Annotated in this window: 56 protein-coding genes, 1 tRNA gene, 3 rRNA genes and 1 pseudogene (1 of these 61 cut by a window edge); 45 read left to right on the forward strand and 16 right to left on the reverse strand. The window is 65.5% G+C overall.

Annotated features, from left to right (window positions below; all coding sequences use genetic code 11):
• A protein-coding gene (pheT, locus tag ABD678_RS09535; protein WP_344756056.1) for a phenylalanine--tRNA ligase subunit beta crosses the window boundary here: on the forward strand, nt 1-186 show its 3' end. 2,367 nt of this gene lie to the left of the window's left edge; only the last 186 of its 2,553 coding nucleotides appear in the window; the start codon falls outside the window, past its left edge; it ends in the stop codon at nt 184-186.
• 11 nt (nt 187-197) lie between these two features.
• On the opposite strand, the gene ABD678_RS09540 is transcribed toward pheT, so the two are convergent.
• Nucleotides 198-755: a DUF937 domain-containing protein gene (locus ABD678_RS09540; protein ID WP_344756058.1), complete on the reverse strand. Its 558-nt coding sequence runs from the start codon at nt 753-755 to the stop codon at nt 198-200.
• Nucleotides 756-1,040: 285 nt separating this feature from the next.
• Between ABD678_RS09540 and argC the strand changes: the two genes are divergently transcribed.
• From argC to ABD678_RS09580, 8 genes are all read left to right on the forward strand, one after another.
• Nucleotides 1,041-2,087, forward strand: a complete 1,047-nt coding sequence (argC, locus tag ABD678_RS09545) for an N-acetyl-gamma-glutamyl-phosphate reductase (protein WP_344756060.1) — start codon at nt 1,041-1,043, stop codon at nt 2,085-2,087.
• A complete protein-coding gene (gene argJ / locus ABD678_RS09550) occupies nt 2,084-3,235 on the forward strand; it encodes a bifunctional glutamate N-acetyltransferase/amino-acid acetyltransferase ArgJ (RefSeq protein ID WP_344756062.1) in 1,152 nt (383 codons plus the stop codon). The genes argC and argJ overlap by 4 nt, the downstream gene beginning before the upstream one ends.
• Nucleotides 3,236-3,237: 2 nt before the next feature.
• Nucleotides 3,238-4,113 (forward strand): acetylglutamate kinase, encoded by an 876-nt coding sequence (gene argB / locus ABD678_RS09555; RefSeq protein ID WP_344756064.1) that lies wholly within the window; start codon nt 3,238-3,240, stop codon nt 4,111-4,113.
• Entirely contained in the window at nt 4,110-5,342 is a 1,233-nt protein-coding gene (locus ABD678_RS09560) for an acetylornithine transaminase (RefSeq protein WP_344756066.1), read from the forward strand. Before argB ends, ABD678_RS09560 begins: the two co-directional genes overlap by 4 nt.
• Nucleotides 5,339-6,262 carry an ornithine carbamoyltransferase gene (gene argF, locus ABD678_RS09565; RefSeq protein WP_344756068.1) on the forward strand — a complete coding sequence of 308 codons (924 nt, stop codon included), beginning with the start codon at nt 5,339-5,341 and terminating at the stop codon, nt 6,260-6,262. The genes ABD678_RS09560 and argF overlap by 4 nt, the downstream gene beginning before the upstream one ends.
• A 35-nt stretch (nt 6,263-6,297) precedes the next feature.
• Nucleotides 6,298-7,497, forward strand: coding sequence for an argininosuccinate synthase (locus tag ABD678_RS09570; protein WP_344756070.1), 1,200 nt, complete (start codon nt 6,298-6,300; stop codon nt 7,495-7,497).
• A gap of 93 nt (nt 7,498-7,590) precedes the next feature.
• Nucleotides 7,591-9,006: an argininosuccinate lyase gene (gene argH, locus ABD678_RS09575; protein WP_344756072.1), complete on the forward strand. Its 1,416-nt coding sequence runs from the start codon at nt 7,591-7,593 to the stop codon at nt 9,004-9,006.
• The gene (locus tag ABD678_RS09580) at nt 9,003-9,608 is read left to right on the forward strand and encodes a DNA-3-methyladenine glycosylase (protein WP_344756074.1); all 606 of its coding nucleotides are present in this window, start codon (nt 9,003-9,005) and stop codon (nt 9,606-9,608) included. Before argH ends, ABD678_RS09580 begins: the two co-directional genes overlap by 4 nt.
• A gap of 18 nt (nt 9,609-9,626) precedes the next feature.
• Here the strand turns inward: ABD678_RS09580 and ABD678_RS09585 are convergent, their stop codons facing one another.
• On the reverse strand, nt 9,627-10,244 hold the full coding sequence (locus ABD678_RS09585) for a hypothetical protein (RefSeq protein ID WP_344756076.1): 618 nt from the start codon (nt 10,242-10,244) through the stop codon (nt 9,627-9,629).
• A gap of 25 nt (nt 10,245-10,269) precedes the next feature.
• Nucleotides 10,270-10,878 carry a DNA-binding protein gene (locus tag ABD678_RS09590; protein ID WP_344756078.1) on the reverse strand — a complete coding sequence of 203 codons (609 nt, stop codon included), beginning with the start codon at nt 10,876-10,878 and terminating at the stop codon, nt 10,270-10,272.
• Between the two features lie 263 nt (nt 10,879-11,141).
• Here ABD678_RS09590 and ABD678_RS09595 point away from each other — a divergent pair.
• From ABD678_RS09595 to ABD678_RS09645, 11 genes and pseudogenes are all read left to right on the forward strand, one after another.
• Nucleotides 11,142-11,873, forward strand: a pseudogene (locus tag ABD678_RS09595) (DUF817 domain-containing protein); the annotation flags it as partial.
• A gap of 120 nt (nt 11,874-11,993) precedes the next feature.
• On the forward strand, nt 11,994-13,295 hold the full coding sequence (gene tyrS, locus ABD678_RS09600; RefSeq protein ID WP_344757148.1) for a tyrosine--tRNA ligase: 1,302 nt from the start codon (nt 11,994-11,996) through the stop codon (nt 13,293-13,295).
• A gap of 556 nt (nt 13,296-13,851) precedes the next feature.
• Nucleotides 13,852-15,378: ribosomal RNA gene (locus ABD678_RS09605) — 16S ribosomal RNA — on the forward strand.
• 498 nt (nt 15,379-15,876) lie between these two features.
• Nucleotides 15,877-19,002 (forward strand): 23S ribosomal RNA (locus ABD678_RS09610).
• A 124-nt stretch (nt 19,003-19,126) separates the two neighbouring features.
• Nucleotides 19,127-19,243 (forward strand): 5S ribosomal RNA (gene rrf, locus ABD678_RS09615).
• Together the 16S, 23S and 5S rRNA genes form the textbook arrangement of a ribosomal RNA operon.
• Before the next feature lie 156 nt (nt 19,244-19,399).
• Nucleotides 19,400-20,533, forward strand: a complete 1,134-nt coding sequence (locus ABD678_RS09620; RefSeq protein WP_344756080.1) for a tetratricopeptide repeat protein — start codon at nt 19,400-19,402, stop codon at nt 20,531-20,533.
• On the forward strand, nt 20,526-21,533 hold the full coding sequence (locus tag ABD678_RS09625; protein ID WP_344756082.1) for an HAD-IIA family hydrolase: 1,008 nt from the start codon (nt 20,526-20,528) through the stop codon (nt 21,531-21,533). The genes ABD678_RS09620 and ABD678_RS09625 overlap by 8 nt, the downstream gene beginning before the upstream one ends.
• Before the next feature lie 3 nt (nt 21,534-21,536).
• Complete coding sequence (locus tag ABD678_RS09630) at nt 21,537-21,719, forward strand: hypothetical protein (RefSeq protein ID WP_344756083.1); 183 nt, start codon at nt 21,537-21,539, stop codon at nt 21,717-21,719.
• Nucleotides 21,712-22,539, forward strand: a complete 828-nt coding sequence (locus tag ABD678_RS09635; RefSeq protein ID WP_344756085.1) for a TlyA family RNA methyltransferase — start codon at nt 21,712-21,714, stop codon at nt 22,537-22,539. The genes ABD678_RS09630 and ABD678_RS09635 overlap by 8 nt, the downstream gene beginning before the upstream one ends.
• A 126-nt stretch (nt 22,540-22,665) precedes the next feature.
• Nucleotides 22,666-22,971, forward strand: a complete 306-nt coding sequence (locus tag ABD678_RS09640) for a hypothetical protein (protein ID WP_344756087.1) — start codon at nt 22,666-22,668, stop codon at nt 22,969-22,971.
• 115 nt (nt 22,972-23,086) lie between these two features.
• Entirely contained in the window at nt 23,087-23,899 is an 813-nt protein-coding gene (locus ABD678_RS09645; RefSeq protein WP_344756089.1) for a DUF4145 domain-containing protein, read from the forward strand.
• 35 nt (nt 23,900-23,934) lie between these two features.
• Here the strand turns inward: ABD678_RS09645 and ABD678_RS09650 are convergent, their stop codons facing one another.
• From ABD678_RS09650 to ABD678_RS09670, 6 genes are all read right to left on the reverse strand, one after another.
• Complete coding sequence (locus ABD678_RS09650) at nt 23,935-24,531, reverse strand: recombinase family protein (RefSeq protein ID WP_344756091.1); 597 nt, start codon at nt 24,529-24,531, stop codon at nt 23,935-23,937.
• Between the two features lie 640 nt (nt 24,532-25,171).
• On the reverse strand, nt 25,172-25,543 hold the full coding sequence (locus tag ABD678_RS09655; protein ID WP_344756093.1) for a hypothetical protein: 372 nt from the start codon (nt 25,541-25,543) through the stop codon (nt 25,172-25,174).
• Between the two features lies 1 nt (nt 25,544).
• Nucleotides 25,545-25,997 carry a hypothetical protein gene (locus ABD678_RS09660; protein ID WP_344756095.1) on the reverse strand — a complete coding sequence of 151 codons (453 nt, stop codon included), beginning with the start codon at nt 25,995-25,997 and terminating at the stop codon, nt 25,545-25,547.
• The gene (locus ABD678_RS09665) at nt 25,994-26,554 is read right to left on the reverse strand and encodes a hypothetical protein (protein ID WP_344756097.1); all 561 of its coding nucleotides are present in this window, start codon (nt 26,552-26,554) and stop codon (nt 25,994-25,996) included. Before ABD678_RS09665 ends, ABD678_RS09660 begins: the two co-directional genes overlap by 4 nt.
• Before the next feature lie 39 nt (nt 26,555-26,593).
• Nucleotides 26,594-27,418, reverse strand: coding sequence for a protein rep (locus ABD678_RS13810; RefSeq protein ID WP_425561961.1), 825 nt, complete (start codon nt 27,416-27,418; stop codon nt 26,594-26,596).
• Nucleotides 27,419-27,636: 218 nt separating this feature from the next.
• Nucleotides 27,637-28,707 carry a tyrosine-type recombinase/integrase gene (locus ABD678_RS09670; RefSeq protein ID WP_344756099.1) on the reverse strand — a complete coding sequence of 357 codons (1,071 nt, stop codon included), beginning with the start codon at nt 28,705-28,707 and terminating at the stop codon, nt 27,637-27,639.
• Between the two features lie 195 nt (nt 28,708-28,902).
• On the opposite strand from ABD678_RS09670, the gene ABD678_RS09675 reads away from it, so the two are divergent.
• From ABD678_RS09675 to der, 13 genes are all read left to right on the forward strand, one after another.
• Nucleotides 28,903-29,820 carry an NAD kinase gene (locus tag ABD678_RS09675; RefSeq protein ID WP_425561962.1) on the forward strand — a complete coding sequence of 306 codons (918 nt, stop codon included), beginning with the start codon at nt 28,903-28,905 and terminating at the stop codon, nt 29,818-29,820.
• Entirely contained in the window at nt 29,817-31,526 is a 1,710-nt protein-coding gene (recN, locus tag ABD678_RS09680; RefSeq protein ID WP_344756101.1) for a DNA repair protein RecN, read from the forward strand. The genes ABD678_RS09675 and recN overlap by 4 nt, the downstream gene beginning before the upstream one ends.
• Nucleotides 31,527-32,795: 1,269 nt before the next feature.
• On the forward strand, nt 32,796-33,473 hold the full coding sequence (locus tag ABD678_RS09685; protein ID WP_344756103.1) for a hypothetical protein: 678 nt from the start codon (nt 32,796-32,798) through the stop codon (nt 33,471-33,473).
• Between the two features lie 100 nt (nt 33,474-33,573).
• On the forward strand, nt 33,574-35,265 hold the full coding sequence (locus tag ABD678_RS09690) for a CTP synthase (protein ID WP_344756105.1): 1,692 nt from the start codon (nt 33,574-33,576) through the stop codon (nt 35,263-35,265).
• A gap of 22 nt (nt 35,266-35,287) precedes the next feature.
• The gene (locus ABD678_RS09695) at nt 35,288-35,920 is read left to right on the forward strand and encodes an NUDIX hydrolase (protein ID WP_344756107.1); all 633 of its coding nucleotides are present in this window, start codon (nt 35,288-35,290) and stop codon (nt 35,918-35,920) included.
• Nucleotides 35,907-36,869, forward strand: a complete 963-nt coding sequence (gene xerD / locus ABD678_RS09700; protein ID WP_344756109.1) for a site-specific tyrosine recombinase XerD — start codon at nt 35,907-35,909, stop codon at nt 36,867-36,869. Before ABD678_RS09695 ends, xerD begins: the two co-directional genes overlap by 14 nt.
• 55 nt (nt 36,870-36,924) lie before the next feature.
• On the forward strand, nt 36,925-37,815 hold the full coding sequence (locus tag ABD678_RS09705; protein ID WP_344756111.1) for a ParA family protein: 891 nt from the start codon (nt 36,925-36,927) through the stop codon (nt 37,813-37,815).
• Nucleotides 37,808-38,683 (forward strand): segregation and condensation protein A, encoded by an 876-nt coding sequence (locus ABD678_RS09710; RefSeq protein ID WP_344757152.1) that lies wholly within the window; start codon nt 37,808-37,810, stop codon nt 38,681-38,683. The genes ABD678_RS09705 and ABD678_RS09710 overlap by 8 nt, the downstream gene beginning before the upstream one ends.
• A complete protein-coding gene (scpB, locus tag ABD678_RS09715) occupies nt 38,673-39,236 on the forward strand; it encodes an SMC-Scp complex subunit ScpB (protein ID WP_344756114.1) in 564 nt (187 codons plus the stop codon). The genes ABD678_RS09710 and scpB overlap by 11 nt, the downstream gene beginning before the upstream one ends.
• A complete protein-coding gene (locus ABD678_RS09720; RefSeq protein ID WP_344756116.1) occupies nt 39,223-40,041 on the forward strand; it encodes a pseudouridine synthase in 819 nt (272 codons plus the stop codon). The genes scpB and ABD678_RS09720 overlap by 14 nt, the downstream gene beginning before the upstream one ends.
• A complete protein-coding gene (locus tag ABD678_RS09725) occupies nt 40,031-41,122 on the forward strand; it encodes a prephenate dehydrogenase (RefSeq protein WP_344756118.1) in 1,092 nt (363 codons plus the stop codon). The genes ABD678_RS09720 and ABD678_RS09725 overlap by 11 nt, the downstream gene beginning before the upstream one ends.
• Nucleotides 41,119-41,826, forward strand: coding sequence for a (d)CMP kinase (gene cmk / locus ABD678_RS09730; RefSeq protein WP_344756120.1), 708 nt, complete (start codon nt 41,119-41,121; stop codon nt 41,824-41,826). Before ABD678_RS09725 ends, cmk begins: the two co-directional genes overlap by 4 nt.
• A 71-nt stretch (nt 41,827-41,897) precedes the next feature.
• Nucleotides 41,898-43,403 (forward strand): ribosome biogenesis GTPase Der, encoded by a 1,506-nt coding sequence (gene der, locus ABD678_RS09735; RefSeq protein WP_344756122.1) that lies wholly within the window; start codon nt 41,898-41,900, stop codon nt 43,401-43,403.
• Between the two features lie 103 nt (nt 43,404-43,506).
• Here der and ABD678_RS09740 read toward each other — a convergent pair whose 3' ends face one another.
• A complete protein-coding gene (locus tag ABD678_RS09740) occupies nt 43,507-43,989 on the reverse strand; it encodes a hemerythrin domain-containing protein (protein ID WP_344756124.1) in 483 nt (160 codons plus the stop codon).
• Nucleotides 43,990-44,096: 107 nt separating this feature from the next.
• Between ABD678_RS09740 and ABD678_RS09745 the strand changes: the two genes are divergently transcribed.
• Both ABD678_RS09745 and ABD678_RS13815 read left to right on the forward strand, forming a co-directional pair.
• Nucleotides 44,097-44,170: transfer RNA gene (locus ABD678_RS09745), tRNA-Pro, on the forward strand.
• Nucleotides 44,159-44,407 (forward strand): multicopper oxidase domain-containing protein, encoded by a 249-nt coding sequence (locus ABD678_RS13815; protein WP_425561981.1) that lies wholly within the window; start codon nt 44,159-44,161, stop codon nt 44,405-44,407. Before ABD678_RS09745 ends, ABD678_RS13815 begins: the two co-directional genes overlap by 12 nt.
• A gap of 7 nt (nt 44,408-44,414) precedes the next feature.
• Here ABD678_RS13815 and ABD678_RS09750 read toward each other — a convergent pair whose 3' ends face one another.
• Together ABD678_RS09750 and ABD678_RS09755 are read right to left on the reverse strand one after the other, a co-directional pair.
• The gene (locus ABD678_RS09750; protein WP_344756126.1) at nt 44,415-44,867 is read right to left on the reverse strand and encodes a CHRD domain-containing protein; all 453 of its coding nucleotides are present in this window, start codon (nt 44,865-44,867) and stop codon (nt 44,415-44,417) included.
• A 205-nt stretch (nt 44,868-45,072) separates the two neighbouring features.
• Nucleotides 45,073-45,762, reverse strand: coding sequence for an NADPH-dependent F420 reductase (locus ABD678_RS09755; RefSeq protein ID WP_344756128.1), 690 nt, complete (start codon nt 45,760-45,762; stop codon nt 45,073-45,075).
• A 173-nt stretch (nt 45,763-45,935) separates the two neighbouring features.
• Here ABD678_RS09755 and ABD678_RS09760 point away from each other — a divergent pair, with 173 nt between their 5' ends.
• Genes ABD678_RS09760 through ABD678_RS09770 form a run of 3 tightly spaced genes read left to right on the forward strand, consistent with a single transcriptional unit; the run spans nt 45,936 to nt 48,063 of the window.
• Nucleotides 45,936-46,361, forward strand: a complete 426-nt coding sequence (locus tag ABD678_RS09760; protein WP_344756130.1) for a YciI family protein — start codon at nt 45,936-45,938, stop codon at nt 46,359-46,361.
• Nucleotides 46,362-46,392: 31 nt separating this feature from the next.
• The gene (locus tag ABD678_RS09765; protein WP_344757154.1) at nt 46,393-47,664 is read left to right on the forward strand and encodes an RNA polymerase sigma factor; all 1,272 of its coding nucleotides are present in this window, start codon (nt 46,393-46,395) and stop codon (nt 47,662-47,664) included.
• Between the two features lie 45 nt (nt 47,665-47,709).
• Entirely contained in the window at nt 47,710-48,063 is a 354-nt protein-coding gene (locus tag ABD678_RS09770) for a helix-turn-helix domain-containing protein (RefSeq protein ID WP_425561963.1), read from the forward strand.
• 10 nt (nt 48,064-48,073) lie between these two features.
• Here ABD678_RS09770 and ABD678_RS09775 read toward each other — a convergent pair whose 3' ends face one another.
• Both ABD678_RS09775 and ABD678_RS09780 read right to left on the reverse strand, forming a co-directional pair.
• A complete protein-coding gene (locus tag ABD678_RS09775) occupies nt 48,074-48,688 on the reverse strand; it encodes a ClpP family protease (RefSeq protein ID WP_344756132.1) in 615 nt (204 codons plus the stop codon).
• Nucleotides 48,689-48,699: 11 nt separating this feature from the next.
• Entirely contained in the window at nt 48,700-49,299 is a 600-nt protein-coding gene (locus tag ABD678_RS09780) for a ClpP family protease (protein ID WP_344756134.1), read from the reverse strand.
• 117 nt (nt 49,300-49,416) lie between these two features.
• Here ABD678_RS09780 and ABD678_RS09785 point away from each other — a divergent pair, with 117 nt between their 5' ends.
• The 3 genes from ABD678_RS09785 to ABD678_RS09795 are packed head-to-tail and all read left to right on the forward strand — an operon-like array spanning nt 49,417 to nt 50,786.
• Nucleotides 49,417-49,749, forward strand: coding sequence for an ArsR/SmtB family transcription factor (locus ABD678_RS09785; RefSeq protein WP_344756136.1), 333 nt, complete (start codon nt 49,417-49,419; stop codon nt 49,747-49,749).
• A 47-nt stretch (nt 49,750-49,796) separates the two neighbouring features.
• Nucleotides 49,797-50,282, forward strand: a complete 486-nt coding sequence (locus ABD678_RS09790) for an SRPBCC family protein (RefSeq protein WP_344756138.1) — start codon at nt 49,797-49,799, stop codon at nt 50,280-50,282.
• Nucleotides 50,283-50,312: 30 nt separating this feature from the next.
• Complete coding sequence (locus ABD678_RS09795; protein ID WP_344756140.1) at nt 50,313-50,786, forward strand: VOC family protein; 474 nt, start codon at nt 50,313-50,315, stop codon at nt 50,784-50,786.
• Nucleotides 50,787-50,812: 26 nt separating this feature from the next.
• Here the strand turns inward: ABD678_RS09795 and ABD678_RS09800 are convergent, their stop codons facing one another.
• Together ABD678_RS09800 and ABD678_RS09805 are read right to left on the reverse strand one after the other, a co-directional pair.
• A complete protein-coding gene (locus tag ABD678_RS09800) occupies nt 50,813-51,235 on the reverse strand; it encodes a GNAT family N-acetyltransferase (RefSeq protein ID WP_344756142.1) in 423 nt (140 codons plus the stop codon).
• A 31-nt stretch (nt 51,236-51,266) separates the two neighbouring features.
• Nucleotides 51,267-51,641 (reverse strand): glyoxalase superfamily protein, encoded by a 375-nt coding sequence (locus ABD678_RS09805; RefSeq protein ID WP_344756144.1) that lies wholly within the window; start codon nt 51,639-51,641, stop codon nt 51,267-51,269.
• Nucleotides 51,642-51,729: 88 nt separating this feature from the next.
• Here ABD678_RS09805 and ABD678_RS09810 point away from each other — a divergent pair, with 88 nt between their 5' ends.
• The 4 genes from ABD678_RS09810 (at nt 51,730) to ABD678_RS09825 (ending at nt 56,072) form a co-directional block, all read left to right on the forward strand.
• Nucleotides 51,730-52,119 (forward strand): VOC family protein, encoded by a 390-nt coding sequence (locus tag ABD678_RS09810; protein WP_344756146.1) that lies wholly within the window; start codon nt 51,730-51,732, stop codon nt 52,117-52,119.
• A gap of 90 nt (nt 52,120-52,209) precedes the next feature.
• Nucleotides 52,210-53,532, forward strand: a complete 1,323-nt coding sequence (locus tag ABD678_RS09815) for an IPT/TIG domain-containing protein (protein WP_344756148.1) — start codon at nt 52,210-52,212, stop codon at nt 53,530-53,532.
• 138 nt (nt 53,533-53,670) lie between these two features.
• Nucleotides 53,671-54,582, forward strand: a complete 912-nt coding sequence (locus ABD678_RS09820) for a J domain-containing protein (RefSeq protein ID WP_344756150.1) — start codon at nt 53,671-53,673, stop codon at nt 54,580-54,582.
• A gap of 35 nt (nt 54,583-54,617) precedes the next feature.
• The gene (locus ABD678_RS09825) at nt 54,618-56,072 is read left to right on the forward strand and encodes a glyceraldehyde-3-phosphate dehydrogenase (RefSeq protein WP_344756152.1); all 1,455 of its coding nucleotides are present in this window, start codon (nt 54,618-54,620) and stop codon (nt 56,070-56,072) included.
• Nucleotides 56,073-56,104 lie beyond the last annotated feature (32 nt).

A 56,104-nucleotide genomic window follows, 5' to 3' on the forward strand; every position in this document is an offset into this window, starting at 1 on the left:
CTGGAGCATGCCGAACTCGTCGACGATTACCGTGGCACCGGCCTCGAGCCGGGAACCAGATCGCTCACCTTCGCGCTGCGCTTCCGCGCGGCGGACCGGACACTGACGGCGGCGGAGGCCACCGAGGCCAAGATGGCCGGTGTCGCCTCCGCCGCCGCGAAGTGTGGAGCTACCCTGCGCGAGTAGCAACTGGTGCGCTAGTTCTTGCCGCCGAGGAGTCCACCGAGCAGTCCACCGAGCAGGTCTCCGCCGGCCCCGCTGGATCCGCCGCCCCCGAGGAGTCCGCCCAGGAGGTCACCGATACCGCCGCCGGATGGTGCCGTCTCCTTCTTCGAGGAGGTGGTCTCCTCGGTCTTGCCGCCGAAGAACTTGTTGGCGAGCCAGGCGAGGACGATGGGGGCGACGATCGGGAGGATCTTCGCGATGATGTCCTGACCGACGCCCTTCGTGCTCGATACGGCCTTGACGACGTCATCCGTCTTCGAGCCGAACACGTGGCTGACGATCTTCTCGCCGTCCTTCGTGTCGATGTTGTCGAGCGAGGTGCGGCTGCCGAGTTTTCCGTTGTGGGATGCGAGTGCCTTCGTGAGCGACTCCTCGCCCTTCGAGTCCTGGACGTTGGACGCCATTCCGCCCACGAGCGTGGGAAGGATCTGCGACACAGCTGACTCTGCATCCTCCGAGGAGATCCCGAGCTGCTTGGCGATATCGCCGATCGGAATCTGCTCGAGGAGGTCGTCGAATTGTGAAGACATTGAGTCCTGCTTTCCTGTCGGCACCCCTGACCTGGGCGCTCCGTGGGTTCAACCTTAACTCACCTCGTGTAACACCAGGTCATCGATTTCTCGTCAGCCGGATGCTCACGATAGAGTGGCCAGGTGGAATTCAACCGCAGGACAGTGCTCGGCGACGCTCGCCTTGAGACGTTCCGCGGTCGCCGCGCGCGCCGACTTTCGGCGACGCCGCAGCGCTGACCTGTCCAGCTGCCTCGCCGCGTCGCCGCCTCAACCCATCCGTTGCACGCTCCAGAGGATTGAGACATGTCCATAGCCGTAGCCGTCGCCGGTGCGAGCGGGTATGCCGGGGGAGAACTCCTCCGCCTGCTCGCCGCACACCCCGAGTTCGAGGTGCGCACCGTCACCGCGCACCAGAACGCGGGTCAGTCGCTGTCGAGCGTCCACCCGCACCTGCACTCCTATCGTGACCTCGTGCTGGCCGAGACCACCCGGGAAACCCTGGCCGGCCACGACGTGGTGTTCCTCGCGCTGCCGCACGGGCAGTCCGGAGCGATCACCGACGGGCTCGGCTCGGTCGGCCTCGTCGTCGACTGCGGCGCCGATCACCGTCTCACGGATGCCGCCGACTGGGCTTCCTTCTACGAAGGCGACTTCCACGAGCCGTGGACCTACGGGCTACCGGAGCTCGTGCTCGCCGGTGGCGGCACGCAGCGCGAGAGGCTCGTCGCCGCGAAGCGCATCGCCGTGCCCGGGTGCAACGTGACGGCCATCACCCTCGGGCTGGCCCCCGGCATCCGGGACCGCGTCGTCATGGCCGACGACCTCGTCGCGGTCCTCGCGGTCGGCACATCGGGCGCGGGCAAGAGTCTCAAGCCGGAGCTGCTCGCGAGCGAGATCGCCGGCTCGGCGAGCCCCTATGCCGTCGGGGGAGTGCACCGTCATACCCCGGAGATCCGGCAGAACCTCGCGGCGGCGGGCGGGCGCAACGTGAGCGTCTCGTTCACTCCGGTGCTCGTGCCGATGTCGCGCGGCATCCTCGCCACCTCGACGGCGCGACTGGCCCCCGGCATCCGGGCGGCCGAGGTGCGGGCGTCCTGGGAGGCCGCCTATGCCGACGAGGAGTTCGTGACGCTGCTGCCGGAGGGGCGTTTCCCGAAGACGGCGGATGTCGTGGGCGCCAACACCGCTCTCCTCGGTCTCGCGGTCGACGAGTCGGCCGGGCGGGTCGTGGTCGTCTCGGCGATCGACAACCTCGTGAAGGGCACCGCAGGGGCGGCGATCCAGTCCGCGAACATCGCGCTCGGCCTGCCGGAATCGCTCGGCCTCCCGGTGAATGGGGTCGCACCGTGAGCGTGACGGCGGCCGCCGGGTTCGACGCGGCCGGTGTCGCAGCCGGTCTCAAGGGCTCCGGCGGGCTCGACCTCGCCCTCGTCGTCAACCGGGGGCCGTTGACCTCGGCGGCTGCGGTGTTCACGAGCAACCGGTCGAAGGCGAACCCGATCCTCTGGTCCCAGCAGGTCATCGCCGACGGCGCGGTCAGTGCGATCGTGCTCAACTCGGGCGGGGCGAACTGCTTCACCGGTCCGCAGGGCTTCCAGACGACGCACGCGACGGCCGAGGCCGTCGCCGCGGCACTCGAGGTCTCGGCGGGCGATGTGCTCGTGTGCTCGACCGGGCTCATCGGAGAGCAGCTCGACCGCCCGAAGGTGCTGGCCGGTGTCGAGGCGGCTGCAGTCGCGCTCAGCGCGGAGGGCGGGACTGCTGCGGCTCGGGCGATCATGACGACGGATACGGTGGAGAAGACCGCGGTGCACACCGGCGCAGGCTGGACCATCGGCGGCATGGCCAAGGGGGCGGGCATGCTCGCCCCGGCGCTGGCGACCATGCTCGTCGTTCTCACGACGGATGCCGTGCTCGACGCCACCGAACTCGACACGGCGCTGCGCGAGGCCGTGCGCACCACTTTCGACCGGCTCGACTCCGACGGCTGCACGTCGACGAACGACCAGGTCACACTCCTGGCCTCTGGCGCATCCGGTATCCGCCCGGAGCCCGCGGACTTCCAGGAGGAGCTCTCCGCCGTCTGCGCCGACCTCGCCCGCCAACTCATGGCCGACGCCGAGGGGGCGAGCCACGAGATCACGATCGAGGTTCGCGGGGCGGCGAGCGAGGCCGACGCCGAGGATGTGGGGCGCTCGATCGCGCGCAGCAACCTGTTCAAGACGGCGGTCTTCGGCAACGATCCGAACTGGGGGAGAGTGCTCGCGGCGATCGGCACGACCGGCGCCGATTTCGACCCCTACCGGGTCGACGTGTCGATGAACGGCGTGCGCGTCTGCCACGCCGGGCAGCCGGATGCGCCGAGAGAGACCGTGGACCTCAGCCCTCGCGCGCTGCTTCTCGAACTCGAGCTCTTCGCGGGCGACGCTGCCGCGACCATCCTGACAAACGACCTCACCCACGACTACGTGCACGAGAACAGCGCGTACTCGAGTTGACGATGGCGGAACACGACATGCCTGCGGGGGAGTGGCTGGACCAGCATCGCGGCGAGACGGTAGTGGTCAAGTTCGGCGGCAACGCGATGGTCGACGATGCGCTCTCCCGCGCCTTCGCCGAGGACATCGTCGCGTTGCAGCAGGCCGGGCTCCGTCCGATCGTGACACACGGCGGCGGGCCGCAGATCTCCGCAGAGCTGGTCGCCCGCGGCATCCCAAGCGAGTTCCGCGGGGGGTTGCGGGTCACGAGTCCGGATGCCGCGGTCGTCGTGCGGGACGTGCTCGCCCGGCTGGGCACGGAGCTCGCCGCGCAGCTCAGGGCAGCCGGCGGGGACGCCATCGCCCTGGCCGCGGAGCCGCCGAGCCAGGGGGGAGCGCTCTTCGCCGGACGGCGCATCGGCACGGTCGTGAACGGCCAACCCGTCGACCTCGGGTGGGCAGGCGAGGCCACGACGGTCGACGCCGCGAGCATCGCAGCGGTGCTCGACTCCGGGCGCATCCCGGTCGTCTCGGCGATCGGGATCGAGGAGGGCACCGGCGACCTGCTCAACATCAACGCCGACTCGGCGGCGGGGAGCCTTGCCGTCGCGGTGCAGGCCGACTGGCTCCTGCTGCTCACCGATGTCGCGGGTCTCTATCGCGACTGGCCGAACCGTGACTCGCTCGTCACCACGATCGACACGGTGGAGCTCACCGGGCTCCTCCCCTCGCTCGAGGCGGGGATGATCCCCAAGATGACCGCGTGCCTGAGCGCCGTCGAAGGCGGGGTGGGGCATGCCGCGATCGTCGACGGCCGCATCCCGCACACGCTCCTCGCCGAGCCTTTCGGCACCTCAGGCACGACCGTCACCCGCCTCGCCGAAGGGACCGCCCCATGACCGACACCGTCGCACCCACGCCGCCCTGGCTCGATCGTTACCGCGCGAGCATGATGGGCACCGTCACGACCCCGCTCGCGCTCCTCGTGCGCGGCGAGGGCTGCCACGTCTGGGATGCCGACGGCACCCGCTACCTCGACTTCCTCGCCGGGATCGCCGTCAACGCGCTCGGCCACGCGCATCCGGCGCTCGTGGCCGCCGTGAGCAGCCAGATCGCGACCCTTGCGCACGTCTCCAACTACTTCGCGACACCTCCCCAGGTCGAACTCGCCGAGCGGTTGCGCCGCATCACGGGGGCTGGTGACGACGGCCGCGTCTTCCTCTGCAACTCGGGCACCGAGGCGATCGAGGTGGCGTTCAAGCTCGCCAGGCTCAATGGCGCAGGCCTCAATCGTGCGGGCGGCGAGCGTCCGCGCATCCTGAGCCTCCAGCGCTCCTTCCACGGCCGCACGATGGGTGCGCTCTCGCTCACCGGACAGCCCGCGCTGCAGGAGCCCTTCGCCCCGCTCGTCCCCGGCGTGGAGCACATCGACTCGACCATCGAGGCGCTCGAGGCGGCCATGGGCCCGGATGTCGCGGCGCTCTTCCTCGAGCCGATCAAGGGCGAGGCCGGCGTCGTCGACCTCCCGGAGGGCTACCTGAAGCGTGCGCGTGAACTCACCACGGAGCACGGCGCGCTGCTCATCCTCGATGAGATCCAGACCGGCATCGGGCGCACCGGCAGCTGGTTCGCCTTCCAGCAGTTCGGCATCGTTCCGGATGCCATCGCGCTCGCGAAGGGGATCGCCGGCGGTGTGCCGATCGGTGCGCTCGTGACCTTCGGTGCGGCATCCGGACTTCTGCAGGCGGGCCATCACGGCAGCACGTTCGGCGGCAACCCGCTCGCCGCGGCGGCCGGCAATGCGGTGCTCGGGGAGATCGAGTCGGCCGGCCTCGTCGAGAACGCCGCCCGTCGCGGGGCGGAGCTGCGGTCGCTCATCGCCGGCATCGGGCACCCGCTCGTCGCCGAGGTGCGCGGGCGCGGCCTGCTCATCGGGATCGGCCTCTCCAGCCCTGTGGCCAAGGAGTTGTCGGCGGCAGCACTCGCGCACGGGCTCATCGTCAACGCGCCGAACGAGCACAGCATCCGGATCGCGCCGCCGCTCATCGTGGGCGATGCAGAGCTCGCCGAATTCAGGACTTTGTTCATCCAGGCCCTCGAGGCCACAGCACTGGAGGCCACAGCATGACCAGACACTTCCTGCGGGACGACGATCTGAGCCAGGCGGAGCAGTCCGCCATCCTCGACCTCGCGATCGACCTCAAGAAAGATCGCTTCGGCACCAGGCCGCTGGCGGGGCCGCAGACGGTCGCCGTCATCTTCGACAAGTCGTCGACGCGCACGCGGGTCTCCTTCGCGGTGGGCATCGCCGACCTCGGCGGCGTTCCGCTCATTATCAGCACCGCCAACAGCCAGCTCGGCGGCAAGGAGACCGCCGCCGACACTGCGCGGGTGCTCGAGCGGCAGGTCGCGGCGATCGTCTGGCGCACCTACGGTCAGGCCGGCCTCGAGGAGATGGCCGCCGGGACGACCGTGCCCGTCGTCAACGCCCTGAGCGACGACTTCCACCCCTGCCAACTGCTCGCCGACCTGCTCACGATCCGCGAGCATCGCGGTGCTCTCGCCGGGCTCACGGTCACCTTCCTCGGCGATGGTGCGAGCAACATGGCGCAGTCCTACCTGCTCGCCGGGGCGACCGCCGGCATGCACGTGCGCGTCGCATCGCCCGCCGACTATGCGCCGATGGATGCCGTCGTCGCCGACGCGGATGCGCGCGCTGCTACGACGGGCGGCTCGATCACCCTCTACACCGACCCGCTCGAGGCGGTAGCCGGCGCGGACGTCGTCGTCACCGACACCTGGGTCTCGATGGGCAAGGAGGAGGAGAAGGCGCAGCGCCTGACGACCCTCAGCCCGTACCAGGTGAACGCCGACCTCCTCGCGCTCGCGAAGCCCGACGCGCTCTTCCTGCACTGCCTTCCGGCCGACCGCGGCTTCGAGGTCACCGCCGAGGTGCTCGACGGTCCGCAGAGCGTCATTTGGGATGAGGCGGAGAACCGCCTGCACGCCCAGAAGGCCCTGCTCGTCTGGCTGCTCCAGCAAGCCTGAATACACTGAAACCGAACCACAAGGAGATCCACCACATGTCAGAACGCGTAGTCCTCGCCTATTCGGGCGGCCTCGACACCTCCGTCGGCATCGGCTGGCTGAAGGATGCCACCGGCAAGGAGGTCGTGGCCCTCGCCGTCGACGTCGGCCAGGGCGGGGAGGACATGGAGGACATCCGCCAGCGCGCTCTCGCCTGCGGTGCGGTCGAGGCGGTCGTCGTCGACGCGAAGGAGGAGTTCGCGAACGACTACCTCATGCCGGCACTGAAGGCGAACGCGAGCTACCAGAAGCAGTACCCGCTCGTGTCGGGGCTCTCCCGTCCGCTCATCGCGAAGTACCTCGCGGCCACGGCCCACGAGCTCGGCGCGGACAGCGTCGCCCACGGCTGCACGGGCAAGGGAAACGACCAGGTACGGTTCGAGGCGGCCATCGCGGCGCTCGCGCCGGAGCTCACGAGCATCGCGCCCGTGCGGGACCTCGCACTCACCCGCGACAAGGCGATCGTGTACGCGCAGGAGCACAACCTGCCGATCGAGCAGTCCAAGAAGAACCCGTACTCGATCGACAAGAACGTGTGGGGCCGCACCCTGGAGACCGGCTTCCTCGAGGACCCGTGGAACCCGCCGATTGAGGACCTCTACGAGTACACGCAGAACCCGGCGGAGGTGAAGCCGGCCGATGAGATCATCATCACGTTCGAGCGGGGCGTGCCCGTCGCGATCGACGGTGCGGCGCAGTCGCCGCTCGAGATCGTCCAGAACCTCAACACGCTCGCCGGCAAGCACGGCATCGGACGGATCGACATCATCGAGGATCGCCTCGTCGGCATCAAGAGCCGTGAGATCTACGAGACGCCGGCCGCGACCACGCTCATCGTCGCGCACGAGGCGCTCGAGAACCTCACCCTCGAGCGCGACCTGAACCGCTACAAGCGCAAGGTCGAGGCCGACTGGGCGAACCTGGTCTACGACGGCCTGTGGTTCTCGGCGCTCAAGCGCTCGCTCGATGTCTTCATCGACGATACGCAGAGTCACGTGAGCGGCGACATCCGGCTCACCCTCCAGGGGGGCCGCGCGGTCGTGACGGGCCAGCGCAGCCAGGAGAGTCTCTACGACTTCGACCTCGCGACCTACGACACCGGGGACACCTTCGACCAGTCGCTCTCCAAGGGCTTCATCGAGCTGTGGTCGCTTCCGAGCCGGATCTCGGCGCGTCGCGACCTGGCCGGAAAGTAGGGCAGTTTCTCGGATTGAGTCACCGGCTTCTCGGACTGAGCCACCAGTTTCTCGGATTGAGCTTGTCGAAATCCCCCACACGAAAGGCGAGCAATGAGCTCACAAGGCACCACGAACGAAGGCTCCCTCTGGGGCGCCCGTTTCGCGGGCGGTCCATCGCCCGAGCTCGCCCGACTGAGCCGCTCGACCCACTTCGACTGGCAGCTCGCCGCCTACGACATTGCGGGCTCCCAAGCGCACGCCAAGGCGCTCGCGGCTGCAGGCTATCTGGACGATGCCGAGCTCGAGCGGATGCTGGCCGCCCTCGACTCGCTCCTTGCCGGGGTGCAGGATGGCTCGGTCGCTCCGCAGGAGTCCGATGAGGATGTGCACGGCGCGCTCGAACGGGAGTTGCTGGCGATCGCCGGGCCGGAGCTCGGCGGCAGGCTGCGCGCCGGCCGCAGCCGCAACGACCAGATCGCCACGCTCATCCGGCTCTACCTGCTCGACCATGCGCGCGTGATCGGCCGGCTCGTGGTGGACCTCATCGACGCGATCGCCGCGCAGGCAGCAGCGCATCCGGATGCCCCGATGCCCGGCCGCACCCATCTGCAGCACGCGCAGCCCGTCCTGCTCGCCCACCATCTGCTGGCGCACGCCTGGCCGCTCGTGCGCGACCTGGAGCGGCTGCGCGACTGGCGGGTGCGGGCATCCGTTTCGCCGTACGGCGCGGGGGCGCTCGCGGGAAGCTCGCTGGGTCTTGATCCGGCGCTCGTCGCCGCAGAACTCGGCCTCTCAGGTCCCTCCGAGAACTCGATCGACGCGACGGCCGCGCGCGACGTCGTCGCCGAGTTCGCGTTCGTCGCCGCGCAACTCGGCATCGACCTCTCCCGGTTCGCCGAGGAGCTCATCCTCTGGAATACGCGCGAGTTCGGTTTCGTGACGCTCGACGACGCCTTCTCGACGGGCTCGTCGATCATGCCGCAGAAGAAGAATCCGGATATCGCGGAGCTCGCCCGCGGCAAGGCGGGCCGGCTCATCGGCAATCTCACTGGTCTGCTCGCGACCCTCAAGGGCCTTCCGCTCGCTTACAACCGCGACCTGCAGGAGGACAAGGAGCCGGTGTTCGACTCGGTCGAGACGCTGGAGGTGCTCCTGCCGGCCTTCACCGGCATGGTCGCGAGCCTGCGCTTCGACACGGAGCGGATGGCCGAGCTGGCCCCGCAGGGCTTCTCGCTGGCGACGGATGTCGCTGAGTGGCTCGTGCGGCAGGGCGTGCCCTTCCGCGAGGCGCACGAGGTGAGCGGTTCCCTCGTGCGGTTCTGCGAGCAGAACGGCCTCGCGCTCGACGAGGCGAGCGACGAGCAGTTGCGGGAGGTGTCGCCGCTGCTGACCGCCGACGTGCGCAGCGTCCTCACGGTCGAGGGCTCGATCGCGAGCCGCAATGGCGTCGGCGGGACCGCGCCCGCCCGTGTCGCCGAGCAGCTCGCAGCCCTCACGGCACGGGTCGCCGCGCTTTCCGCACCGTGACCCTCGACCGTGCGATCCTCCTCGCTCCCAGCTACAAGGTCGCCCCTCTCCTGCTCGGCTCGATCCTGACGGTCGACTCGCCCGAGGGCTCGGTGAGCCTGCGCATCACCGAGGTCGAGGCCTACCACGGCTCCGAGGACCCGGGATCGCACGCCTTCCGCGGCAGGACGAACCGCAACGCAGTCATGTTCGGCGAACCCGGCCACCTCTACACCTACTTCACCTACGGCATGCACACCTGCGCGAACGTCGTCTGCGGGCCAGAGGGGCAGGCATCCGGATGCCTGCTGCGTGCAGGGGAGATCGTCGACGGCCTCGAGCTGGCCCGGATCCGCCGCGCGACCTCGCGAACGGATGCCGACCTCGCGCGTGGCCCTGCGAGACTCACCGTGGCAGCGGGGATCACGCTCGCGGACGGCGGCGCCGATCTCGGGGCCAGTCGCATCCGGCTTGAACTGGGTTCGGGTGTCGCTGATTTCGCGACCGGGCCGCGCACCGGGGTCTCCGGCGCGGGCGGCACGGCCGAGTTCCCGTGGCGCTTCTGGATACCCGGCGACCGCACCGTCTCGCCCTACAAGGCGCACGTGCCGAAGAAGCGCTGACAGTGTTCGCGCCGGCTGCTACCAGCCGATGACGGCGGGCGCCACGCAGGCTGCCGCCCAGACGAGGCTCACGAGGGTTCCGATGATGAACCGCTCGCGCGCCGCGGAGTTCTCGAGTTCGGAGAACCGCCCGAGGCCCTTGACGGCCACGACGATGGCGACGGCGGCGAACTGCCCGGCGAGGGCGGCGCCGATGATGGCGAGCCGTTCGAGGTAGCCGATCGTCATGCCGCCGCGCAGGATCTCGCGGTCTTTGGCTTTAGCACCGCCTCGGGCACCCGCCTCGCTCACGAGGATGCCGCCGTGGTCGCCGAGGGGCACGGCGCCGCTTCCGGCGAGCTCGAGCACGACGAGCACGAGCGGGCTGCCGCCCACGACGCCGAGGGCGAGCAGGAGCACGATCGCGGCGATCCGGAACCCGAGCCCCGGAACGCTCGCCCACCCGCCTACGGCGGCGAAGACGATGGCGATCGCGACGAGCACCACGACCGGCACGATGAGCCAGTGACGGCCGGGCCGCTCAGCAGTCGGTTGCCGGCTCGCCACGAGAGCGAGAGCGACGCCGCCGGCCAGCAGCAGAATCAGAACGCTCCACAGGACGATGCCCAGGACATCCGCGGGGTAGAGAACAGTCATGCGCGGCCTCCCTGCCGTGTTCGGCTCACGCCGGCGTGGCCTCTACGCTACCGAGTCGGTCCAGGATGCGCACGAGCGGCTGCCGCGCGGCGGAATCGGCGCGCAACTCGCCCGCGCTCGCCCGCAGGCTCACCGCCTGTGGCGTGATGCCGAGCCGCTCAGCTGCCTCGGCCTGATTGAGCCCCGACTCCAGCAGATCGTGAAGCTCCCAGCCCTCGGGGCTTCGCCGCGACCGCAGCACGAGCAGCAGGTCGATGAGGGACTCAGCGTCGGCCGCAGCCTTCGTCGCCGGCTCTGTCTCGAGCGCGAACCTCGTCGAGCGTTTCTTCGCGCGCTCGACCGCGCGCCGCGCCGCGATGAACGCGGGGCCGGTCGCCTCGCGGATGTCGCGGGGGAGCGGCGTGGCGACCTCGCCCGCACCGCATCCGACGCTCCATCGCCCGGTGCGCGCGAGACGCAGGACGATCTCGAGGGCGTCGTCCCCGCCCTCGACCAGCACCTGCAGCTCGTCCCCGACGGTACGCTCGGCAGCGAGCACCGGCCGCACCTTCCCGTCGTTGATGGCGTCGATCGCGGCGGCGACGAGGTCGGTTCCTGAGCGGCTGTCGACCTGGTCTGCGGTGATGACGAACATGGTGCCTCCATTTTCGTTCAGGCTTCAAGTCCGCAGGCTTGAGTTCTAGGAATCAAGCATACAAGCATGATTCAAAGTAATCAAGGCCAGTAGCTTGACCTCTGGATCCCACGGCAATGTCGGCCCAGCATCCCCGGCCAGCATCCGCGACCAGCTTCGTCGGCTAGGGTAGCCGCGTGACCGACCCCGACGCTCCCCGCCGGGGAGACGGTACATCGGTCGAGCGGTTCATCGACGACCGCGCCCACCGCATCCTCGAGCGGATGCCGGCCGGCCGCCTTTCGCGCTGGCTCGTCGAACTCGTCGTCTTCGTGCTCAAGCAGGGCTGGGCGTGCGTCTTCGGCGCGGCGATGCTCGCGGTGCTCTTCGCGACGGCCCTCTGGTATCCGGATGGCGCCGCCCTCGCACGCAACGACTTCGTCACGCTCGCCGCCGTCGCCATCCAGGTGCTCATGGTCGTCTTCCGACTGGAGACGCTGCGCGAGTTGCGGGTCATCATCCTGTTCCACATCGTCGGCACCGGGATGGAGCTCTTCAAGACGAGCGTCGGCTCGTGGATCTACGAGGGTGACGGCGTCCTGCACCTCCTGAACGTGCCGCTCTACAGCGGGTTCATGTACGCCTCCGTCGGCTCCTACCTCGTGCGCGTCTACCGCCTCTTCGACCTGCGCTTCGAGCGCTACCCCAGGCGGTGGATCACCGCGATCCTCGCCGCGCTCATCTACGTCAACTTCTTCAGCCACCACTACATCTGGGACGCGCGCTGGGTTCTGCTGCTCGGCGTCCTCGCCGTCTTCGGGCCGTGCATGATGCACTTCCGCATCTTCCGGGCGAGACTCAGGATGCCGCTCGTCGTCGCCTTCACTCTCGTCGCCCTGTTCATCTGGGTCGCCGAGAACGTCGCGACCTGGTCCCGGGCGTGGAGCTACCCGAACCAGGAGGACGGCTGGGAGCTCGTCTCGATCGCGAAGCTCGGCTCGTGGCTGCTGCTCATGATCATCTCTGTCGTGCTCGTCGCGTGGGTCTACCCGCCCCGGGGGCTGGATGCGCCGGCGGCGCGGTCTGGCCCGGCAGGCACCGCGGGAGGGCGGCCCGTCCACTGGTATCCTGACCCGGTGCCAGCATCCGAAGCCCTGACGACCCAGCGCAACGACGACTCGTTCGAGAGCGTCTGGGACGAGATCCAGTGGCGCGGTCTCGTGCAGCTGTCGACGGATGCGGAGGAGCTGAAGAGACTCCTCGACGGCCCCCCGATCACCTACTACTGCGGCTTCGACCCGACCGCACCGAGCCTGCACCTCGGCAACCTCGTGCAGTTGCTGCTCATGCGCCGCCTGCAGCTGGCCGGCCACAAGCCCCTCGGCCTCGTCGGCGGGTCGACGGGCCTCATCGGCGACCCGAAGCCCACGGCCGAGCGCACCCTCAACACCAAGGACACCGTCGCCGAGTGGGTCGGCTACCTGCAGGAGCAGGTCGCCAAGTTCCTGAGCTTCGAGGGCGACAACGCGGCGCGTCTGGTCAACAACCTCGACTGGACGGCGCCCCTGTCGGCCATCGACTTCCTGCGCGACATCGGCAAGCACTACCGGGTCGGCACGATGCTCAAGAAGGATGCGGTGAGCGCCCGCCTCAACTCGAGCGAGGGCATCAGCTACAGCGAGTTCAGCTACCAGATCCTGCAGGGGCTCGACTACCTCGAGCTGTACCGCAGCTACGGCTGCGTGCTGCAGACCGGTGGCAGCGACCAGTGGGGCAACCTCACGAGCGGAACCGACCTCATCCGCAAGGCCGAAGGCGTCGGCGTGCACGCGATCGGCACCCCCCTCATCACGAACACTGACGGAACCAAGTTCGGCAAGAGCGAGGGCAACGCGGTGTGGCTCGACCCCGCGCTGACGAGCCCCTACGCGTTCTACCAGTTTTGGTTGAACACCGACGACGCGGACATCGTGGACCGGCTCAAGGTCTTCACCTTCCTCACCCGTGCCGAGACCGGCGAGCTCGCGGATGCCGTGGCCACCGAGCCGTTCAGGCGCGCGGCCCAGCAGCGGCTCGCCCTCGAGGTCACGACGCTCGTGCACGGGGAGGCAGCGACGCGGGCGGCCATCGCGGCGTCGGCGGCGCTCTTCGGCCAGGGCGAACTCGCGGAGCTCGACGCGGCTACCCTCGAGGCCGCCCTGCGGGAGCTGCCGAACACGACATCGGCTCCGGATGCCCTGGTCACCCAGCTCCTCGTCGACACAGGCCTCACCACGAGCCTGGGGGAGGCGCGTCGCGCGATCTCCCAGGGCGGCGTCTACCTCAATAACACGCCGGTGGAGTCGGCGGATGCCGCGCTCGAACCCTCCGCGCTCCACCATGGAATGGCTGTCCTGCGCCGCGGAAAGAAGACCCTCGCCGGCGTCTTCGTGGAATGACGGGGTAGCTACAGCCGACGACACGCCCGGGATGCGCACAAATTTGCACCGCATCCGCCTGCACCGTAAAGTTCTTACTTGTCACCCCAAAGGTGCGGAGTAGCCGAAGCGCTCTCCGGCCTCAAGCGGAACGACTTCCTCGCCGACAGGCTCACTGCTCTTGTAGCAGGGTGTGCGTCGGGCTACGATGGAAAACCCACCTGACGGAACGACTCCCGTTCCGGACGCTCGATATCGCCTGGCGATTCGAATCGGACGGCAAGCGGAGCATCCGGGTTGGTGGTAGGTTAGAGCAGTTGCCCTGAAAACGGCCGGAAGGCCACGATTCAGGCGCGCCCGATCCTTGAGAACTCAACAGCGTGCACAATGTCAAATGCCAAAAACCTCGTCGATTGACTTCGGTCGATCGAAGAGATTCCTTTGGAAAAATTAAGACAACAAACAAATGTCAGCAATGATGTTTGTTCTTGTCAGTATCAAACTTGCAACCGGCTCGCCCTTGGGCGGCAGGTTGCACTAGATGTGCCGAGGGGCTTGCCTCTCGTGCAATCAAACATTTACGGAGAGTTTGATCCTGGCTCAGGACGAACGCTGGCGGCGTGCTTAACACATGCAAGTCGAACGATGAAAGCCGGAGCTTGCTCTGGCTGGATTAGTGGCGAACGGGTGAGTAACACGTGAGTAACCTGCCCCTTTCTCTGGGATAACCTCGGGAAACCGAAGCTAATACCGGATACGACCCTCGGAGGCATCTCCTGGGGGTGGAAAGAATTTCGGTGAGGGATGGACTCGCGGCCTATCAGGTAGTTGGTGAGGTAACGGCTCACCAAGCCGACGACGGGTAGCCGGCCTGAGAGGGTGACCGGCCACACTGGGACTGAGACACGGCCCAGACTCCTACGGGAGGCAGCAGTGGGGAATATTGCACAATGGGCGCAAGCCTGATGCAGCAACGCCGCGTGAGGGACGACGGCCTTCGGGTTGTAAACCTCTTTTAGTAGGGAAGAAGCCGCAAGGTGACGGTACCTGCAGAAAAAGCACCGGCTAACTACGTGCCAGCAGCCGCGGTAATACGTAGGGTGCAAGCGTTGTCCGGAATTATTGGGCGTAAAGAGCTCGTAGGCGGTTTGTCGCGTCTGCTGTGAAAACTGGAGGCTCAACCTCCAGCCTGCAGTGGGTACGGGCAGACTAGAGTGCGGTAGGGGAGATTGGAATTCCTGGTGTAGCGGTGGAATGCGCAGATATCAGGAGGAACACCGATGGCGAAGGCAGATCTCTGGGCCGTAACTGACGCTGAGGAGCGAAAGCATGGGGAGCGAACAGGATTAGATACCCTGGTAGTCCATGCCGTAAACGTTGGGAACTAGATGTAGGGACCATTCCACGGTTTCTGTGTCGCAGCTAACGCATTAAGTTCCCCGCCTGGGGAGTACGGCCGCAAGGCTAAAACTCAAAGGAATTGACGGGGGCCCGCACAAGCGGCGGAGCATGCGGATTAATTCGATGCAACGCGAAGAACCTTACCAAGGCTTGACATATACGAGAACGGGCCAGAAATGGTCAACTCTTTGGACACTCGTAAACAGGTGGTGCATGGTTGTCGTCAGCTCGTGTCGTGAGATGTTGGGTTAAGTCCCGCAACGAGCGCAACCCTCGTTCTTTGTTGCCAGCACGTCATGGTGGGAACTCAAAGGAGACTGCCGGGGTCAACTCGGAGGAAGGTGGGGATGACGTCAAATCATCATGCCCCTTATGTCTTGGGCTTCACGCATGCTACAATGGCCGGTACAAAGGGCTGCAATACCGTAAGGTGGAGCGAATCCCAAAAAGCCGGTCTCAGTTCGGATTGAGGTCTGCAACTCGACCTCATGAAGTCGGAGTCGCTAGTAATCGCAGATCAGCAACGCTGCGGTGAATACGTTCCCGGGCCTTGTACACACCGCCCGTCAAGTCATGAAAGTCGGTAACACCCGAAGCCAGTGGCCCAACCGCAAGGAGGGAGCTGTCGAAGGTGGGATTGGTAATTAGGACTAAGTCGTAACAAGGTAGCCGTACCGGAAGGTGCGGCTGGATCACCTCCTTTCTAAGGAGCATCTGGCGTCCTCGGGTCTTGTACTCGATGGTCGTCCAGGCGCCGGATCTGAAGCACACGTCTTCAGCCGGTAGCTCATGGGTGGAACATTGACATTGTGACCAGGACGAACGCCGTCCTCCCAGTACGCTCCTTCGGGAGCTGGAACGGGGGTCTGCCGGAAGCCTGGTCTCTGCACGCTGTTGGGTCCTGAGGGACCGGACATCTTCTCGGGTCGAGCTTGTCGAGACCCGAAGGACAACGAACCTCTGGACCTTGATGTGACTGGTCTGTACCAGGCACACAGGGTACCGCCCGTATTTTGAGAACTACACAGTGGACGCGAGCATCTTAGATAGAGAGATCTTCGGATCTCGATATCACAGAAAAACAAGACTTGGTCGCCTCAAACATCCGTTTACGGAGTCTGAAGCGACCAGATCATTGGTCAATCTCCGGCCCGCTTTGCTTAGGCACAGTGGACCGGCGATCGATTCTAAACTCATGTGAAATCAAGTTTCTAAGTGCAAACGGTGGATGCCTTGGCATCTGGAGCCGAAGAAGGACGTATAAATCTGCGATAAGCCTCGGGGAGCTGATAATAGAGCTTTGATCCGAGGATCTCCGAATGGGGAAACCCCGCCAGGGGCAGCAATGTCACCTGGTGACTCCCGCCTGAATATATAGGGCGGGTAGAGGGAACGTGGGGAAGTGAAACATCTCAGTACCCACAGGAAGAGAAAGCAACCGCGATTCCGTTAGTAGTGGCGAGCGAAACCGGAACAGGCCAAACCGATCATGTGTGATAGCCGGCAGGCGTTGCATGGTCGGGGTAGCGGGACTTTTCAGCAGTTACTGCCGTACTGCAAGAGTCAGAAAGTTGTATAGACGAATGGTCTTGAAAGGCCAGCCACAGTGGGTGCCAGCCCCGTAGTCGAAATGCAGCAATCACTCGAGAAGTATCCCAAGTAGCACGGGGCCCGAGAAATCCCGTGTGAATCTGCCAGGACCACCTGGTAAGCCTAAATACTCCCAGATGACCGATAGCGGACAAGTACCGTGAGGGAAAGGTGAAAAGTACCCCGGGAGGGGAGTGAAATAGTACCTGAAACCGTTTGCATACAAACCGTTGGAGCCTCCATAGCAGGGGTGACAGCGTGCCTTTTGAAGAATGAGCCTGCGAGTTAGCGATATGTGGCGAGGTTAACCCGAGTGGGGTAGCCGTAGCGAAAGCGAGTCTGAATAGGGCGATTCAGTCGCATGTCCTAGACCCGAAGCGAAGTGATCTATCCATGGCCAGGTTGAAGCGCGTGTAAGAGCGCGTGGAGGACCGAACCCACTTCAGTTGAAAATGGAGGGGATGAGCTGTGGATAGGGGTGAAAGGCCAATCAAACTTCGTGATAGCTGGTTCTCTCCGAAATGCATTTAGGTGCAGCGTTGCGTGTTTCTTGCCGGAGGTAGAGCTACTGGATGGCCGATGGGCCCCAAAAGGTTACTGACGTCAGCCAAACTCCGAATGCCGGTAAGTGAGAGCGCAGCAGTGAGACGGTGGGGGATAAGCTTCATCGTCGAGAGGGAAACAACCCAGACTACCAACTAAGGTCCCCAAGCGTGTGCTAAGTGGAAAAGGATGTGGAGTTGCAGAGACAACCAGGAGGTTGGCTTAGAAGCAGCCACCCTTGAAAGAGTGCGTAATAGCTCACTGGTCAAGTGATTCCGCGCCGACAATGTAACGGGGCTCAAGCACACCACCGAAGTTGTAGATTTCGTGTAATAGCCAGGCATCCCCTTGAGGGGTGTCCAGGCGCACGGAGTGGTAGGAGAGCGTCGTGTGGCGAGCGAAGCGGCGGTGTAAACCAGCCGTGGACGCCACACGAGTGAGAATGCAGGCATGAGTAGCGAAAGACGGGTGAGAAACCCGTCCTCCGAAAGACCAAGGGTTCCAGGGCCAGGCTAATCCGCCCTGGGTAAGTCGGGACCTAAGGCGAGGCCGACAGGCGTAGTCGATGGACAACGGGTTGATATTCCCGTACTGACGAAGAACCGCCCAAACTAATCCAGTAATGCTAAGAGTCCGAATACCGGTGACCGATCCCTTCGGGGAGGAGCTCCGGGGCTAGCACTCGACCCTACGCTGGTGCGGTTAGCGTATTAACAGGTGTGACGCAGGAAGGTAGCTGAGCCGGGCGATGGTTGACCCGGTCTAAGAATGTAGGCCGAGAGATAGGCAAATCCGTCTCTCGTCAAGGCCGAGACTCGATGGGACGCCGCAAGGCGGATTCAGTGATCCTATGCTGCCGAGAAAAGCATCGACGCGAGGTTCCAGTCACCCGTACCCTAAACCGACTCAGGTGGTCAGGTAGAGAATACCAAGGAGATCGAGAGAATCGTGGTTAAGGAACTCGGCAAAATGCCCCCGTAACTTCGGGAGAAGGGGGGCCTGAAGGGTGAAGGGATTTACTCCTGGAGCCCCAGAAGGCCGCAGAGACCAGTGGGAAGCGACTGTTTACTAAAAACACAGGTCCGTGCGAAGTCGCAAGACGATGTATACGGACTGACGCCTGCCCGGTGCTGGAAGGTTAAGAGGAACGGTCAGCTCTTCGGAGCGAAGCTGAGAATTTAAGCCCCAGTAAACGGCGGTGGTAACTATAACCATCCTAAGGTAGCGAAATTCCTTGTCGGGTAAGTTCCGACCTGCACGAATGGCGTAACGACTTCCCAGCTGTCTCAACCGCGAACTCGGCGAAATTGCACTACGAGTAAAGATGCTCGTTACGCGCAGAAGGACGGAAAGACCCCGTGACCTTTACTACAGCTTGGTATTGGTGTTCGGTGTGGCTTGTGTAGGATAGGTGGGAGACTGTGAAGCGGGCACGCCAGTGTTCGTGGAGTCATTGTTGAAATACCACTCTGGTCATATTGGATATCTAACTTCGATCCGTAATCCGGATCAGGGACAGTGCCTGGTGGGTAGTTTAACTGGGGCGGTTGCCTCCTAAAAAGTAACGGAGGCGCCCAAAGGTTCCCTCAACCTGGTTGGCAATCAGGTGTCGAGTGTAAGTGCACAAGGGAGCTTGACTGTGAGACTGACAAGTCGAGCAGGGACGAAAGTCGGGACTAGTGATCCGGCAGTGGCTTGTGGAAGCGCTGTCGCTCAACGGATAAAAGGTACCTCGGGGATAACAGGCTGATCTTGCCCAAGAGTCCATATCGACGGCATGGTTTGGCACCTCGATGTCGGCTCGTCGCATCCTGGGGCTGGAGTAGGTCCCAAGGGTTGGGCTGTTCGCCCATTAAAGCGGTACGCGAGCTGGGTTTAGAACGTCGTGAGACAGTTCGGTCCCTATCCTCTGCGCGCGCAGGAAATTTGAGAAGATCTATCCCTAGTACGAGAGGACCGGGATGGACGAACCTCTGGTGTGTCAGTTGTTCCGCCAGGAGCACCGCTGATTAGCTACGTTCGGAGAGGATAACCGCTGAAAGCATCTAAGCGGGAAGCCAGCTTCAAGATGAGATTTCCATCCCTTCGGGGGAGAGGCTCCCAGCTAGACTACTGGGTTGATAGGCAGGATGTGGAAGCGAGGACTAAAGACTCGTGCAGCTGACCTGTACTAATAAGCCGATAACTTGATAACACTCACTTCCTTGAGAAGTAATGAGTAGTTGTTCGCGTCCACTTTGTGGTTCCCGATTTACGGTCGGGGATCATCCCGGAATCGCAGGATTCCGGCTATGAACTGATACATAAATCAATAGTGTTTCGGCGGCCATAGCGAGAGGGAAACGCCCGGTCACATTCCGAACCCGGAAGCTAAGACTCTCTGCGCCGATGGTACTGCAAGGGGGACCTTGTGGGAGAGTAGGACACCGCCGGACTTCTTTGTGAAATGGCCACCCGCTGAGGGTGGCCATTTTGCGTTAAGCAGTCGTTTCTCGGGTTGATCCGAACTTCTCGGGTCGGTCCGAACTTCTCGGGTCGAGCCGAACTTCTCGGGTCGAGCTTGCCGAGACACACGAGTGAAAAGAGTTGACATGGCCGACACCCCTGACCGTCCCCGTCGCCCCGGTGGACCGCCGAAGGGCAAGCGTCCGGGGTCCGCGCATCCCGCCAAGGGTGCGCCGGCGCGTGGCAAGTCGGCCTCGTCCGGCGATCGGCCTCAGCGGGCGGGGGATAAGCCGTCCTGGCGGAAGCGCGAAGAGGGAGCATCCGGACGGCCGAAACGCGATGGCCAGCAGCGTGGCGGCCAACCGCGTGAGGGTCATCAGGGTGACTTTCCGAAACGCGATGCCCAGCGGGGTGGCGACCGCAAGCGCGACGGCGAGCGTCGGCTGTGGACGCGCGACGGCAAACCGGCCCGTGGTGACGCCTCGGCGCGGGAGCGTGAGACGCCGGAAGATCGGGATCCCTACGGCACGAAGTCGGTGCGATCGCGCCACGATGCGCCGGTGATCCCCGAGGATGTCGTCCCGAACCAGCTCGATCGTGTCGCCAGGGCGCAACTCAAGACGCTCAGCAAAGAGAACGCCGACGAGGTCGCCCGGCACCTCGTGATGGCAGCGCGTCTCATCGCCGAGGATCCAGAGCTCGCTCACCGTCATGCGGTTTCGGCTGGAAGGCGGGCCGGCCGCATCGCCGTCGTCCGGGAGACCCTGGCGATCACGGCCTACGCGACGGGCGACTACGCACTCGCGCTGCGCGAGCTGCGCACCTACCGCCGGATCTCCGGCCGTGACGACCAGCTGCCGATGATGGTCGACAGCGAGCGAGGGCTCGGCCGGCCGGAGAAGGCGCTCGAGCTCGGCCGTTCCGTTCCGCGTGCGAGCCTTCCGGTCGAAGTGCAGGTCGAACTCGCGATCGCGATGTCGGGTGCACGGCTCGACCTCGGCCAGGTCGACGCGGCACTTGTCGAGCTGCAGATCCCGCAGTTGACACCGGATACGGCATTCTCCTGGAGCCCTGCGCTCTTCGACGCCTATGCGACGGTGCTCGAGGATCTCGGTCGAGCCGACGAGGCCCAGCTGTGGTTCACGCGCTCCGACCTCGCGACGGCGGCGCTTTCCTCCAGCGACGACGCCGATGACCTCGAGATCGAGGTGTTCGAGGAGGAGATCGAGGATGAGGCCGAGGATGAGGCCGAGAGCGACACGGAGCGCCTGGATGACTGAGCGCACACCGCTCGACGGCGTCGACCTGGTACTGGCAGACCTCGACGGGGTCGTCTATCGCGGGCATGAGGCCATCCCGTATGCCGTTGAGAGCATAAACACTGCGGCTCGGTCCCGCCGGGTCGGTTACATCACGAACAACGCGTCCCGGACGCCGGAGTCCGTGGCACAGCAGCTCGTCGGTCTGGGACTGCGCCTCACGCCCGACGAGATCGTGACCTCACCGCAGGCGGCCGTCCGGCTGCTTGCCGGCACGGTGGCGCCAGGCTCTCTCGTTCTCGCGGTCGGTGGCGAGGGGCTGCGCTACGAACTTCTCAAGGCCGGATTCAGGATCACCGACTCCGCGTCGGATGGACCGGCCGCGGTCGTGCAGGGTTTCGCGCAGGAACTCGGCTGGGCGCAACTCGCCGAGGCGTCCTATGCGTTGCAGGGTAACGGTGCCGAACTGCCCTGGATCGCCACGAACACCGACTGGACGCTCCCGACCGCCCGTGGCATCGCACCGGGCAACGGAACGCTCGTCTCGGCGGTGCACCTGGCGGTGGGCCGCCTGCCGGTCGTCGCGGGCAAACCCGAAGTAGCGATCTTCGAGGAGGCGATCGCCCGTTTCGGCGGCACGAAGCCGCTGTTCCTCGGCGACCGGCTCGACACCGACATTCTGGGGGCCAACCGCGCCGGGATCGAGTCGGTGCTCGTGCTCACCGGCGTCGACAAGGCGAAGCAGGTCCTGGCGGCCGACCCCTACTCGCGGCCGACCTACCTGCTCGACGACCTGCGCGGCCTGCACGAGCCGTACCCCGACATCCGCGACGGGACGGCCGCCGACGGGTCGCGCGTCGTGACGGTCGGATCGGCCGTCGTGCGGATGACCGGCAACGTCGTGACAGTCGTCGAGGCCGGCGAGAGCCGTATCGACCTGCTGAGGGCCGGCGCCGCTGCGATCTGGGGGAGCGGGCTCGCGATCTACGGTCTCGATGTGGCCCCGGCGCTCTACGCTTGAGTCATGGCCGATAACGAGGAGACCAGCGCCGAGGGAGCCAGCACCGAGGAGATCGATGCACTGCTGTCGCGACTGCGCGTGATCGAGGACCAGCCGCTCGAGGACCGCGCCGCGGCTTTCGCGCAGGTGTATGACGAGCTGCGCAGGGCGCTCGAGGGCGCCGACGCGCCGGCCCCGCGTGACTGACTCCGCATCCGCTTCCGGTCGAGGTGAGACCGAACGACTGGATGCCTCCCTCGCCGCCCGCGGCCTCGCTCGCTCCAGGACGAACGCCGCCCAGCTCGTAGCCGACGGTCTGGTCACGGTCGATGGCCGGCCGGCGCTCAAGCCTTCACTTCGTGTGCGGGCCGACCAGCAGCTCGCGGTTGCCGCGACCGACCATTACGTGAGCCGGGCTGCCCACAAGCTGGGCGCCGCGCTCGACGCGTTCCCGATCGAGGTCACCGGCCGCACCGCTCTCGACGTCGGCGCCTCGACCGGCGGGTTCACCCAGGTGCTGCTCGAGCGCGGCGCCCACGCCGTGATCGCTCTCGACGTCGGCCATGAGCAGCTCGCCCCCTCGGTGCGCGCCGACGAACGTGTCGTCGTCGTCGAGGGGGTGAACGCGCGCTACCTCACGCGAGAGTCGCTGCATGCGGCAGCGCCTGGAACAGCTCTCCCCGATCTCGTCGTCGCCGATCTCTCCTTCATCTCCCTGGGCCTCGTGCTGCCGGCTCTCGTGGAGACGGTGGGCCCGGATGCCGACTTCGTGGTGCTCGTCAAGCCGCAGTTCGAGGTCGGCCGGGGCGGCATCCGGGAGGGCCTCGTGCACGACCCGGCGCTGCGCGAGGATGCGGTGTCCGGGGTGCTCTGGGCCGCCTGGGATCTCGGGCTGCCGACCGCGGGCATCCTCTCCTCCCCAATAGCCGGTTCGGCCGGTAATCACGAGTATCTGGCCTGGTTCTCCACCGCGCTCGGCGGCAATCCGACAGAATGGCTAAACACCGTTTCTGGCCTCAGTAAATAGCTGGGGAGTCGGCTTTGTTTCGAGAAACAAAGGGATCTTCTGTTCCAATCTTGTCATGGGCACGAGATAGAACGGGCATGAACGGGCACCGGCACAACGAGTTATTTAACGCCAACGGAGGAAAAAATGAATGCTGAGCAGTTGATCGAGAAGGCGAACGAGTCGTTCCAATCCCACGGGGCTGGAGGATTTGAAAAGCCATCTCAGAGTCCGGAGCGTTATTTCGTAACGGAAGTTCACACCGAGTTCAACGGTCATTCTGTTCGAATCGAGTTCGTAGAGAGCGAGAGCAACCCTCCTTCCTACAAATACAACGCGACTGTCTATGACGCCGAGACAGGTGAGCAGATCGGCACCGGTAACGGCGCTAGCAACTGGGAGGAAGCTTTCTCAATTGTCCACTGGAGCGAAATGATCAATCACTGGGTCTAACCCCGGAAAGAATTCCCTTCGCCGCGATGAGGTGCCGGCCCAAAATTGCCCGGCCGGTTTTGCGAGTTCGAAAGTGTGCACATTCGTAAGTCGCTTCGGTTAGTACGCTGAGCGCATGAATAAACGGGGAATTAAAGCTCCAAGTGATCCGAGTCCTGCTCTCAACAGCAACGCATTTAACTGCCCCCGCTGCGGTGCATTCTCTAGTCAAGAGTGGTTTCCGTTGCAGCGCATCATTCATGACCCTTACCAAGGGCAAGAATGGCCTGAGGAGTTTCTGGACACTCCTAGCGAAAACGTGGTCTATGCGACCGTGCCATCTACATTAAGAGATTCTGCGCCTAAGGCTCCAGCATCTACAGAACTGCCAGCCGTGCACGATGCCGGGCGATGGTATGCAGCGCTCTGCGGTCGATGCGAGGACTTCTCCGTGTGGCGCAACAACAGAATAATGTATCCGGCTAGTTCGACGGCCCCGTTCCCGCATGAGGACATGCCGGCTGACGCAATGGAGCTTTATGAGGAAGCTCGGGATGTAGTGGGAATCTCGCGACGGGCAGGGGCCGCACTTGCTCGCGCGACGCTCGAACGGCTCCTAAAACATCTCGACAGCACTCCATCCGCGAACGCAGCACTCGCCGTCCGCATCGACTCAATAGTGCCCAAGGTGTCCTCCAGTGTGGCAAGCATGCTCACTGTCATCCGGCATGTGGGGAACAAATCGCTTCACGGGGCCGATCAGGGCGACCAATCGGTGATTCTGATTCTTGACGAGTCGCAAACTGAATTGGTCGACTTGATCTTCAGCACGATTAACGCCCTCGTTGACGAATTGATAACAAAGCCCAAGGCGGCGGCTGGCTACCTAAGTTTGATTCCTGAAAAATATCGGACGAAAATCAATCACCAAAGGAAAGGTGAGGACTAGCCGAAAGTGAGAAAGCTCGCTCGGTACAGCAGCCTTTAGGTGCTCGCGGGGGCCTTGGTGAGCCGGTAGACAGTGGCAATGGAGACGCTCAGGGTCTTGGCGATCTCAGGGACACTCTCGCCGGAGTTGCGGAGCGTCTGCGCCTTGCGCGCGGTCGCGGAGTCCATGGCGCGGGGGCGTCCACCTACGCGGCCCTGCGCCTTGGCGGCGGCGAGTCCGGCGACGGTGCGCTCTGAGATGAAGCTGCGTTCCATCTCCGCGAAGATGGCGAGCATCTGGAGCATGGCGCGGCCTGTAGGGGTCGAGCTGTTAAGTCCATCAGAGATCGACTCGATGAAGATTCCCTTCTCGGTCAGCTCGGAGATGAGCTGTGCGACATGCGCGGTGCTGCGTCCGATTCTGTCGAGCTTGAACACGACAATGGTGTCTCCGGGCTGGACATCCGCGAGCATGGCGTCAAGGCCCGGGCGGCTCATCTTTGATCCGCTCACGCCGTGGTCAATGTAACGGTTCCGCTTCAGCACGCTCGCATTGTCGAGAGCGTCATGCTGAAGCTGCTCGTCCTGCTTGCCCGTCGAGACGCGGAGGTATCCAAGGCGCTGGCCGGTGGCGGCACTCACTGAGGTTGTCATGCACCAAGTCTCTCATGAACTCATCCGTTTTTGCAACGCAATAAACAACGAGTTTTGAAACGCTCTTCAGGTCGTCGCGAGGCCCGGAATCTCGGGGGAGGGCTTAGATCTCGGTTATCTCGCTTGAGCATCGTTTTCGAGACACCGGGGAGCCTCGCGGTTGGAAGGGCGAGGCCCTTGAAAACAGGAGTGCATCCAAGGGCCTCTGTCAGCGGCATCGTTCCGGGCGCACGGCGATGTTGCCGACTGTTTCGAAAGTGTGCAGACTCTCGAAATTCTTCTTTAGGTGCCGGGGCCTGCCATCTGCGAAAGGAAGAAAGAAGAATTTGGCAGACCCCGGCGCTAGTCCGTGCGGCGGCGAACCGAACAAGAGCACCGCCGCACGGAGCTAATTACCCGGGTGAATCCGGGAAAAATTCGGCGCGTAGTCGCTCGGCCAGTTCGGGCGGACACTCGACATCGCCGCTCTCGGTGAGCACGTAGACGCGGCCTGCTGCGTCGAGGAGGTAGGCGAGACGCTCGCCACTAGGAAAGACGGCGCGGCTTGTCGCTGGGATGTCGTAGCGGCGCTTATCGACCCAGAGCGGGCGTGGATTTAGGCCAGCGACGACATCGAATCTTTGGTCTCTCTCGCGGGTCATCATGCTTCGCCTCGCTCTACATCATCGCGAAGCACAGCGGCGAACGTCTCCAGCGTCATGGTTACGTAGGCCTCTCCAGCGCCCCTAGCGGCCCTGTATGCGACGACAGCGGCTCTTCCTTTGCCGTCGTGTTTTGCGGCTGCCTGCGCGGCATCCAGCGCCCCTGAGAGGTCGAGCACGCGCTCATTGCGAGTGAGGATGGCCCAGCGGTCGAGGCCGGTCAGGTGTGAGGCCGGGTGAGACTCAGAGAGTCGCGCAGAGAGCTTGTAAGCCTGCGGGCGCTGCTCGACGATGACACCCTCAGAGCCGAGATAGAGGCGCGCCAACTCACGGAATTTTGCGGCTCGCTGCCTGTTCAGTTGGTCAGGCATCTCAGCGCCCCCGGTTCCCGCTGGGCCGCTGCTGTGCGGCTGGAGCCGCGTTCAGCGTTCTGCTGGTGGGCAGACCGGGGCCATACTCGATCTCGACGGCCTCGCGGGCTGCTGCGCGCTCAACGGGGTCGATGATGGCCCATGCGCGTTGGCGCGCTGCCTCGCGCTCTACTGCCCACTGTGGCGAGCCGTAGAGCCATCGGCGAAGGTCGTCGGGGAAGGGGCCGAATCCTAGGCGGATCTCTCGCCAGCGTTCGAGCTGCGCCTCGTCTGAGAGGTCGCGTGTCCAGTTATTGCCCACCGTGTCTGTCTGGCCGTCGATCTGCCGCTGTGTGACCGTGAGCGTGTCACCGCGTTTGAGCGCTAGGCCGAAAATGAGCAAGCCGCCCGCGAGGACATGGATCTCATCGCCTGCCGCGAGTGCCCGGGCGGTTGTCTTGGTGTCGGTGCTCATGCTGTGAGTGCCTCTCTTGATTCTTGAAGTAGCGTTCGAAGGTCAGCGGCGATGTCGGGTCTCCCCGTCACCTGAAACTGTGCCGCGATGCGCTCGCCGGTCTCCGGGTCTGTGCGTGCGAGCTGGGCCATGACTACGGCTATGGACTGCATCATCGTGACCTCATCTAGCGCGGCTGTGGACGGGATGCCGAGACGGTCGGCAACGCTGGCAAGTGTCGCCCGCTCGACCTCAATAGCCCGGAGCGCCTGCGAGTCTTTGCCCGCCTCGATTGAACGTCTGCGGATGTCTCCAGCGGCGTGCACGAGATCCACCATCCGGGCGGCGATAGTGAGGGCTGAGAGGCCGTCTGTGGACTGTTCCATCGCCTGCCGCACGCCCGGCGCGGTGTGCGTATTCCAGTGCCTGCGGAGGGCATCCTCAGAGACTGCATGATCGCGCGAAACCTGCGCCAGATTGCGACTCGTCGCGATGAGCGCCGCCTCAATTTGCGAGCGCTGCGGGTGCGAGCACACGGTGCATCGCCTGCCGCTTGCTGTGCTTTGAATTGCGCTCATACTCAGTAGTATCGGCACAAGTCCCAGCCACTGACGCGGTTAGCTGCTGGATGACCTCGTGAGCATCCCGCCCGGCTGCCACGTTCGACGCCGGTAACTCGACCGCTCCAGCTCGGTGAGGAGGTCTAGGGCGTCGGCATCGCCTCGGTAGGCAGAGCCTAGGAGCATCGCGGGCGTGACCGTTCCCGGCGTCCGCGATGACCGGGTGGTCATGTGGCTCTTGGTGATGTAGTCCACAACGGTAGAGAGTTGACCCATAGGCACGACTTGCACACGCTGCCCCTTGGCGCTCGCCGCGATGCCCCGGAGGTCGGCGGAACGGAGCCATCGCGCTTGAATTTCCCGGGCAAGCTTTACGGCATCCGTACGGCTCAGCTTGTTTCTAAAAACTAGGAGCGTATGCGCGTGAGGGTGCCATCCGCTCGGTGTGCGCTCAATCTCTATAGAGCGCACGTAGCCGTCCACCCGGCTGCTGAGCCATGAGCCGGAGACCATGTAGGCGTTGAGCTTGTCGAGGTCGCTCCACAGCTCGCCTAGAGGCCGTTCCGGCGTACTGGCGATGGTGGCCGTCCATAAGAGCGCGTAGACGGGTTTAGAGGCTGCGAGAGCCGCCATTAGCTCGCGGCGGTGACGGCGTTGTCGCTTGGGGCTGCATCGTGCGCACAGCGCACCATTACAGCGATGGCGTTTCACGCCGCATAGCCGGATGCTCTTTAGGCTTGAATAACTCTCTTGAAAACGCTTGAGGGAGTACTTACTGGGATACTCGGAATCTGGAGTTAAGCCGTCTGTTGATGAATGGACAGTGGCGGGGCGGTCGAAAGGAACACGGCGAGCGCCGTCGCCGGCGGATAGACTGAGCACGAGAAACCTCTAGAAACGCTGCCCCGTCATTTGGTCGTGAAGGGCGGCGTTTCTTATTTCATGGGGCAAGGGGGAACCTGAAAGATTCCGCGCTTCTTGCCCACTCCCGGCGGGTCCCATGACAGTGCCGGTTCAGGTGCTCGCAGCCTCGCGCTCGTGCTGTGCTCAAGAAGAGTCTACGAGATGGCCGCGCTCGCCGCTGCTCGAAAACAGACGTGTTATCCGGTCGCTTCGCTGCGAGCCTTCACAAGCGCCCTTAGGCGCGCGGGGTCGCTGTGCTGGTAGCGCTGCGCGGCCCGAATATCCTTGTGGCCACCAAAGGCCATCACGTCCGCCATGGTGCCCCCTGCTTGCATGAGATGAGTGAGGCTGCTGTGCCTCAGATCGTGGATGCGGGCGTCCGGGTATCCGGCCTCAACCCGTGTTCTCATCCAGTCGCGGTAAACCTCGTTCTTGCTTAGGCGTTTTCCGCGCTCGTTCAGGAAGAACGGCATCGTATTGGAGAAGACGGGATGCCTTTTCACGTAGGCCTCTGCTGCTGCCAGCTCTTCGCCGTCCAGCCAAACGAGGCGGGTCTGCCCATTCTTGGTGCCCGGGACTATTGCTGACCCGTTGTCTTTGGTGAGTTGGAGCTGCTGCTCCACAAGAATCTCGCCAGTCTCCAGATTGACGTGGCGGCGGTCGAGTCCCAGCGCCTCCGAGATCCTGAGGCCTCCGCCATAGACCACCATGAGAAAGGCGCGCATGTCGTCGCTGGAGGCGTCCCAGAGTGCCCTCACAGCCTCCTTGTCGAAATACGGGCGGGGCTTTGACAAGTCGGTGCCCACATTCCGGACACGGCAAGGAGTGTCTCTAAGCTCGCCGTCGTCGACGGCCATTCTCATGAGATTGCTGAGAGTGCGATAAGTGTTCTTTCGCCCGGGTGTCGCGGGCATGCTCGCCCACCATGCAGCAATTTCAGAGGGCCGGATGTCGCGGAGTCTGCGACTTCCCCACTTCGGGATGATGTGAATTCTCAGGTGGGCTTCGTAGTTCTCCAAACTCCGAGGCTTCACCTCACCACTTCGAGCGGCCAGATAGGTGGGCGCGTACTCAGCCAGAGTGATGGTGCCCTTGGTCTTGTCATCGAATGTTCCTGCGTCGAGCTTGCCTAACTCGGCCACCTGCGCCGCCTGTGCTGCCTTCTTCGTCGGGAACACTCCGACGGAGCGATCCTTTCCATCTACCGTGATACGGGCTTGCCAGCCGCTTTTGAGCTTTCTGGGTTCTCTCATTTTCGCTACCTCCACTCACTGATACGAGGAAGGAGGCCGATTTAACAATGGGCACGGGTGGGCACAAATCGCTGACCTCCAGCGAAGACGCCTTTATTTGTCGAGGGGGAGCCACCAAGCCACTGAATCCGACAGAATGGACTGAGCAGGTCTCCGCCATTGTGCGGGCCTGAGGGCGTTTCCGCGCGACGAGTGGTCAAGGAGATTCAGGTGGCAGAACGGCACATTCTGGTCGTCTCCCACACCGGGCGCCCCGAGACTCTCGACGCCGCTGCCACCGTGTGCCGCGCCCTCGTCGACGGTGGGGTCGTGCCGGTCGTTCCGGCGGAGGATGTCGCGCTCGTTCGCGAGCACCTGCCGGGCATCCGGGTCGAGACCCTCGACGAGGTTCAGCTCGACGGCCTCGAGTTGGTCATCGTGCTCGGTGGCGATGGCACGATCCTGCGCGCCGCCGAACTCGCCCGGCGATCGTCGGCGCCGCTCCTCGGTATCAACCTCGGCCACGTGGGCTTCCTCGCCGAGGCCGAGAGGGAGAGCCTCGAGGAGAGCGTGCGCAGGGCCCTCGATCGCGACTACCAGATCGAGGAACGCATGACGCTCGCCGTGCGCGTCAAGGTCGACACCCAGGTGGTCTACGAGACCTGGGCGCTCAACGAGGCGACGGTCGAGAAGGCCAGCCGGGAGCGGATGCTCGAGGTCGTCATCGAGGTGGACGGTCGCCCGCTTTCGAGTTTCGGATGCGACGGGGTCGTGATGTCGACGCCCACCGGCTCCACCGCCTATTCGTTCTCTGCCGGCGGCCCGATTGTTTGGCCGAGCCTCGACGCCATGCTGCTCGTGCCGTTGAGCGCCCATGCGCTCTTCGCGCGCCCGCTCGTGGTGGGGCCGGAGTCGGTCTTCGCGGTCGAGGTGCTCGACCGCACGCAGGGGACCGGCGTGCTGTGGTGCGACGGACGACGCACCTGGGACCTCCCCCGCGGCGCACGGGTGATCGTGCGAAGGTCGGGAACGCCGGTGCGCGTGGCACGTCTGCATCAGGGTCCGTTCACCGACCGGCTGGTGAAGAAGTTCAACCTTCCGGTGACCGGATGGCGCGGCCCGGCTGACGGGGAGGGCCGGGCCTCGTGATCGAGGAGCTCTCCATCCGGGATCTCGGGGTCATCGGTGAGGCGCGCCTTCCGCTCGGCCCGGGTTTCACTGCTCTCACCGGCGAGACCGGCGCGGGCAAGACGATGATCGTCACCGCTCTCGGCCTGCTGCTGGGGGAGCGCGCCGACAGCCAGGTGCTGCGCAAGGGCAGTGCGGCGGCGGTCGTCGAGGGGCACTGGCTCATCGACAGTCGTGGCGGTGTCGCTGCGCGGGTGACGGATGCCGGTGGCGACCTCGATCCGGCGGGCGAGGGCCGCGCCGCGCTCCTGTTGAGCCGCTCCGTCTCGCAGGAGGGCCGCAGCCGTGCGGTCGTCGGCGGACGGACGACCCCTGTCGGGGTGCTCACCGAGCTGGGCCGCGAGCTCGTCGTCGTGCACGGGCAGGCCGACCAGGTGCGCCTGCGTTCGGCGACCGCCCAGCGGGATGCTCTCGACCGCTTCGCGGGATCCGAGCTCTCCGGCGTGCTCGATGAGTATCAGGAGACCTATCGTCGCTGGCAGACGGGCCAGGGTGAGCTCGACGTGCTCGTCGCCGAACGCGACCGGCGCGCACGGGAGGCCGAGGATCTGAGGATCGCGATCGAGGAGATCGAGGCGGTCGCCCCGCGCCGTGGCGAGGATGTCGAACTCGCTGAGCGCGCCGAGCGCCTCGGCAACCTCGAGGAACTGCGTCTTGCGGCGGCGGGCGCTCATGAGTTGATCTCCGCGCAGCAGACCGACGACGGTTCCGACGCCCTCGGGCTCCTCGACAATGCCAGGCGGCAGCTGGAACGGGTCTCCGGTCACGACGCTGCGCTCGTGCCGATCGCCGAGGCCATCGCGAACGCATCCTTCGCCGTGTCGGATGTCTCCGCCCAGCTCTCGAGTTACCTCGGCGGGCTCGACGCCGACGGGGCGCACGAGCTCGAGGCCATCCAGGAGCGCCGGGCAGAGCTCACGGCGCTCATCCGCAAGCACGGGCAGAGTCTCGATGAGACGATCGACTTCCTGGATGTCGGCAGCAGCCGGCTGCTGGAGCTCGACAACGACTCCGATCGCATCGAGCGGCTGCGCGGGGAGGTCGCGGGAGACCGCGGGGCGCTCATGGCTCTCGCCGAGCGGCTTTCCGGCATCCGTTCGGCGGCGGCGGCGACGCTCTCCGAGCAGGTGACGGCCGAGCTCACGGCTCTCGCGATGGCCGACGCGGCGGTGACTGTCGAGGTCGTCAGCGGTGGCGATTATTCGCTCGCCGGCCGCGACCAGGTGTCGATCCTGTTGCAGCCGCACAAGGGTGCCGAGCCGCGTCCGCTGGGCCGGGGTGCTTCCGGCGGGGAGCTCTCGCGGGTCATGCTCGCGATCGAGGTTGTCATTGCGGGGAGCGACCCGGTGCCGACCTTCATCTTCGACGAGGTGGATGCCGGGGTCGGCGGCGCTTCGGCGATCGAGATCGGCAAGCGGCTCGCCCGACTGGCGCGGTCAGCCCAGGTGATCGTCGTGACCCACCTGCCGCAGGTCGCTGCTTTCGCGACGAACCATCTGCGTGTGGTGAAGAGCACGGAGGGCGAGATCACCGCGAGCAGTGTGCAGCAGCTGCAGGGCGAGGAGCGCGCCGAGGAGCTGGCGAGGATGCTCTCCGGCCTCGCCGACTCGGAAAGCGGCCTCGCGCACGCGCGCGAACTGCTGGAGACGGCGCAGGCGCTCGCCTGACAATCGTTGGTTGAGGCTCTCGAAGGGTAGCCGCCGAAGGTCGCCTATCGAGACCAGGGTTGGTGGTCGAGAACTGCTCTGGTCCCGCCCGCGGGTACTGGACGACGAGGATATGGACGTCCGGTCTCGGAAGCGCCAACAACTGACGTGGCACGTTCGGGATTGCAATCGGCGGGCACAGCCTATAGTTCGTAAGATCGGAGGCCCGTGGAGAGGAGTGCGGTGTCAAAGATCACGTTGAAAGTACTGGCTGGAGGCCTCGCGGTGGTGCTCGCTGTCGGTTTGAGTGGATGCACGGTTCCGGCAAAGACGGCGGCAAAGTTGGTTAACGGGAAGTTTGTCTTCGTCTCATGTGAGGACTTCACGTACGACTCAATCTCGATGGGCTCCATCGATTTCGATAACTGGAAGGACGGCTACGTGCAAGGGTGGAGTGCGTCTGGAATAGGCTCGGTTGCGCCGGGGGACCGAATCACTTACGGGGTGGCCCCAGACGGGTTCTTAACCGCGAGCGGCCCATTGACATTGCCACTTCAACATCACCGTATTGACGTGTATCTGGAGTATCAACCAACAAATGGCCCATCCGAGCGAATTAGCGGTCATTTTGACTCTCGGAAACTCAGCACAGATCACTGGCTACGCGGTGACGGAGGTACGAACGACAAGCCATGTGATTGACTCGCCTCAACAGCTCGAGCCCCCACAGCTTGGGTTGGATTTCTCTAGGACGGCATGGATATGGCTCGGGATGTGGGAGAACTGGTGCTCTGATAAACAAAAGAGAAAGCCGGATCAACCTGCCCTGGTCAGACCAAGGCTGGTAGCCGGACCATGTTCGCCGTGGTCAATATCCTGAGATTCACACGGTGCAGGCGCGGCCCCAGGCGCTCTAACCGGATTCGGTGTCGGTTGTATCCTTGGCGCAAGCGCGAACTTGATGGATCAACTCCGTATGCCATTGCTTGCACGCACAGTGGATCTTGTGGGCGTTGGATCGACAACATCGGACCTACGGCTGATATATATGCGCTAACGATTCGTCCCGACGCACCCCTACGTGAAGGCGGGGTTGTATGCGGTCTCAATGGTGTTCGGCGCGCTTGGTTCAGCAGCGGGGATAACCTCTCTGACCCTCGAGTGTCTTGCATTTAGCTTTGATGGAATGTGCCAAGGGAAGATCTACCCTGCCGCGGTTGGGCTAACGTTTATATTTATTGCTCCCGGCCCTCTCCCTTCGGTGATTTTTGCACTCCAAACAGGCGTGCCATGGCTATTCGCTCAAAGGAAGCAGCAGATCTGATGGCACAACGGGATCGAATGAGAAAATCTGGCCCTCGCCTTTTATGGGGGTTAGCGATACTTGGCCTCGCCCTTGGGAGTGTTCAGGTTGTCGGGAACTTGGTCCGGTCGGCAGCTGAAGAAGATTGGGTACGATTTGATCGACTACTGAGCTGGCTATGGATCACGATCGGTGTGGTCATCGGGCTGACCGTTCTGGTGCTCTTGGCGATGAACTTGGTGATGGTGCCGTTTTGGCGGTTACGAGCGACCTTGAGACAGCGCTTTCCCGATCGACTGGTTCACCTCAGCTACGAATCGACCCAATCATCGGGCGGTGCTTGTGACATCCCACCAGATGCGATCGGCCAGTTCTCCGTGGTGCTCACGGCGACGTCCACGGGTCTGCAATTGTGGCGCGGCCGCGATCCATACGTCGTGCTCGACATTCCAGCAGAACATATCCACGGCGTTGATTTCGTGTGCACCCGTTGGCGTCGCCCCATGATGCGCGTCACCCTCACCGAGCCCGCAGCGACCCTGCTCTTTCTTGTGGCCGATGAAGTGGCACTCGGTATCGGTGGGTCATCCCCGACGAAAGTCGAGCAAATCGTCGAAGAAATCGCCACAGCCCTCGACAAATCGAATCCGAAGGTGGGTCTGTAAGGATCTTTGTGCATGAATCGCAATGGGTTTTTGGAGCGCCTGACTCCTCGGCCTGTCGCACCCGGCGGGACACGCCATCCGCCTGATAAGCTGTAACCCCGTGGTGGTCAAACATTCTGCGGAGACAACAAAGCACATTTTCGTCACCGGGGGTGTTGTCTCGAGCCTGGGTAAAGGGCTCACGGCCGCCAGCCTCGGCAACCTGCTGACAGCACGCGGCCTGCGCGTCGTCATGCAGAAGCTCGATCCATATCTGAACGTGGATCCGGGCACCATGAACCCGTTCCAGCACGGCGAGGTCTTCGTGACCGACGACGGCGCCGAGACCGACCTCGACATCGGCCACTACGAGCGCTTCCTCGACATCAACCTGAGTCAGGCGGCCAACGTCACGACCGGCCAGATCTACTCCCACGTCATCGCCAAAGAGCGCCGAGGCGAATACCTCGGCGACACCGTGCAGGTCATCCCGCACATCACCGACGAGATCAAGCGCCGGATGCGGCTGCAGTCCCGCAACGAGCCCCGCCCCGACGTCATCATCACCGAGATCGGCGGCACCGTCGGCGACATCGAGTCCCAGCCGTTCCTCGAGGCTGCCCGCCAGGTGCGCCACGAGATCGGGCGCGCCAACTGCTTCTTCGTGCACGTCTCCCTCGTCCCGTACCTGAACGCCGCGGGGGAGCAGAAGACCAAACCCACCCAGCACTCCGTCGCCGCCCTGCGCTCGATCGGCATCCAGCCGGATGCCATCGTGCTGCGCAGCGACCGCCCGGTCCCCGAGTCGATGAACCGCAAAATCGCCCTCATGTGCGACGTGGACCCCGAAGCCGTCATCAACTGCCCCGACGCGCCGAGCATCTACGACATCCCGACGACCCTGCACGACCAGGGCCTCGACGCCTACATCATCGAGCACTTCGGACTCGCGGCCGGCGAAGTCGACTGGTCCGGCTGGTCCGAACTGCTCCAGGCCGTCCACGAGCCGAAGTTCGAGGTCACGATCGGGCTCGTCGGCAAGTACATCGACCTGCCCGACGCCTACCTCTCGGTCACCGAGGCGCTGCGAGCCGGCGGGTTCTCCCAGCAGACCAAGGTCAACATCCGCTGGATCGCCTCCGACGACTGCGAGACCCCCGAGGGCGCTGCGAAGCACCTCTCCGATCTCGACGGCATCTGCGTGCCCGGCGGATTCGGCGTTCGCGGGATCGAAGGCAAGCTCGGCGCCCTGCGGTTCGCGCGCGAGAACGGCATCCCCGCGCTCGGCCTGTGCCTCGGCCTGCAGTGCATGGTCATCGAGTACGCGCGCCACGTCGTCGGGCTCGACGGTGCGTCGTCCTCAGAGTTCGACCCCGACACCGTCTACCCGGTCATCGCGACGATGGCCGAGCAGGTCGACATCATCGCCGACGGCGACCTCGGTGGCACCATGCGCCTCGGCCTCTACCCGGCCGACCTCGCCGACGGCTCCATCGTGCGCGAGCTCTACGGAGAGGCGAGAGTCTCCGAACGCCACCGCCACCGCTACGAGGTCAACAACTCCTACCGCCAGCAGCTCGCGGATGCCGGACTCGTCTTCTCCGGGATGTCGCCCGACCGCAACCTCGTCGAGTACATCGAGCTGCCGCGCGACGTGCACCCGTACTATGTGGCGACGCAGGCGCATCCGGAGCTTCGGTCGCGCCCGAACCGTGCGCATCCGCTGTTCCGGGGGCTCGTGAGCGCGGCGCTCGACCGGCAGAAGGCGAGCCGCCTGTTCGAGGTGGCCGAGGCGGAACCGGCCGGTGTCTGAGCTTCCAGCGTCTGGGCTTTCCGTGTCCGGGCCTCCCGTGGCCAGGCTCGAAGACGAGAGGTACCGCGCGCCGGTCTCGGAATCCGAGACCGTGTTCGACGGGAAGGTCTGGGACGTTCGACGCGACCGGTTCGAGCTGGATGGCTCGACGATCGTCCGCGAATACCAGGAGCATCCCGGCGCCGTCGCGGTTCTCGCCGAGGACGACGAGGGGCGCATCCTGCTCATCAAGCAGTACCGGCATCCGATCGGCCACCGCGACTGGGAACTGCCGGCCGGACTTCTCGACATCGACGGCGAGGCGCCGGATGCGGCAGCCAGGCGTGAGCTCGCCGAGGAGGCCGACCTGCAGGCGAGCGAATGGTCGCCGCTGTGCGACTTCTTCAGTTCGCCGGGCGGAAGCTCAGAGCGGATCACGGTGTACCGGGCGCGCGGGCTGACCCCGACGGCGCAGCCCTTCGACCGCACCGCGGAGGAGGCCGGGATCGAGTTGCGCTGGGTTCCCCGCGCCGAAGTGGTCGACGCGATTCTCGACGGCCGCCTGCGCAACGCCATCCTCGTGATCGCGGTGCTCAACGTTCATTCACGCGCCTCCCAGGCCCGCGCCGACCGAGCCACCGTCGACCGGGCTGGTACCGCCCATGCCCGCACCTGAGCCCACCCTCGAGACCGCGCTCGCGCGCTACCTGCGCCATGTCACGATCGAGCGAGGCCTCTCGCCTAACACGGTCGAGGCCTACCAGCGAGACCTCGAGGTCTACCTCGTCGTGCTCGCCGCGAGGGGCGTGACGACGCCGGCAGCGATCGGATCCGCCGACGTCACCGCATTCGTGCACGAGCTTCGCGACCGGCCGGAGCCGCTCTCGGCCACCTCGACCGCGCGGATGCTCTCCTCGGTGCGCGGCTTCCACCGCTTCCTTCTCGAGGAGGGGCTCGTCGAGCGCAACGTCGCAGCGGATGCGCGTCCGCCCAAGCTCGCGAGCCGGCTCCCCAAGGCGATCACCGTCGACCAGATGGCGGCGATCCTCGCGACGACCGACGGCGACGACGAGAGATCCCTGCGCGACAAGGCGCTCCTCGAACTGCTCTACGCGACGGGCGCGCGCGTCTCCGAGGTCGTCGACCTGAACGTCGACGACGTCATCCGCTCGTCAGCGGAGAGCGGGGAAGGCGAGGCGGGGGAGCACGGCACGGCCGACGTCATCCGGTTGTTCGGCAAGGGCGGCAAGCAGCGCATCGTCCCGCTCGGCAGCTATGCCCGCGCCGCCATCGACGCCTACCTCGTGCGGGCGCGACCGCTGCTCTCCGCGCGCGGCAAGGCGACGCCGGCACTCTTTCTCGGTGTGCGGGGTGCTCGGATGTCGCGACAGAACGTCTGGCTCGTGATCAAGGCGAGGGCCGAGCAGTCGAAGCTCGGGCTCGCGGTGTCGCCGCACACCTTCCGCCACTCCTTCGCCACCCATCTGCTCGAGGGCGGGGCGGATGTGCGGGTCGTCCAGGAACTGCTCGGCCACTCCTCGGTGTCGACCACGCAGATCTACACGCTCGTGACGGCGGACACCCTGCGGGACATGTACACCACGGCGCATCCCAGAGCTCGCTGAAGTCCTCAGGGTGTCCCTCTCAGGGGGCGCCGGAGTTGCCCAGTAGACTCTCACCGTGACCAAGAAACGGGATGACACGGCCGCGGAACTCGCGGGTCTCGAGTCCCCGGTCCTCGGTCCTACCGGTCGTCCGTTGAGGGAGTTCAAGGTACCGCCGAAGCTCAAGGGTCACGGCCCGGCCCGTATCATCGCCCTCTGCAACCAGAAGGGCGGCGTCGGCAAGACGACGACCACGATCAATCTGGGTGCGGCCCTGGCCGAGTACGGCCGCCGCGTGCTGTGCGTCGACTTCGACCCGCAGGGTGCGCTCTCCGCAGGGCTCGCCGTGCCGACCCATGACGTGCCCAACATCTACGATCTGCTCGTCGGCACCGTCAAGGAGCCCGCCGACGCGATCCAGCACACCGCAACGACGAACCTCGACGTCATCCCGGCGAACATCGACCTCTCCGCCGCTGAGGTGCACCTCGTCAACGAGGTCGCCCGCGAGCAGATCCTCGCTCGCGTTCTGCGCAAGGTCGCCAACGACTACGACGTGATCCTGATCGACTGCCAGCCCTCGCTCGGCATCCTCACCGTCAATGCCCTCACCGCGAGCCATGGTGTGCTCATCCCGCTCGAGTGCGAGTACTTCGCCCTGCGCGGCGTCGCGCTGCTCGTCGAGACGATCGACAAGGTGCGTGACCGCCTGAACCCGGCGCTCGAACTCGACGGCATCCTCGCGACGATGTACGACTCACGAACGCTCCACTCCCGCGAGGTGCTCGAGCGCGTGGTCGAGACCTTCGGCGACAAGGTCTTCGAGACCGTCATCGCACGCACGGTCAAGTTCCCGGATGCGAGCGTCGCCGCCGCACCCATCACCGAGTTCGCCCCCGACCACCAGGCGGCCGCGAGTTACCGTCAGCTCGCGAGGGAGTTGATCACGCGTGGCGCCGTTGCCTAGCGCCACGGCACCCGAAGTTGAGGATCGCGGTGAGGCGGAACCGGGCGGCTTCGCGGTCAACCTCGGCAACTTCAACGGGCCGTTCGACCTGCTGCTGAGCCTCATCGCCAAGCACGAGCTCGATGTGACCGAGATCGCGCTGAGCGCGGTGACCGACGAGTTCATCTCCTACCTGCGGGGGCTCTCCGGGCCCGACGAACTCGACCAGGCGAGCGAGTTCCTCGTCGTGGCCGCGACCCTGCTCGACCTCAAGGTGGCCGGACTGCTGCCGCAGGGCGAACTCGTGGATGCCGAATCCGTCGCCCTGCTCGAGGCGCGCGACCTGCTCTTCGCCCGACTGCTGCAATATCGTGCGTTCAAGGAGGTCTCGGCCTGGTTCAGCAACGGCTTCGAGGCGGAGTCGGTGCGGCATGCGCGCCAGGTGCGGCTCGAGGAGAAGTACCGCGCCCGCACGCCCGAGCTCGTCTGGACACTCACCGCCGCCGACTTCGCCGCCCTCGCCGCACTGGCCATGGCGCCGCGGGAGCTGCCGACCGTCGGACTGGAGCACCTGCACGCACCGCTCGTGAGCATCCGGGAACAGGCCGCGATCGTGGTCTCCGCACTGCGGCGCGCGGGGCCGGTGACGTTCCGCGAACTCATCGTCGGCGCCGATCGCAAGGGGGTCGTGATCGCGCGGTTCCTCGCGATCCTCGAACTGTACCGGGCGGATGCCGTCGCCTTCGAACAGGTCGAACCACTCGGTGAACTGAGCATCCGGTGGACCGCCGAGCATTGGTCGGATGCCAGTCTCGCCACCCTGGGCGCCGACTACGGCGGGGCCGAGAACACAGACGCCCGAACCGGGGGAGCCGACGATGGAAACTGATCTCGAACGCCGCCTCGAGGCGATCTTCATGGTGGCCGACGAGCCATTGAGCGTCGTGAGTCTGGCCACCGCGCTCGGGGCGCCCGTGCCGGCGGTGCGCCAATCGATCGAGCGACTCGTCGCCGACTACGACGGTGCGGGGCCGGATGGCGCGGGTACACGACGCGGCTTCGAGCTGCGCGAGGTCGGGGGAGGCTGGCGCGTCTATGTACGCGGCGAGTTCGACGATGTCGTGCGTGACTTCGTGCTCACCCAGAACCCGACGAAGCTCTCCCAAGCCGCCCTCGAGACCCTCGCCGTCATCGCCTACAAGCAACCCGTCAGTCGTGGCCAGATCGCCTCGATCCGGGCCGTCAACGTCGACTCGGTCGTGCGCACGCTCGTCGGGCGGGGACTCGTGACCGAGGCGTACACCGACGGCGAGACCGGGGCCATCCATTACGAGACGACCGATGTGCTGCTCAGCCAGTTGGGCATCAACTCGCTCGATGAGCTCCCGCACATCTCCCCGCTGCTCGACGACGGGTCGGACGGTTTCGATGGCATCGCCTGACGAGGGTGCGCCGGGTCATGACAGCGCGGGCGAGGGCATCCGCCTTCAGAAGCTCATGGCGGCCGCCGGGGTCGCCTCGCGCCGGGTATCCGAGGACCTCATCTCAGCGGGTCGGGTCACGGTGAACGGCGACATCGTGACAGAGCTCGGGCGTCGGGTTCACGAGACCGACAGAATCGCCGTCGACGGCACCGCCATCCAGCTCGACACCACGCGTCGCTACCTCATGCTCAACAAACCGGTCGGCATCGTGAGCTCGCTCTCCGACGAGCGCGGCCGTCCAGACCTTTCACGATTCGTCTCGCGGTACGAGGAGCGACTGTTCAACGTCGGGCGGCTCGACGCGCAGACCTCCGGACTGCTCATCCTCACGAATGACGGAGAGCTCGCGCACGTGCTCGCGCATCCGTCGTTCGGGGTCATGAAGACCTACATCGCGAAGACGAAGGGGCACATCACGCCGCAGACGGTCGCGAAGCTGCGCGCGGGTGTCGAGCTCGAGGATGGCCCGATCGCAGCCGACAAGGCGCGCATCGTCGGGCAGGCCGGTGCGCAGGAGACCATCATCGAGATCACGCTGCACTCGGGGAGGAACCGGATTGTGCGGCGGATGCTCGAGGCGGTCGGGCATCCGGTCATCGACCTCGTGCGGCGACAGTTCGGGCCGCTGCACCTCGGAACGCTCGCACCGGGGGAACTGCGCGACCTGACTAAGGTGGAACTCGGCCAGCTGCTCACGATCGCGCGGGACGCGGCCGATCCTTCCGGGACCGACACGGGAAAGGGCACGGATCGTGAACGGTAGCCGCGTCGTCGGCCAGGTGCGCATCGTCGGCGCCGGGCTGCTCGGTGCGAGCATCGGGCTGGCACTGCGGTCGAAGGGCGTCGACACGATCGTGCACGACGCATCGCCGGGGGCGCTCAGCCTCGCCATCGACTACGGGGCGGGACGCGCATCCGCCGACACCGACAATCCTGCCCTCATCGTCGTGGCGGTGCCTCCGGACCAGACGGCGGCGGTCGTCGCACAGGAGCTCGCCGCCTACCCGGACGCGATCGTCACGGATGTCGCGAGCGTCAAAGCCCTTCCGCTCGCCGAGTTGCGCGCGCTGGGTGCCGACACCTCGCGGTATGTGGGGTCGCATCCGCTCGCCGGGCGGGAGCGGGGAGGGGCGATTTCGGCGAGGGCCGACCTGTTCGTCGGACGGCCGTGGGTCATCGCGACAGGAAACGGTGAGACCACCGCGATGGTCGGGGTGATCGAGGACCTCGTGCTCGACCTCGACGCGGTGCCCGTGCTCATGACGGCGGAGGAGCACGATCGCAGCGTTGCGCTCGTCTCGCACGTTCCGCAGGTCGTGGCCACCTTGCTTGCCAAGCAACTCACCGGCGGAAGTGAGCGCGCGCTCTCGCTCACCGGGCAGGGCCTGCGCGACACCACGCGCATCGCCGCGAGCGACCCGCAGTTGTGGATCCAGATCCTGGCCGCCAACAGCGCGACCGTCGTGGACATCCTGCGCGCCTTCCGCGCCGACCTCGACGGGGTCATCGCAACGCTCGAGGAGCCGGGCGCACCGGGGGCAAAGCGCGCGATCGCCGAGACCCTCGCGGCGGGCAACGCCGGGGTGGCCCGCCTGCCGGGAAAGCACGGCCAGGATCGTCGTTTCAGCCAGCTCGTCGTCATGGTCGACGACAAGCCGGGCGAGCTCGCGCGCCTGCTCGCCGAGATCGGCGACGCCGGCATCAACCTCGAGGACCTGCGCCTCGAGCACTCGCCGGGCACGCTCGTCGGCCTCGCCGAGATCTCCGTGCTGCCCGAGGTCGAGCCGAAGCTCGTGGCGGAGCTCGAAACCCGCGGATGGCGGGTCGCGGAGGCGTGGCGATGAGCGGTGCCCGCCCGGCCGCCCTACGCCCGTCCATCCGGCGTTTCGCCGTCGCGGTCGACGGCCCGGCCGGGAGTGGAAAGTCGAGCGTGAGCCGGGCCGCGGCGCGTGAACTCGGATTCGACTACCAGGACACCGGGGCGGCCTACCGCGCACTCGCCTGGCTGGCGGCGCAGCGCGGTGTCGACGTGGACCTCGAAGATGCGGTGATCGGGCTTCTCGACGACTTCGACTACGAGATCGGGCTCGACCCCGACGACTACTTCGTGCGGGTCGGTCGGGACACGGTGACGGAGGCGATCCGAGACCCCGCCGTCTCGGCCATCGTCAGTCGGGTCGCCCGCATCCCTCGTGTGCGCGAACACCTCACGGATATCTTTCGGGGCCGCATCGCGCAAGGGGATCGACCGGGCATCATCACCGAGGGTCGCGACATCACGACGATCGTGGCACCGGATGCGCCCGTGCGGGTGCTGCTCACGGCATCCGAGGCGGCGCGCCAGGCTCGTCGTGCGGCCGAGCTCGGCGGGGACACGAGCGGGTCGGTAGGACAACAGTTGAGTGCCCGTGACGCGCAGGACCTGCGGGTGGTCGACTTCATGAACGCGGCCGAGGGAGTCACGACTCTCGACTCGACCGATCTCGACTTCGAGCAGACGGTCGCGGCCCTGGTGGCGCTCATCCGCGGTGTGCCACCCGCTGGTTGAGCAGCGCGCAGCGCGTATCGAAACGAGGCCGGTCGAACCATCTCGCTCGACCCGACCCGTAGGATTGACGGGTGCCAGATGACGACGAATTCCCCGAGCTGAACCCGGAGCTCGCCGACCGCCTGGCCGCTCTCGACGAGGAGACCGCTGCCCAGCGGGCGAGCACACTGCGCGCCGGCCTCGACGACTATGAGCTCGACGACGAGGACCTCGGCATCCTCGACGCGGCGACCGACGACTCGGACGCCATCACCTACCTCCCGGCGCTCCCCGTACTCGCGATCGTGGGCCGGCCGAACGTCGGCAAGTCTGCACTCGTCAACCGCATCCTGGGCCGTCGCGAGGCCGTCGTACAGGACACCCCGGGGGTCACCCGCGACCGGGTCAACTACAAGGCGGAGTGGAACGAGCGCCGCTTCACGATCGTCGACACGGGTGGCTGGGAGCCCGACGCCAAGGGCATCAATGCCTCGGTCGCCGCTCAGGCCGAGATCGCGATCGACCTGGCCGACGCGGTGCTCTTCGTCGTCGACGCCATGGTCGGCCCGACCTCGACCGACGAGCACGTCGTACGGATGCTGCGCTCGACGAAGAAGCCCGTCATCCTCGTCGCCAACAAGGTCGACGACGCGAGGCAGGAGCCCGAGGCGGCGAGCCTCTGGAGCCTCGGCCTCGGCCAGCCGTGGGCGGTGTCGGCGGTGCACGGCAGGGGAGTGGCCGACCTGCTCGACCATGTGCTCACTGTGCTGCCGGAGGTCTCTGCTGTCGCTAAGGACCAGGTCGGCGGCCCGCGCCGGGTCGCGCTCCTCGGGCGTCCGAACGTCGGCAAGTCCTCCTTGCTCAACCGATCGGCGGGGGAGGAACGCGTCGTCGTCAACGAGCTCGCCGGCACGACGCGGGATCCGGTCGACGAGCAGATCGAGCTCGGGGGGAAGGTGTGGACCTTCGTCGACACCGCGGGCATCCGCCGCCGCATGCACCTCGCCCAGGGGGCCGACTTCTACGCCTCCCTGCGCACGAGCGCCGCGCTCGAAAAGGCCGAGGTGGCCGTCGTGCTCATCGACGTGACGGAGCCGATCAGCGAACAGGATGTGCGCATCATCGAGCTGGTGCTGGAGAGCGGTCGCGCGCTCGTTCTCGCGTTCAACAAGTGGGACCTGCTCGACGACGAGCGGCGTCGGTACCTGGAGCGTGAGATCGAGCAGGATCTCGGGCATGTGTCGTGGGCGCCCCGCGTGAACATCTCGGCGAAGACCGGGCGGCATCTGGAGAAGCTCGTTCCGGCGCTCGAGCTCGCACTCCAGTCGTGGGACACGCGCATCCCGACCGGCAAGTTCAACGCGCTGCTGGCCGAGCTCACGGCGGAGCACCCGCACCCGGTGCGCGGAGGCAAGCAGCCGCGCATCCTGTTCGGCACGCAGGCTTCGAGCCGGCCGCCGACGTTCGTGCTCTTCACGACCGGGTTCCTGGACCCGCAGTACCGCCGCTTCATCACCCGGCGCTTGCGCGAGCTCTACGGTTTCGAGGGCAGCCCTATCAATGTGAATATGCGCGTTCGGGAAAGACGCAAGCGGTAGCTTGCGAGCGAAGGCCATTTCTGGCCTTCGCCCCGAACGCGCCGGTGGCCGTCTCGGCCGCCGGGCGGGAAAGACGCAAGCGGTAGCTTGCGAGCGAAGGCGATCACTCGTGGGGTTGGGTGGCTTTCTCGCACCGCCAGCCGTCGGGCATCGCGCCACCGTCGAGGAACTCGTGAAGCCGTGCCGCCGCATCGGGATCGAGCACCGCATCCGCCTGCGGGTAAATGATCGGCTCCTCTTTCGAGTTGTGGCTGTCGAGCCTGGCGAGCAGTTCCCGGCAGGCATTCTGCACGGTCGCCGCCTCGTCTCCGGATGCCAGCAGCGCGTCGAGCGCATCCATCGCGTCCCACAGTTCCCCATGCTCGCGGAGCATGACGAAGATCGGCATGGTCATGCCGGCTTCCTTGAGCGGCGGGAAGAGGAATTCCTCCTCGAGGTAGATGTGGCGGCGGAGGCCCTTCATGGCACGCAGAAGCGGGCCGGGGTCGGTTTCGCCTTGTGTGAGCCCTCCCGTGTACTCCTCGATGCCGCCGTCGATGTCCCGGTGCTCGCGTTCGAGCGCCTGCGCGAGCGATCCCGCCGTCATAGCCTTCCTCACTTTCAGTCCTGGTCCTATCATGCTCCTCTGCCGGGCGCGGGGGAGCGCGTCATGTGCGACGGCCTGACGCGATAGGCTATCCGAGGTAATTGCCACGGGCTGTGGCGCAGCTTGGTAGCGCACGTGACTGGGGGTCACGGGGTCGCAGGTTCAAATCCTGTCAGCCCGACCGAAAACCTCGGCGAGGGGCAACTTTCGCCGGGGTTTTGTTGCGCCCGGGACGAGTTTTCGGTGGTCTCCCTCCGGCCCCTTCGACGCGGGCTGGAAAGACACCATCGATCTCCGCCCCGCCGAAGAAGTGGCGATCGCGATCCGCTTCGACGGCTATGCCGGAAAATACGTCTTCCATTGCCACAACCTCGAGCACGAGGACATGGCCATGATGGCCAACTTCACCACACGATGACGGGGTTCTACTTGAGCTGACCCCGTATCTCCCCACCCGGGAAGGTCGGGGTGTGGACGTTCACGTAGTAGGCGCTCGGGTCTGCTGCAACCGCTTCGAGCAACCCGACATCGGCGGTCGTGCAGGTTTGCACCGTCCAGTCGGTTCCCGCGCCGACCATGAGCGGGATCACGATCGGCGCGGCGACATTACGCGGTCCGAAGTGGATGTGCGCTGCCACGGCTGGCACAGAGAGGTCGCGGGCCGTGAGGGTGTAGCAGAGCTGGTCGCCGTCGATGGTGTAGCTGAAGAAACCGCTGGCGCCGGTGTTCGAGCCGGTCGTCTCCTGCTCGGTGTTCAGAGGTATCGCCGGCGTGCCACCCTTCACTGCGTTGGCGGCGGTGACGTCGACGGCGGTGAGTGCCAGGGCGGCTATCAGGACGCTGATGGCCCGGATGCTGAGGCGATGTGAGGCGTTCATGTTGGTCCTCCAATGATGAGAGTCCCCCCAACTGGTGGGCACGCTACGCCGCCAGGGAGCGGTGTACAAGATCAGGCGTCAGGTACACACGCAACACCCAGCAGACGAACGAAGGAAGTGGAGGTGAATCTGCCTTGCCTTGATCGTCCCGGGTCGATAGCGACCCGGAGCGATGCTGCGTTACCGTGTTGGATGTCGCGGTGACTCACGCGCGCGCCCGCGCGACGATGATGCCGCGGGCCGACCTGGGGAAGCGTTCGAGCATCGCCCGAACCTCCGCCGCGTCGACATCCGCACCGAACAGCTCGGTGTGGGGTTCCATGCGGACTCCCTCGGCGAGTGGGCCCGCGACGACGGGGTCGAAGCCGAGCGCGTCGACGATGTCGCCCACCTCTTCGACATCGGCCGGGTCATCGCCGGCGATCGCCAGCGCCTTGCGGCCGGGCTCCCCGGACGGTCGCGCCTCATCCTCGAGGTCGTGGTAGCCCATGTGATTGAACGCCTTCACGACACGGGACTCCGGGAGGAACGCCTGGACGAGTTCGCTCGTCGAGGTGCGCGGGTCGGTGAGGTCTTCGCGAATACCGTCCACCTCCCACCAGTAGTTCATGGCGTCGACGACGATCTTGCCGCGCAGGTCGGCGACCGGAATGTCCGGATGCTTGCCGAGGGGGAGGGCGAGGATCACGATGTCGGCCTGCCGTGCGGTCTCGGCCGCCGTGGTGGCGATCGCGCCATGGCTGAGGACATCGATGATGAGCGCGATCTTCGCAGGGTCTCCCGATCCGGCGATGAACACTCGGTACCCGGCGGCGATGGCGAGGCGGGCCAGCACGGTGCCGACCTTCCCCGCACCGAGGATTCCGATCGTGGGTCTGCTGGCCTCGGTACTCATCCCTTCCATTGTGCAGCGCCCGCAGCCCCTTTGCGTCATCGAGCCTTCCCGGGCGCCGGGACCCTCGGCGAAGAATTCACAGGCTCTGTCGATTTCGCTGCCGCCCATTCGACGCGATAGTAGAGGGATGCCATCCGGCGCCCGAGATATGAGATCGATCAAGGGAGTATCCAATGAAGTTCATGCTCATCATGCGAGCGACCGAGGAGTCTGTCGAGGCTTACCGCAACGCCGACTTCGAGGACATCATCAACAAGATGGGCGCCTACAACGAGTCGCTCATCAACGCCGGCGTCATGGTGGGCGGTGACGGCCTTGCCGACGACCTGAGCACCGCGTTCGTCGTCGATTTCTCGACCGAACCGCCGACCGTCACGGACGGCCCGTACGGCGAGATCCACGAGCTGTTCAACGGTTTCTGGATTCTCGAGGTGTCCACCCGCGAGGAGGCCATCGAGTGGGCGCGCCGCTGCCCGATGGGCCCCGGCAGCAAGCTCGAGGTGCGCCGCGTGACCGACGAGAGCGACTTCGCCGACTTCGCCGACAACGAATACATCCAGAAGGAAAAGGTGTGGCGCGAGGAAGCCGAGAGCAAGTAGCGCCGACGCGGATCGGGCGGGAGCGGACATGATGCGCAGCACGCGCGGGGTTCCGCTCCCGCCCGCCGCGCCACCAGCCGCGGACATCCGCCGTTCGATCGACGCCGTCTGGCGGATCGAGAGCGCGCGCATCGTCGCGACGCTCGCCAAGGTCGTCGGCGACTTCGACCTGGCCGAGGATCTCGCTCAGGAGGCGCTGGCGGATGCGCTCGTCCAGTGGCCGAAGACGGGCATCCCGGTCAACGCGGGAGCCTGGCTCACCGCAGTCGCCAAGAACAAGGCGATCGACGGATGGCGGCGACGCGAACGGCTGGACGATCGCTACCGCGCGATCGCGCACGACCTCGCAGAGTCGACCGATGACGAGTGGCAGCCGATCCCGGACGACGTGCTGAGGCTCGTCTTCGCCGCCTGCCACCCGGTGCTCTCGCGGGAAGCCCAGGTCGCCCTCACTCTGCGCGTCGTCGGCGGGCTCACGACGGAGGAGATCGCCCGGATGTTCCTCGTCCCCGTCGCGACCATCCAGCAGCGCATCGTGCGCGCCAAGAAGAGCCTGTCGGCCGCGCATGTGCCATTCGAGGTTCCCGACCCCGGCGAGTGGCCCGAGCGACTGGGCGCGGTGCTCGGCGTCGTCTATCTCGTGTTCACGGAAGGGTACGCGGCGACGAGCGGCGACCGGTGGATGCGCACCGAACTCGCCCAGGAGGCGCTGCGCCTCGGCCGCGTGCTCCGGGGGCTCCTCCCACGCGAACCGGAGGTGCACGCACTCCTGGCCCTCATGGAGTTCCAGGCATCCCGGTTCGCTGCGCGCGAAAAGCCCGACGGTACGCCCATCCTGCTCGCCGACCAGGATCGTTCCCGCTGGGATCGCGCCCGGATCCTTCGCGGCAGGGCTGGGCTGGCCACGGCGGATGCGCTCGGCAGAGGGCGGTCGAGCTATGCGCTACAGGCGGCGATCGCCGAGTGCCACGCAGTGGCGCCGAGCGTCGAGAAGACCGACTGGAGGCAGATCGTGCTCCTCCACGAGATCCTCGGACGGATCGCGCCGAGCCCCGTCGTCGAGCTCAACCGTGCCGTCGCCGTGTCGATGGCGACCGGACCGGCCAACGGGCTCCAGATCGTCGACCGGCTCGCGGCGAGTGGTGCCCTGCAGGGAAGCCACCTGTTGCCGAGCGTGCGCGGCGAACTGCTTGCGAGGCTCGGCCGGCTCGAGGAGGCCCGCTCCGAACTGGTCACCGCGGCAAGGCTCGCCGGCAACGACCGGGAGCGCAATGTTCTGCTCGCGAAGATCGATCTGCTGTGAGCAGAATCGCGCATTCGCGACATCCGATTCTGTTTAGGGTGGGGCATGGCCGACATCGTGAGAATCCATCCCGAGCGCAAGCGGAGTATGCCCGAGCACCGCATTCCGGAGCCGCGCCTGCCGGAGCCACTCTGGCGTGACGTGCTCGGGAGGCGGCTGCGAACGCTTCGGGAGCGCCGAGCCCAGACTCTCACCGAGACGGCACGCCGGGCGGGAATCTCGCCGCAGTACCTCTCCGAGATCGAGCGAGGCCTCAAGGAGCCGTCCAGCGAGATGATCGCGGCCGTTGCCGGCGCACTGGGAGCGACGCTCATCGATCTGACCGTGCAGGTCACCGACGACCTGCGTCGACGCGAAGCCGGCGCGTCGAGCGGGGTCAAGCTGGCGCTTGCCGCCTGAACAACCCGACTCAGCCGGCAGGCTTCAGTACCGCGGCCGGTGGGTGCCCGAGGATCTCGTCGACGAGCCCGTATTCGAGAGCTCCCCTGGCGGTGAAGACGCGATCCCGATCGGTGTCGGTGCGCAGGGTCTGCACCGATCGGCCGGTGTGGGCGGAGAGGATCTCTTCGATCTCCGCCCGGATGCGCACCACCTCATCCGCCTGCAGGATCAGATCGGGGATCGTCCCCTGACCGCTGGCTGCAGGCTGGTGCAGCACGACCCTGGTGTGCGGCAGGACTGCACGGTGGCCTGGAGCCCCCGCCGCGAGCAGCACCGCTCCGGCCGCGATCGCCTGGCCGACGCAGGTGGTTGCAACGGGCGACTGAACGTACTGCATCGTGTCGTAGATCGCGAGCATCGACGTCATGTCGCCTCCCTCGCAGTTGATGTAGAGGTTGATCTCCTGCCCGGGGGCGTCGGCGTCGAGGTGCAGCAGTTGGGCGATGAGGGCGTTCGCGACACCCGGGTCGATGGCGGTGCCGAGGTAGACGATGCGCTCCGTGAGTAGGTGCGAGTAGACGTCCATGATCCGTTCACCGCGCGGATGCTGTGCGATCACGTTCGGAATCGTGTAGCTGCTCATGACTCCACCCCCTATCCGATGCGGTGACGCTTCGCCGGCATCACCTGGTCGAAGGAGTCGACCACGTGGTCGATGAAGCCGTACTCCTTCGCCTCCTCGGCCGTGTACCAACGGTCGTGGGTGGAGTCGTCGAAGATGCGCTCGACCGGCTGGCCGGTATCTTCTGCGATGATGCCGAGGACGGTGTCGCGCATGTGGCGCAGATCGTTGGCCTGCACCTCCACTTCGACGGCGGAGCCCCCGATCCCGGCGGATCCCTGATGCATCAGGATGCGGGAATGAGGCAGCGCGAAACGCCTGCCCCTGGTTCCCCCCGAGAGCAGGAACTGGCCGGCGCTGCAGGCGAGCCCGAGCGCGAGGGTCGTCACCGGACAGGGCACGAGCCGCATCGTGTCGCGAATCGCGAGCATCGAGGGAACCGATCCGCCGGGGGAGTTGACCCACAGGGCGATGTCGGCGGCCGGATCTTCGGCCGCGAGTGTCAGCAGCTGGGCGATAAGCAGGGTTCCGTTGTCGTCGTCGAGCACTCCATCCAGAACGAGGATGCGCTGGTGCAGGAGTTGCTGCCGTGTCCGGTCATCGAAGGAGGGTGTCTTGTCATCATGTGCCATGTCTCGACACTGCGGCATGTCGCATCCGAGGAGTGGATTCCACCGCCCTGAGCGGAACCGCCCACAGCAGAGACTGGCGCTTGACAGACGTATCGAGAGCGAATAACGTACAACCAAATGGTTGTAGAACAAGCGAGCGATACCGAGATCGACCGCATCTTCCAGGCACTGGCGGATGCGACGCGGCGCGACATCGTGCGCCGCGTGCTCCAGGGCGAGCAATCGGTGTCGGCCCTCGCGAGCGGCTACGCCATGAGTTTCGCCGCCGTGCAGAAGCATGTCGCCGTGCTCGAGCGTGCGGCGCTCGTCGCGAAGGAAAGGCGGGGGAGGGAGCAGCTCGTGCGCGGTAACCCGGACGGACTCCACCGGGCGCAGGTGATTCTCGACAGGTTCGAGGAGCTATGGCGCCACCGCACAGCAAGTATCGCTAGCATCCTCGCCGAGGATTGAAACGCCTGGCATTGAGAACACCCGTTACCGACAACGAGGGAGAAATCATGACCGAGATCACCGTGGACAAGGACTTCGAGGCCCTGACCATGACGTTCGTCGCCGAGTTCGATGCGCCCGTGGAACGCGTCTGGCAGGTCTGGGAGGACCCGCGCCAGCTCGAGCGCTGGTGGGGACCGCCCGGATGGCCGGCCACCTTCACCCGCCACGACTTCACGGTCGGAGGTCAGTCGCGCTACTACATGACCGGCCCGGACGGCGAGAAAGCTCCCGGCTGGTGGGAGATCACCGCCATCGAGGCACCTCACCGGCTCGTATTCGACGACGGGTTCGCCGACGACGACGGCGAACCGCGGCGTGAGGACATGGTCACGACGATGACCGTCACGCTCGAGGACATCGACGGACGCACCCGGATGACGAACACCGGCCAGTTCAGCGACCCCGCCGAGTTCGAGAAGATGCTCGCCATGGGCATGGAGGACGGCATGCGGCAGGCCGTCGGCCAGATCGACGCGATCCTGGCCGGCTGAGGCCTCGACGAAACGACGAAGGAGTTGCACATGTACGACATCACCCCCTGCCTGTGGTTCGACACCCAGGCCGAAGAGGCGGCGGACTACTACATCTCGATCTTCGAGAACTCCGAGATACTCGAGGTCTCCCGCTACGGGGAGGGCGCGCCGATGCCGGCAGGCACCGCGCTCGTCGTGACCTTCACGATCGACGGAACCAGGTTCCAGGCGCTCAACGGTGGGCCGGCCTTCCACTTCACCGAGGCGATCTCGTTCTACGCGAACGCCTCGACGCAGGAGGAGATCGACCGCCTCTGGGATGCGCTCACCCGCGACGGGGGAGAGCCCAGCCAGTGCGGATGGCTCAAAGACAAGTACGGCGTCTCCTGGCAGATCGTCCCGCCGATCCTCGGTGAGTTGCTCAGCGACCCCGACCAGGCGAAGGCAGGGCGGGTCATGCAGGCGATGCTCGGGATGTCCAAACTCGACATCGCGGGGTTGGAGGCCGCCGCCCGGGGTTGAGGGTGACCGCGTCGCGCGGTCAGCTGTCAGAGCTCGAGTCGCACGAGGGCGCGACCGGGGTAGGGGCGCGCCTGCACCGTGAATCCGGCCTGCTCGAAGATCGAGACCGAGCCGTGGTAGAGCGCCGCAGAACTCACCTTCTCCGGCTTCGCCTCGATGTCCACCGGGTAGCCCTCGATGATGCGGGCGCCATGTTCGCGCGCCCAGTCGACGGCGGCCTTCGCGAGGGCCTGCCCTACGCCCTTTCGCCGATCGCCCACCCGCACGACGAAACAACTGACCGCCCAGACCGAGTCGTCATCCGGTTCCTCAGTGCTCGAGGTCGTGACGACCTTGGAACGGAGGATGAGCGGGTATCGAGTGCGCGGCTCGACAGCGCACCAGCCGACCGGCTCGCCGTCGAGATACGCGATGAGGCCGGGCGGCACGGGTGCCTCCGAGCGGTTCATCGCATAGTCGAGAAGCTTGTGACGGCCTGACTCAGTCCCTCTGCGGCAGTTCCTGCAACGTCCAGGTGTTGCCATCGGGGTCGGGGAAACTGACGAACCGGCCCCAGGCGAGCTCCTCGACCTCGCTCGCCGCGACGCCGTTGTCGAGAAGGTGCCGACGGGCCTCGTCGGCATCCGGGATCACGACCTGGATGCTGTTCTGCTCTCCGGGCGCCATGGTGACGCCGAGACCGGTGCCGAACGCGATCGAGCAGGCTGAGCCAGGAGGGGTCAGCTGCACGAATCGCAGTTCGTCGTTGACCCGCGTGTCGAAGTCGGCGTGGAATCCGACCTGGTCGACGTAGAACGCCTTCGCCCGATCCACATCGGTGACGGGGACGAAAATGAGTTCGATCTTCCAGTCCATGGGGGTTCTCCTTTGAATCTTTGTGGCTATTCTGTCCCGAACGGGTGACATCGACGCCCGGTACCGATCCTGCGCGAAGGAGAAGAAAATGCTCACGACAAGCCATGCATTCAGTGGATTCAGCGTCGATGACATCGAGGCGGCGAAGGCCTTCTACGGCGGTGCTCTCGGCCTCGACGCCAAGGACGGAGGGATGGGGAATCTCCAGCTCACCCTTCCCGGCGGGCACGAGGTGTTCATCTATCCGAAGGAGAACCACGAGCCCGCCACCTTCACCATTCTCAATTTCGTGGTCGGCGACGTCGACGCGGCGGTCGACGAGCTCAATGCCGCGGGGGTGGTGACCAAGATCTATCGCGACCCCGACTTCAACACCGACGAGAAGGGGATCGCCAGGGGCAGGGCGGCCGGTTACGGCCCGGACATCGCCTGGTTCCGCGACCCGGCGGGGAACGTGCTCTCAGTGCTGTCCTCCTGAGCAAGGAGCGCTCGTGCGACCGGTATATCGCCCTATACTGTGAATCATCTGAGCGGCCACGACTCAGTGGGACTGTCCGACTGGAGAACCGTGACCAACCTCGCCAAAATCGCCCGCATGGGCATGATCGCCGCAGCTTCCGTGCTGATACTGGCTTCAACCCCGCTCGCCGCTCATGCTGCCGATACCCCACCGGACCGCATCATCGCCGGTGGCAACACCGGTTTTAGCGACATCCGGGGCCTTGCGCTCGACCCAGGCGGCACCATCTACGAGTCCGACCGTTCATCGATCCGTATTTTCGCACCGGGCGCGGACGGTGATGCGACCCCGATGCGGGTGATCGCGGGGGCAGCGACGACGATCTCGGCGCTCGAACAGATCGCAGTCGACAGCACTGGTCTCATCTATGTCACCGATAGCAATGTGGGTGGCGTACTCGTATTCGCCGCGACCGCAATGGGCGACGTTGCTCCGATCCGGACGATCGCCGGTGCCGCGACCGGACTCAACAGCGTGAGCGGTATCGCGCTCGACTCTGCCGGCAACATCTACGTCAGCGACTACAATTCCGACTCCATCAAGGTGTTCGCGGCGGGGGCCAGCGGCGACGTCGCCCCGATACGCACCATCGCCGGGGCGACAACCGGCCTCGAGTCTCCCTGGGGCCTGGGAGTCGACTCTGGCGGCGAGCTTTACGTTGTCAACTACAACTCGCTCGCTGTGACGGTTTATGGCCCAGCGGCGAACGGCGATGCTGCACCGATCCGGACGATTTCCGGCGCTTCCACCGACATGGACCAACCGTACGATGTCGCCATCGATTCGATTGGCGACCTGCTGGTCGCCAACTACAACAGCAGCACGATCAACGTCTATGCCGCGGGAGCCGACGGCGATGTTGCTCCATACCGAAACATTCAGGGGGGCTCGACTCAGGTCAATGGCCCGTTCCCGATTGCGTTGGACGTTGCCGACAATCTGTACGTAGGCAACTGGGACAACAGGAGCATCACGGTCTATGCGTCGCCGATCGCGATCACTGGCGTGACACCGTCATCCGGAACGGCCGGGGCGGAAGTCACCATCACCGGACGTGAGTTCACCGGTGCCACAACTGTCACCTTCGGTGGTGTTGCGGCGTCCTCGGTGACGGTGCTCAATTCGACAACCATCGTTGCTCGTGCGCCAGAAGGCCCCAGTGGAACCGTCGACGTTGTGGTGTCGGATGGCGGCGACGCATCAACCGCGACTGCTGGTTTCACCTACGTTCCAGCACTCGCGGAAACGGGTACGGACGCCGCATCCGTTGGATTGCTCGCACTGACTCTGATCGGCTTCGGACTCGTGTTGTTCGTGACGAAGCGACGCGGACGCCATGCAGCGGTTCGGGAAGCCACGCTCTCTCACTGAACATACCCGGGAATCCGGTTGTGTTTCCCGACGACATTAGGGGCGACGCCGGCATCCTCGAGACCCTTGCCGGTCGATTCCGTTATCGTCGTAGTTTGAAGCGCGCGAGCGCACCGCCTACAGAAACGCCGATCCCGAATGCCAGACAGTCCGGCCTCTCCGACGCCGTACGAGATCCTCGGCGTCGCAGCGGATGCGAGTCACGCCGAGTTGCGCAAGGCCTACCGTCGCCTGCTGCGGGAGACACATCCGGACACCGGGGGAGACCCTGCCCGGTTCAACGCGGTGCAGGATGCCTGGGCCAGGATCGGAGAACCGGCCTCCAGGGTGCGCTGGGACCGGGGTCGTCCGTCCGGCGACGATCATGGGCCGGACGCCGCCGGCGGGCCATCACGACGCAGCGCAGCGAACAACTCGTCACCCAGGGCGCGCACCTACGGCCACCCGGGCGGATACTCGCGCGAGCGATTCCTCGTGCTCATGCGTGAGTGGGCGGGCCGCGGCGCCACGCTCGACGACCCATACGACCCCGCGCTCGTTCGTTCTGCGCCGCGCGAACTTCGCCATCTCCTCGCCGACGCCCTCGCCGAGGAGGCGACGGTGCGGGCGGTCTCCAGCCTGGGCATCGGCTACACGATCTGGAGCGACGTCGCGACCGAGCGAGGCAAGCTCGACCACGTCATCCTCGGGCCCGCCGGACTCTTCGCCGTCATGTCGGAGGACTGGGGGAGCCCGGTCCGCCTCGTGCGCGGCGAACTCGACGGGGAAGGGCTCAACCCCGGTGAACAACCCGTGCGCGACCTCGCCCGCCGTGCCAGGTCCCTCGGGCGCGACGTGCGCGTGCGCTTCACGGCCACGCTCATCGTCGTCCCCGACGACCACCTCGCGGAGCCGGTGTCCCGCATCGGCAGGAGGAACGACGCGGCGATCGTGCGGCTCTCCGTACTTCCGATGGTGCTGCGCGACGGTCTCGGCGGCGGCCAGCGACTCAGCATCGAGGACGTCTTCGACGTGCGCACGCGACTGCAGCACGGCATCCGCTTCGTCTGAATCCGAGGCGCGAATGCACTCGATAGAATCGAGACGTGACTCAAGACCTCAGGGCCGAACACGATCGATGGAATGAGCGGCAGGCTCTCGCGGAAGCGATGATTCCCCTGATCGGGAGGCTCTACCGGGAGCACGGGGTGGTCACCTCGATCTACGGTCGGCGACTCATCAACCAGTCGCCCGTCGACATCCTCAAGGCGCACCGGTTCGCGCGCAAGGTCAACGAGACCGAGCTGCCGATCGAGGAGACGTTCCCGATGCTCCAGGCCCTCGCCGAGCTCGCACCGTCCTCGGCCTCGGTCGACCTGGCCAAACTCGTGGTCCGGTTCCGCGACGATGACCGCGAGCTGGCGGCATTCCTCCGCGACGAACTCGCATCCATCCTCGGCAGCCAACCGGGAGACCGCGCGGGCACGGATGTCGTCCTCTACGGCTTCGGCCGGATCGGACGGCTGCTCGCCCGCATCCTGATCGCGCACGCCGGCAACGGCGAAGGGCTGCGGCTGCGCGCGATCGTCGTGCGCAAGGGTTCGGAGGACGACCTCGTCAAGCGGGCGAGCCTGCTGCGGCGCGACTCCATCCACGGGCCGTTCGAGGGCACGATCACCGTCGACCAGGACGACAGCACGATCCTCGCCAACGGAACCCTCATCCAGGTGATCTACTCCGATGATCCGGCGACGGTCGATTACACGCGGTACGGCATCCGGGACGCGATCGTGGTGGACAACACCGGACGGTGGCGCGACCGCGAAGGGCTCTCCCAGCACCTGAGGAGCAAAGGCGTGTCCCGCGTGCTGCTCACCGCGCCGGGTAAGGGCGACGTCAAGAACATCGTCCATGGCATCAACCACGACACGGTGACCGCCGACGACGAGATGGTCTCCGCCGCGTCCTGCACGACGAACGCGATCGTTCCCGTGCTCAAGGCCGTGCACGACCGGTATGGCATTGCTCACGGACACGTCGAGACCGTGCACTCCTACACGAACGACCAGAACCTCACCGACAACTTCCACAAGGGCAACCGTCGTGGTCGCTCCGCCCCGATGAACATGGTCATCACCCAGACCGGCGCCGCCCAGGCCGTGGCCAAGGCGATCCCCGAGCTCGCCGGCAAGCTCACCGGCAACGCCATCCGGGTGCCCACCCCCAACGTGTCGATGGCCATCCTGAACCTCGGGCTCGACCGCGAGGCGCCCGTCGCGGAGGTCAACGCCTACCTGCGGGGGCTCTCGCTCGACTCGGCGCTCCAGCAGCAGATCGACTTCATCGACTCACCGGAGGTCGTCTCCTCCGACTTCGTCGGGTCGCACCGCGCGGGCATCGTCGACGGGCTCGCGACCATCAGCACGGGCACGAACCTCGTGCTCTACGTCTGGTACGACAACGAGTACGGCTACAGCAGCCAGGTCGTGCGCGTGCTCGAGCACATGGCCTCGACCCACCCCAGCGTGCTGCCGGCGCGATCGCTCGTCGCCGGTTCCTGATCGGCGTTCCGGCCCGATGCTCCCGCCGACCT

The organism is Leifsonella bigeumensis (assembly GCF_039537265.1).
Lineage (GTDB): Bacteria > Actinomycetota > Actinomycetes > Actinomycetales > Microbacteriaceae > Terrimesophilobacter > Terrimesophilobacter bigeumensis.

What these genes read in the sequence shown, in the direction of transcription:
- cmk (WP_344756120.1), top strand. Translation starts at nt 41,119, where the DNA reads ATGAGCGGTGCCCGCCCGGCCGCCCTACGCCCGTCCATCCGGCGTTTC.
- scpB (WP_344756114.1), top strand. Translation starts at nt 38,673, where the DNA reads ATGGAAACTGATCTCGAACGCCGCCTCGAGGCGATCTTCATGGTGGCC.
- ABD678_RS09625 (WP_344756082.1), top strand. Translation starts at nt 20,526, where the DNA reads ATGACTGAGCGCACACCGCTCGACGGCGTCGACCTGGTACTGGCAGAC.
- ABD678_RS09585 (WP_344756076.1), bottom strand. Translation starts at nt 10,244, where the DNA reads ATGACTGTTCTCTACCCCGCGGATGTCCTGGGCATCGTCCTGTGGAGC.
- argH (WP_344756072.1), top strand. Translation starts at nt 7,591, where the DNA reads ATGAGCTCACAAGGCACCACGAACGAAGGCTCCCTCTGGGGCGCCCGT.
- ABD678_RS09820 (WP_344756150.1), top strand. Translation starts at nt 53,671, where the DNA reads ATGCCAGACAGTCCGGCCTCTCCGACGCCGTACGAGATCCTCGGCGTC.
- ABD678_RS09640 (WP_344756087.1), top strand. Translation starts at nt 22,666, where the DNA reads ATGAATGCTGAGCAGTTGATCGAGAAGGCGAACGAGTCGTTCCAATCC.
- ABD678_RS09540 (WP_344756058.1), bottom strand. Translation starts at nt 755, where the DNA reads ATGTCTTCACAATTCGACGACCTCCTCGAGCAGATTCCGATCGGCGAT.
- ABD678_RS09590 (WP_344756078.1), bottom strand. Translation starts at nt 10,878, where the DNA reads ATGTTCGTCATCACCGCAGACCAGGTCGACAGCCGCTCAGGAACCGAC.
- ABD678_RS09660 (WP_344756095.1), bottom strand. Translation starts at nt 25,997, where the DNA reads ATGAGCACCGACACCAAGACAACCGCCCGGGCACTCGCGGCAGGCGAT.
- argC (WP_344756060.1), top strand. Translation starts at nt 1,041, where the DNA reads ATGTCCATAGCCGTAGCCGTCGCCGGTGCGAGCGGGTATGCCGGGGGA.
- ABD678_RS09790 (WP_344756138.1), top strand. Translation starts at nt 49,797, where the DNA reads ATGACCGAGATCACCGTGGACAAGGACTTCGAGGCCCTGACCATGACG.
- ABD678_RS09720 (WP_344756116.1), top strand. Translation starts at nt 39,223, where the DNA reads ATGGCATCGCCTGACGAGGGTGCGCCGGGTCATGACAGCGCGGGCGAG.
- ABD678_RS09630 (WP_344756083.1), top strand. Translation starts at nt 21,537, where the DNA reads ATGGCCGATAACGAGGAGACCAGCGCCGAGGGAGCCAGCACCGAGGAG.
- ABD678_RS09655 (WP_344756093.1), bottom strand. Translation starts at nt 25,543, where the DNA reads ATGCCTGACCAACTGAACAGGCAGCGAGCCGCAAAATTCCGTGAGTTG.
- ABD678_RS09760 (WP_344756130.1), top strand. Translation starts at nt 45,936, where the DNA reads ATGAAGTTCATGCTCATCATGCGAGCGACCGAGGAGTCTGTCGAGGCT.
- ABD678_RS09645 (WP_344756089.1), top strand. Translation starts at nt 23,087, where the DNA reads ATGAATAAACGGGGAATTAAAGCTCCAAGTGATCCGAGTCCTGCTCTC.
- argB (WP_344756064.1), top strand. Translation starts at nt 3,238, where the DNA reads ATGGCGGAACACGACATGCCTGCGGGGGAGTGGCTGGACCAGCATCGC.
- ABD678_RS09685 (WP_344756103.1), top strand. Translation starts at nt 32,796, where the DNA reads ATGGCTATTCGCTCAAAGGAAGCAGCAGATCTGATGGCACAACGGGAT.
- ABD678_RS09805 (WP_344756144.1), bottom strand. Translation starts at nt 51,641, where the DNA reads ATGGACTGGAAGATCGAACTCATTTTCGTCCCCGTCACCGATGTGGAT.
- ABD678_RS09770 (WP_425561963.1), top strand. Translation starts at nt 47,710, where the DNA reads ATGGCCGACATCGTGAGAATCCATCCCGAGCGCAAGCGGAGTATGCCC.
- ABD678_RS09810 (WP_344756146.1), top strand. Translation starts at nt 51,730, where the DNA reads ATGCTCACGACAAGCCATGCATTCAGTGGATTCAGCGTCGATGACATC.
- ABD678_RS09620 (WP_344756080.1), top strand. Translation starts at nt 19,400, where the DNA reads ATGGCCGACACCCCTGACCGTCCCCGTCGCCCCGGTGGACCGCCGAAG.
- ABD678_RS09765 (WP_344757154.1), top strand. Translation starts at nt 46,393, where the DNA reads ATGCGCAGCACGCGCGGGGTTCCGCTCCCGCCCGCCGCGCCACCAGCC.
- argF (WP_344756068.1), top strand. Translation starts at nt 5,339, where the DNA reads ATGACCAGACACTTCCTGCGGGACGACGATCTGAGCCAGGCGGAGCAG.
- ABD678_RS09800 (WP_344756142.1), bottom strand. Translation starts at nt 51,235, where the DNA reads ATGAACCGCTCGGAGGCACCCGTGCCGCCCGGCCTCATCGCGTATCTC.
- ABD678_RS09755 (WP_344756128.1), bottom strand. Translation starts at nt 45,762, where the DNA reads ATGAGTACCGAGGCCAGCAGACCCACGATCGGAATCCTCGGTGCGGGG.
- ABD678_RS09560 (WP_344756066.1), top strand. Translation starts at nt 4,110, where the DNA reads ATGACCGACACCGTCGCACCCACGCCGCCCTGGCTCGATCGTTACCGC.
- ABD678_RS09785 (WP_344756136.1), top strand. Translation starts at nt 49,417, where the DNA reads ATGGTTGTAGAACAAGCGAGCGATACCGAGATCGACCGCATCTTCCAG.
- ABD678_RS09650 (WP_344756091.1), bottom strand. Translation starts at nt 24,531, where the DNA reads ATGACAACCTCAGTGAGTGCCGCCACCGGCCAGCGCCTTGGATACCTC.
- ABD678_RS09665 (WP_344756097.1), bottom strand. Translation starts at nt 26,554, where the DNA reads ATGAGCGCAATTCAAAGCACAGCAAGCGGCAGGCGATGCACCGTGTGC.
- ABD678_RS09570 (WP_344756070.1), top strand. Translation starts at nt 6,298, where the DNA reads ATGTCAGAACGCGTAGTCCTCGCCTATTCGGGCGGCCTCGACACCTCC.
- ABD678_RS09795 (WP_344756140.1), top strand. Translation starts at nt 50,313, where the DNA reads ATGTACGACATCACCCCCTGCCTGTGGTTCGACACCCAGGCCGAAGAG.
- ABD678_RS09775 (WP_344756132.1), bottom strand. Translation starts at nt 48,688, where the DNA reads ATGAGCAGCTACACGATTCCGAACGTGATCGCACAGCATCCGCGCGGT.
- ABD678_RS09740 (WP_344756124.1), bottom strand. Translation starts at nt 43,989, where the DNA reads ATGACGGCGGGATCGCTCGCGCAGGCGCTCGAACGCGAGCACCGGGAC.
- xerD (WP_344756109.1), top strand. Translation starts at nt 35,907, where the DNA reads ATGCCCGCACCTGAGCCCACCCTCGAGACCGCGCTCGCGCGCTACCTG.
- ABD678_RS09780 (WP_344756134.1), bottom strand. Translation starts at nt 49,299, where the DNA reads ATGGCACATGATGACAAGACACCCTCCTTCGATGACCGGACACGGCAG.
- ABD678_RS09750 (WP_344756126.1), bottom strand. Translation starts at nt 44,867, where the DNA reads ATGAACGCCTCACATCGCCTCAGCATCCGGGCCATCAGCGTCCTGATA.